The following is a 57,671-nucleotide window of genomic DNA, read 5'->3' on the forward strand; positions in this document are numbered from 1 at the left end:
ATGCAAGAGGCGATGCGCATCGAAGGTGTTGTAGATTCGGCTGTTGCCGTCGGTGCGAAACGCGAACCCCAACTCGGCGCCACGCTCGCGGATCATTTCGCGGTTCTTCTGCGACTGCTCGGGTGTCGAGCCGTACTTTTCGCTGATGTGCTCGGCGATGTTCTGCCCTTCAGGCCCCATCTTCGGGTTCAGTTCGAACGGCTGAAAACGGATCTCGGCGCGGACTTCGTCACGCAAGAGGTCCAGGGCTTTGGTCAGCCCATACAAACCCACCACGCACCAGGGGCAGGACACGTCGCTGACGAAATCGATTTTCAATGCGGTACTCATCACCCACCTCGCACACTGGAAATGCAACGGAAAACCTGCACGATACACCCCGGATTCCGAGTACGCAGCAGTTCCCCTGTAGGAGCGAGCTTGCTCGCGATGGCGGCACATCAGTCAACATCATCATCGACTGACATACCGCTATCGCGAGCAAGCTTGCTCCTACAGTTGATCTTTGGTGTTAGAGGAGGTTGTGATCGGCCACTGGATCGATCTGTGCCCAGTGTGACGTGTCTTCACGGTGCGCCCGTAAATACGGCAATACGGCTGCGAGTAGTGGCGCCTTGAACGCCTCCTGAAACCTGTGGGCCAACCCGGGAATCAATTTCAGTTCGCTGCCACGCAGATGCGCCGCCAGGTGCACGCCGTGCATCACTGGCAACAACGGGTCCGCCGTGCCATGCACTACCAGCGCCGGCACCCGCAATTGATTGAGTAATGCCACCCGGCTCGGTTCGGCCAGAATCGCTGTGATCTGCCTTTTCACGCCTTCGGGATTGAACGCCCGGTCATAGGATTGTGCGGCCTGTTCGAGCAGTGCCTGGCGATCATCGCTGATCGTCGGGCTGCCCAACGCCGCCAGCAGGTCGGCCTGTTGTTCCAGCGCCACTTGCCGATTCGGTGCGCCACGTCGCGCCAACAGTTGCATCAGCGCCGCACTCGGTGCCGGCAAGCCTTCGGCGCCGGAGGTGCTCATGATCAAGGTCAGGCTCTCGACCCGTTGCGGTGCCATGGCCGCCATGTGCTGGGCGATCATGCCGCCCATGCTCGCCCCCAGCACGTGGAACTGCTCGATGTGCAACGCATCCATCAGGCCCAGGCCATCGTCGGCCATGTCGGTCAACGAATACGGTGCAGAGACCGGCAAGCCGAGTTTGTAGCGAAGCACTTCGAAGGTCAGGTTGGCCTCGAGCGGTGCTTGGCGCCAGGTCGACAGACCAACGTCACGGTTGTCGTAACGAATCACCCGAAAACCTTGCTGACACAGCGCGACCACCACTTCGTCGGGCCAGTGAATCAACTGCCCGCCAAGGCCCATCACCAGCAACAGCGCCGGGTCCGATTCACGGCCGATGCTCTGGTACGCCAGGCTCACCTGAACCAGATCGACCCGTTCGGTCGCGACATTGACGTCACAACGAGAGGCCGCAAAAGACGGAAGACCAAACAACAACGCGGCCAAAAAGGCCGCTGTCGATAATAATCGTGCACACATGACAAAACACCGAAACGCAGAACCCCAGTAGAGCGCGAGTCTGATGAAGTTTGTTCAAGCGCGCTGCCACAGTTCCATGACAGTTTGATGAAGAGTGCCGGGCGGTCACTTTTTTAAGACCGCGTTATCGTTCTTCGTCGGAACGCCGCCCGGAGCAGGTTCGCTCCCACAGGGGCTGGCACACGCCGTTAAATTGCAGGAGCAAGCTTGCTCGCGATGGCGTCCTCAAGCCAACTGACTACGCAACTGCCGCGCCGCCGCCACCATGTTCACCAGCGCCGCCTCCGTTTCCGGCCAGGCTCGGGTTTTCAGGCCGCAATCGGGGTTGACCCACAAGCGTTCGGCAGGAATGCGCTTCACGGCCTTGCTCATCAACTTGACCATCTCGGCCGTGTCCGGCACCCGTGGCGAGTGGATGTCGTAGACGCCCGGACCGATGTCATTCGGGTAATCGAAGGCTTTGAAGGCTTCCAGCAACTCCATGTCCGAACGCGAGGTTTCGATGGTGATCACGTCGGCGTCCATGTCGGCGATGGCCTTGATCACATCGTTGAATTCGCTGTAGCACATGTGGGTGTGGATCTGGGTTTCGTCACGCACTCCGCTGGCGCTCAGGCGGAACGCTTCCACGGCCCAATCCAGATACGCCTGCCATTGCGCCCGGCGCAGCGGCAGGCCTTCACGGAACGCCGCCTCGTCGATCTGCACGATCTTGATGCCGGCGGTTTCCAGGTCCTGCACTTCGTCGCGCAGGGCCAGGGCCAATTGCTGCGCCTGGACTTTGCGCGACACGTCTTCACGGGGGAACGACCACATCAGCATGGTCACAGGACCGGTGAGCATGCCTTTCATGACCTTGCCGGTCTGCTGCTGGGCATAGGTGATCCAGTCGACGGTCATGGCGTTCGGGCGGCTCAAGTCACCGTAGATAATCGCCGGTTTGACGCAGCGCGAACCGTAGCTCTGCACCCAACCGAAACGGGTAAACAGATAGCCGTCCAGTTGCTCGGCGAAGTACTCGACCATGTCGTTGCGCTCGGCTTCACCGTGCACCAGCACGTCCAGCCCCAGGCGTTCCTGGATCTGCACGGCGTGGCGAATTTCGTGGCGCATCGCATCGTTGTAGTCATTGGCCGACAACCTGCCTTGCTTGAACGCCTGCCTGGCCAGACGGATCGAGCCCGTCTGCGGAAACGAGCCAATGGTGGTCGTCGGGAACGCGGGCAATTTCAAGCGCGCACGCTGCTGTTCGATGCGCTGGGCGAAAGGCGATTGACGTTGGGTATCCTTTGCGCTGATCGCGTTGATCCGCGCCTGCACTTGGGCTTTGTGAATACGCGGCGACTGCGCGCGACTGGCCTCAATGGCGCGGCTATCAGACAGCGCTTTTTGAACATGGGCGGCTTGCGGGTCATTCAACGCATCGCGCAACACGGCAATTTCGCCACACTTCTGCACCGCAAACGCCAGCCAGCTTTTCAGTTCAGGATCGAGTTGATCTTCACGACGCAGATCCACCGGGCTGTGCAGCAGCGAACAGGAACTGCTGACCCACAGGTTGTCGCCGAAGCGTTCCTGAGCCGGTTGCAGTTGCGCCAGCGCCTGCTCCAGTTCACACCGCCAGACATTGCGGCCATTGACCAGGCCCACGGAAAGAATCTTGTAGGTCGGCAGGCGATCAAGCACCTGGCCGAGTTGATCCGGCGCACGCACCGCGTCGATGTGCAGGCCTTGCACCGGCAGGCTCACGGCCAGGCCGAGGTTGTCTTCCAGGCCACTGAAGTAGGTCGCCACGAGTTTTTTCAGCGGCGAATACTGAAGGATGTGATAAGCGCGTTCGAAGGCACTTTTCCACGCTTGCGGCAGGTCGAGGGTCAGGATCGGCTCGTCGATCTGTACCCACTCCACGCCTTGTGCAGCGAGGCGATTGAGAATTTCGTTGTACACCGGCAGCAGGCGTTCGAGCAGGTCGAGTTTGTCGAAGTCATTGCCCTTGGCTTTGCCCAGCCACAAGTAAGTCAGCGGGCCAATGATCACCGGTTTGACGTTATGGCCCATGGCCTTGGCTTCATCGACTTCGTCAAACAGCTGTTCCCAGCTCAGTTTGAACTGCTGCTCAGCGCTGAACTCCGGGACCAGGTAGTGATAGTTGGTGTCGAACCACTTGGTCAGTTCTTGCGCATATTGCGCTGTGCCGCGTTCGCCACCGCAGCAAGTCGATGTGGCGCCACGAGCCATGCCGAACAGGGTGTCGAGGGTCGGACGGCCATCGGCATCTTTAGTGTTGTCGAAACGCTCGGGGATCACACCAAACGTCAGGGAATGGGTCAGCACCTGGTCGTACCAGGCAAAGTCCCCCACCGGCAGCAGGTCGATGCCGGCGCCTTTCTGCAATTGCCAGTGCATGGCGCGCAATTGACGGCCGACGCGATTCAGGCTGTCCTGATCAATGTCGCCCTTCCAGTAAGCTTCGAGGGCTTTTTTCAATTCACGGTCGGCGCCGATGCGCGGGAAACCAAGGGTGTGGGCCAAAGCCATGGTGAGATGCTCCCTGTAAAAGATGGCGCTATTGTCGACAGCCAACCCAACATGAGACAAACTCAACCTTTTCGTGTTGATCACAAGTTTTCCTCATGGAGATCCCCCGGTGCTTGAAATCCGTCACCTCAAGACCCTGCACGCCTTGCGCGAAGCCGATAGCCTGGTGGACGCCGCCGATCGCCTGCACCTGACGCAGTCGGCCCTGTCCCACCAGTTCAAGGAACTGGAGGAGCGCATGGGCATGCCGCTGTTCGTGCGCAAGACCAAACCGGTGCGTTTCACCAGCGCCGGTTTGCGCCTGCTGCAACTGGCCGACGCCACCCTGCCGCTGCTGCGTGCCGCCGAGCGCGACATCAGCCGCCTGGCCGGTGGCACCGCCGGGCGCTTGCACATGGCCATCGAATGTCACAGTTGCTTTCAGTGGCTGATGCCAACCATCGATCAGTTCCGCGATGCCTGGCCGGAAGTCGAGCTGGACCTGGCGTCGGGCTTCTCTTTCGCGCCGCTGCCGGCCCTGGCCCGTGGTGATCTGGACCTGGTGGTGACGTCCGATCCGGTGGATCTGGTCGGCATCACCTATGTACCGCTGTTCACCTATGAAGCGATGCTCGCGGTGGCCAACCAGCACAAGTTGGCGAGCAAGGCTTATATCGTTCCGGAAGATTTGATCACCGAGACCTTGATCACCTACCCCGTGGAACGGGATCGCCTGGATATCTTCACCCGCTTCCTGGAGCCGGCCGACATCGAACCGGCCCAGGTCCGCACCTCAGAACTGACGGTGATGATGATGCAGTTGGTGGCCAGCGGTCGCGGCGTGTGCGGCATGCCCCATTGGGCGCTGCATGAATACTGTTCACGGGGTTACGTGAAGGCCAAGCGACTGGGTGAGAAAGGTTTGTTTGCGACGCTTTATGCGGGGATCCGCGCCGACATGCTGGATGCACCGTACATGCGCGATTTCCTGCTGACGGCCAAGGACACGTCGTTTTCGACACTCGATGGTGTCAGCGCCGTTCGTTAAAGCAATACATCCCCCTGTAGGAGCGAGCTTGCTCGCGATAGCGGTCTGACATTCAACCTCTTCACTGACTGACACACCGCCATCGCGAGCAAGCTCGCTCCTACAGGGGATTGTGTCGGGTCAGGCCATGCGTCTTTGCTCGAGCATCATCCGCACCGCCAGCGTCGACAGCACAAAGCCCATGAAGTAACGCTGCGTCGCCAACCACGTCGGGTTGTTGACGAACCACGACGCGATGCCCGCGGCAAACACCGCGATCAGCAGGTTGACGGTGAAACTGACGCTGATCTGGGTCAGACCGAGGATGAGGCTTTGGCTGAACACCGAACCGTGTTCAGGTGAAATGAACTGCGGAAATATCGAGAGATAGAACACCGCGATTTTCGGGTTCAGAGCGCTGGTCAGAAAACCCATGGTGATCAGTTTTCGAGACGAATCCGGCGGCAGTTGCCGGGCTTCGAACGGCGAGCGCGCACCCGGTTTGACGGCCTGCCAGGCCAGCCACAGCAGGTACAACGCGCCGGCCCATTTCAACACTTCATAGGCCATCGGCACCGCCAGGAACACCGCCGTCAAACCGGCAGCGGCAGCGAACAGATGCACAAAGAACCCCGCTACCACACCCAGCAACGAAATCACCCCGGCCTTGCGTCCCTGACAGATCGAACGGGAGATCAGGTAGACCATGTTCGGCCCCGGCGTCAGCACCATCAGCAATGCGGCGGCGGCGAAGATCAGCAAGTCCTGGAGCGGGATCATGGCGGTTCCTTTGCGTAGATGATCAGGCGATCGCGGTCAGCGAGGCTCGATAAAACGGCAGGATCAGGTCTCGTGTCAATGGCGCCAGCGTGACACCAGCGTCGCTGGCCGGGTCGATCCAGATCACTTCTTCGATCTCTGCCGCCGGGGTGACGTCTGCATCGATTGTCAGCTGAAAGATATCTGCCTGTACGACAAATCCCGGCTCGTTGGCGGCGGGGGCAGAGAACTGCCCAAGAAACGTCGCGCTGACGGGATCGATGATCAGACCCAACTCCTCTTCCAGTTCTCTGGCCAGCGCATGAACCGGCAACTCATGGGCTTCGATTTTGCCCCCCGGTTGCATGAACGCCTGCGTACCGCGCTTTCGCACCAGCAGGGTTCGACCGTCGGCACCGATCAATAGCGCGGCGGCAATGCGGATTAGTCCAGTGGACTGGTCTGGAAACGTCGACATGGAAAAAGGCCTTTGACTCAAAACGGCAAGGATCACATGTCCGCCGCCCGCGAGCAAAGCGAACGGCCTCATCACAGACCTTCACATTGTTTAGGTTTCCTCCGGGCACTAAATCCTGACATAACATTGAAATGCTTTCATGTAGGAGCAAGCTTGCTCGCGAATGCTGAGTATCGGTCAACATCTACGTTGAACATGGAATCGCCTTCGCGAGCAGACTCGCTCCCACAGTGTTTTGTATCGCTAAATTTATTGAGTCCGAACCCAAGGAAACCGTATGAGCCTGTCACTCCTGAGCCGCTACGCCTTCTTTGCCGTCTGCGTCATCTTCACCCTCGCCAGCCTGCCCTTTCTTGAACACGATTGGCTCTGGCCGATCACTGCCGTCACCGGCGTACTGAGCCTCATAGGGCTGTTCGACCTGCTGCAAAGCCCTCACGCGGTGCGCCGCAACTATCCGATCCTGGGCAACATCCGCTATCTGGTCGAAGGCATCCGCCCGGAGATCCGCCAGTACCTGCTCGAATCCGACAGCGACGCCCTGCCCTTCTCCCGGGCGCAGCGCTCGCTGGTCTATTCCCGGGCCAAGAACGAAACCGCCGACAAACCCTTCGGTACGCTGATTGATGTGTATCAGTCGGGCTTCGAATTCATCGGCCACTCCATGCGCCCGGCACCGCTGAGCGACCCGGGCAGTTTTCGCGTGACCGTGGGTGGCCCGCAGTGCACACAACCGTATTCGGCGTCCGTGTTCAATATCTCGGCCATGAGTTTCGGCTCACTCAGCGCCAACGCGATTCGCGCGCTGAACCAGGGTGCCAAACTCGGCAACTTCGCCCATGACACCGGCGAGGGCAGCATCAGCCCTTATCACCGCGAGCACGGTGGCGACCTGACCTGGGAACTGGGCAGCGGTTACTTCGGCTGCCGCACCGCCGACGGCCGATTCGATCCGGAGCGTTTCGCTGCGCAGGCACAAACGCCTCAGGTGCGGATGATCGAAATCAAGATGAGCCAAGGCGCCAAGCCCGGCCACGGCGGCATCCTGCCCAAGCACAAGGTCACCCGGGAAATCGCCGACACCCGCGGCATTCTCATGGGTGAAGACTGCGTGTCGCCATCGCGGCACAGCGCGTTTTCGACACCGATTGAAATGATGCATTTCATCCAGCAACTGCGCGAACTGTCCGGCGGCAAACCGGTGGGCTTCAAGTTTTGTCTCGGCCATCCGTGGGAGTTCATGGGTATCGCCAAGGCCATGCTGGAGACGGGCATCCTTCCGGATTTCATCGTCGTCGACGGCAAGGAAGGCGGCACCGGCGCCGCCCCCGTGGAGTTCACCGACCACATCGGCGTGCCGATGCGCGAAGGCCTGCTGTTCGTGCACAACACCCTCGTGGGCCTGAACCTGCGGGACAAGATCAAGCTCGGCGCCAGCGGCAAGATCGTCAGCGCCTTCGACATTGCCAGTGTTTTAGCCATTGGTGCCGACTGGGCCAACTCCGCACGTGGCTTCATGTTCGCCATTGGTTGCATCCAGTCGCAAAGCTGCCACACCAACAAATGCCCGACCGGCGTCGCCACCCAGGACAATCTGCGCCAACGGGCCCTGGTGGTGCCGGACAAGGCTCAGCGGGTGTTCAGTTTCCACCGCAACACCCTCAAGGCTTTGGCGGAAATGCTTGCCGCCGCCGGCCTCGACCACCCTTCACAACTGTCGGCCAAGCATCTGGTGCGACGCATGTCGGCGACCGAGATCAAGTTGTTCTCGCAACTGCACGTGTTCCTCAAACCCGGCGAATTACTCAGCGGGGAAGTGAGCGGCGAGTTCTATTCGCGGATGTGGCAGATGGCGCGGGCGGACAGTTTCGAGCCCAACGAGGAGGCTGCGGCATGAACTCCGACGGCTCTGCCTTGCGCTCACCAGCGCAATGATTTGATCGGGGCCGGTTCTTTCATCACGATGAAGCCGTAATCACCAATCAGGAAAATCCGGTAGTACTGGCTCTCCACCAGCGCCGGATAACCTTGATAACCCACGCGTGTGGCGTTGCGCCGGTCCTTCTCCGCGACCACGTTGGTGATGCCGACTTTCGGCAGGTTTTCCGCCAGCATGTAAAAGTCGATATTGAGCAAATAATGCAACACCGGCATCTGCTTGAACGAACCGGCCGCGCCCGCCAACCAATGATCGGAATAGCTCACCGACAGGTAAATGCGCTTGGCGTCACGCAGTAGCGGGCGGCTGGCGATGTCTCGTTCAAGGTTGAACAAGGCGCTGGTCGCGAAGGTTTTCTGCACGGTCAATACTCGCCCGTACGCGAACGACAGCGACAGCATCGCCAATAGCGGCACGACCAACAACAAGGGCAGTCGCTCATGCACGGACGCCAACGCCAGATAACTCAGGTAGAACAGCAGCACCAGCAACACAGCAAACCCCATCAGGGTTCTGGCGCCTTCGTTGAAGTCGCGAAAGAACAACGCCACACCCGACACCAACAGCACCACGACCGGCACGGTCAGCAAACACAGCAGGCCGATCAAAAATTTTTTCGCACGACTGTCTTCGCGCTGCACCACCATCAAACCGAGGCGAATAGCACCGGCGACGGCGCACAACAACAGCCCGGCAAAGACCCAGACCAACCCCCCATGAAACAGCAGCACGACTTTTTCCAGCACCCGGGCGATGTTGATGTGGATCTGCAGCCAGGGGGACGCCGCCCAATTGAGCAATAGCGTTCGACTTGAGCCCATGAACGGATAGGCGCTGACGCAGTAGATCAGCCAGCCCAGAAGCACTTGGGCGAATTTCCAACCGATCAGACCGGGCCATTGCGACCAGGCTGTTTTGTCGTGTGCAGCCCGCAATACCTCCAGGCAACACAGCCCCAGAAACACATTCAGGCTCACCTGATAAAGTCCCAATGCCAACGCAATCAGAAAGGACGGCACCAGCCATTGCACGCTGCGCCTGGGATGACGAAAGGTGATCGCATACATCACCGCCACAACACTTAATGCCATGGGTGCGCCGTCGTATTGATAGGACAGGTTCTGCAGGAAGAACGGGTTGTACCAGAGGGGCAACAACACCAGGCAACAGGCGATAGTCGGTTGGCGAAAGCAATGAAAGGTCAGGCTGGTGAGCGCCGAAGCCATGGCCAGCGTGGCGATCAACAAGGGCAGCGGAAAGATGTTCGGCGCCGCATCGGTGAACGTCAGTACGTTGAAAAACAGCTGGGCAAACAATCGCCCCTGCTCGGCCCAGGCCATGCCCGCAGACAGCGAGCGCCAGTTGTCATCGATGTAGGGGAAGTCCGCAAGGATCAACGGCAACGCATAGACCAGGGTCGCCAGCAGAAAAAAACACCAGACCTGGCGTCGCCCCAGTTCACGAATAAAAAAGTCGCTGAACCGGCCCATGCTAGGGCTCGACCCGGTCTTTGCCGCCGACAATGTCTTTGACCACGTAGCGCGGCCGGTGCTTGGCTTCGATGTAGATGCGTCCGATGTATTCGCCGAGGATGCCGATGCCGATCAGTTGCACGCCGCCAAGAAACAGGATTGCCGTCATCAGCGACGGGTAACCGGGAACGCTGTTGCCGAAGAAAATCTTGTCCAGCACCATGTACACCGCATACAACACAGCAAAGATCGAAACGGCGCCCCCCACATACGTCCATAACCGCAAGGGCACGGTGCTGAACGAGGTCACGCCTTCCAGCGCCAGGTTCCACAGTTTCCAGCCATTGAACTTGCTGCTGCCCGCCACTCGCCCGGCCCGTTCATATTCCACCACCACGGTGTTGAACCCGGCCCACGAGAGCACGCCTTTCATGAACAGTTGATGCTCGGGCAAAGAGCGGATCACGTTCACGACCTTGCGATCCATGAGCCGGAAGTCCCCGACATTTTCTTCGATGCGGGTGTACGCGATGCGATTGAGCACGTGGTAGAAAATCGATGCACTGTGGCGCCTGAGGTAACCGTCGGCGGATCGGGTGCGGCGCTTGGCAAGCACCACGTCGGCGCCTTTTCGCCATTGTTCGATCAACAGCGGGATGACGTTGATCGGATCCTGCAGGTCGACGTCCATCGGGATCACCGCATCGCCGCTGGCGTATTCCAGGCCCGCGAACAGCGCTGGCTCCTTGCCGAAATTGCGCGAGAAATTGATCAGCACCACCTGGTCATCGGTTTGGGCCAGGGCGGTGGCCTGCTCCGCCGTTCGATCGGTGCTGCCGTCATTGATGAACACAATCTCGACTTCGATGTCACCGAGCTGCAACTCGCGTCGAACCGCCTGATAAAACAGGTTGATCGACTGCTCTTCATTGAACACCGGGACGATGAGCGAAACCTTCATGCATCGTGCTCGCGAAAGACCACGTACTTGGAGTACAGGAAGCCGAACACCAGGCTCAACGCGGAAAACAGAGCCACCGTCAGCAAGCCATGAAGACGCCAGACGTCGCCGGCATGGCCAACGCCCAGGCTCAACGCGCCCATGCCAGTAATAAATAGCACGTAACCGGCGACCGAGGCCTTGGCGTCGAAGGTGTAGAGCGCGTTCATGTAAAAGGAAAACGAAGCGGCCACGCAGAAGGCCGCTAGATTGCTGATAGCCTGACGCAGGCCTGCCGCCACGCTCAGCAAAAAAAAGATCTGCCAGTGGATCAGGGTGTTGGCGACCCCGATGACCGTGTAGCTGGACAATCCTTTCCATACCCTTCTCATGAATGCTCCCGTTTCAGAACGCTGCACACATAAGTATTTGAGCTGGTCTACTGTCAGAAATCGCAGATCAAGCGGCCTTTCAGACCGGCGGTCAAACGTTGAGGCAATGGCAGAGACATCCGGTAATATCCCGACTTTGCAATTGCCCGCGAATCACGCCACCCTGCGCGCCGCCGATGGCGCGCCTACTCAGTGCGCTCGCGACCAATCCTTTTCATCAGCCGTTCACGAGCCTGCCGACATGACGTCAACGCGCGATCACCGGATCGACTTCTTTCGTGGTCTGGCACTGATCTTCATTTTCTGGGATCACGTGCCCCACAATCCCTTGGGACAAATCACCCTTCGCAACTTCGGTTTCAGCGATGCCGCCGAAGTCTTCGTATTCCTCGCCGGTTACGCGGCGGTGCTGGCCTACGGCAAAGTCCTGGCGCGGGAAGGATTGCTCATCGCCTGCGTGAAAATCCTGCGCCGTGCCTGGGTGCTCTATGTCGTCCACATCTTTTTGCTGGCGATGCTGATGGGCATTGTGTTCTTCGCCAACAGCCACGTGGAAACACGCGACCTGGTCGAAGAAATGGGCATGCACCACTTCATCAGCAACCCGCAGCAAGCCTTGATCGATGAACTGCTGCTGCGCTTCAAACCGAACCTGATGGACCCGCTGCCGCTGTACATCGTGCTGCTGGCGGGTCTGCCGCTGGTGTTGCCGTTGCTGGTACGTCAAGCGTGGATGGTGGTGGCCATGTCATTGGCGCTGTACTTGATGGTGCCGTTGGCGGGCTGGAATCTGGCCGCGATCAAAGATGGCGTCTGGTACTTCAACCCCGTGGCCTGGCAGCTGTTGTTCGTACTCGGTGGCGCGGCCGCGATTCATGGACAGCGTCCAGTGTTGCCCGAGTCTCGTCCACTATTGCGCCAGCCGTTGTTTGTTGGCGCAGCTGTTTATGCCGTACTGGCCGGGGTGCTGACCGTCCTTTGGCGCTGGCCGGAAATCCACGATGCCGTGGTGCCAGCCAGCCTGAGAAATCTGTTGTACCCCATCAGCAAGACCGACTTGTCTCCCGCGCGCCTGATGCACTTCCTCGCATTGGCCTACGTCACGGCGAAACTGCTGCCCGACAACGGCTGGACGCAAAACTGGCTGGCGCAGCAAAGCTGCCGCATGGGGCGTTTTTCGTTGGAGATTTTCTGCCTGGGTGTGTTGTTGGCGCCTTTGGCGGACATGATCAACGCGTTGACCGATGATGCCTTCGCCATGCAGATCTTCACCGCGCTGGTGGGCGCCGGTCTGATGGCGTTGCTGGCGGCGTGGCTGGAATTCAACAAGCGGTTGAACCAGACAAGTAAAAGATCGCAGCCTTCGGCAGCGCCTACAGAAGCTGATCGTATTCCCCTGTAGGAGCTGCCGCAGGCTGCGATCTTTTGATCTTTAAAATGCAAAAGCCCCGGCCAATCGCCGGGGCTTTTTCATTTCACGCGTTACCGCTTACGAAGCCGAACGCACCGCACCTTGCGAAGCATTGGTCGGTTGCAGCTTGAACACATAAAACAACACCGTCAGCAGCACCAGGAACGCCGGCCCCACATACAGCGCCACGCGGGTGTCCGGGAAGTACGCCATCAGGCCGACCACCAGCACCAGAAACGCCAGCGCCAGATAGGAGCTGACCGGGTACAGCCACATACGGTATTTCAGGCCGGCACGTTCGCTGGCGCTCAAGCCTTTGCGGAATTTGAGCTGGGCCAACAGAATCATCACCCAGGTCCAGATCGCGCCAAAGGTGGCAATCGCCGTCACCCAGACGAAGACTTTCTCCGGCACCAGGTAATTGAGCAGCACGCCCAGCAGCAAGGCGCCAATCGACAGCAGCAGCGCACGACGCGGTACGCCGTTGTTCGAAGTCTTGGCGAAACCGGCCGGGGCCTGGCCGTTCTGCGCCAGGCTGTACAACATGCGCCCGGTGCTGAAGATGCCGCCGTTGCACGACGACAATGCCGCGGTGATCACCACGAAGTTGATGATACCGGCCGCGGTCTTGATGCCCAGTCGCTCGAAGGTCATCACGAACGGACTGCCCTGGGTACCGATTTCATTCCACGGATAGATCGACAGGATTACGAACAACGCACCGACGTAGAACAGCAGAATCCGCCAGAACACCGAGCCGATCGCATCCGGAATGGTTTTCTGCGGGTTCTTCGCTTCACCGGCGGTCAGGCCGATCATCTCGACGCCCAGGTAAGCGAACATCACCATTTGCAGCGACATCAGCACGCCTTGCACGCCGTTGGGCATGAAGCCGCCGTGGGTCCACAGGTTGGAAATGCCCAGCGCAACACCGTCGTTACCGAAGCCGAAAGCAATAACGCCGATGCCGCCGAACACCATGGCGACGATGGTGACGATCTTGATCAGGGCGAACCAGAACTCGAACTCACCGAAGGCCTTGACCGCGATCAGGTTGATCGAGCCCATGCTGATCAGTGCCGCGAGGGCCCAGATCCAGCGGGGTACATCGGGGAACCAGACGCCCATGTACACCGCCACCGCAGTGATTTCCGCAACGCAGGTCACCAGCCACAGGAACCAGTAGTTCCAGCCGGTCAGAAAACCGGCCAATGGGCCGAGGTAGTCTTGGGCATAACGGCTGAACGAGCCGGCGACCGGGTTGTGCACGGCCATTTCGCCAAGGGCGCGCATGATCACCAGGATCGCCAGACCGCCAATGATGTAGGACAGCATGATGGCCGGACCGGCCATTTCGATAGCCTTGGCCGAACCGAGGAACAGGCCGACGCCGATGCAGGCGCCAAGTGCCATCAGGCGAATATGCCGTTCGCCGAGTTCGCGTTTGAGCGGGCCGCCTTGAGCGGTCTCGCCATGGGGCAAGTGATTGCCGGTAGGCATGGGGGACAACCTCGTCTTGTTATTGGATATGACCACCGAGTGGCGAAGCATTGACCGATAAGCCAGTGCTCCCCGAAACCGACTCTGCTTCGTGGGCAGACCCGTCTTGTCAGAGACCCCTGCAAGATCAGTGGGAAAAACGGCGCCGAGTATTGCACAACAATGGTGCATCGTCATGCCCCTGCCAAAGCCGTATTTACCTAGTTGAAAGCTCTAAACCAGGTCTTTCAGCCCATAGCACCACTGTGGCGAGGGGGCTTGCCCCCGCTGGACTGCGAAGCAGTCCCTGAGATCAGCCCCCCTTGATCGGTCAGATACACCGCTTTACGACTGCTGCGCAGCCGAACGGGGCGGTGCGGCGTTCCGACAAGCCCCCTCGCCACAGAAGCACTTCGGCGCTATTGGATTCGTCAACGGGCAGGGAAATTTCACTCAGCAATGGCGGATTCACGTAGGAAAACGAGGCGCTAACGTGTTCAAACAACAATTCAAGGACGCAACGGAATGCCTCCACATCCAAACTCACACCTGCTGCGACGTGGGCGTTACTCAGAATCGGGACGGGGTTATCTCATTACGGTGGTAGTGCATCAACGCCGCCGAATTTTCGGCGACTGGCGGATTGGGCGTCTGTTGGTTGATGAGTTTCGACGGGCTCAAGAACAAAAAAGGGTCAGCTCAATGGCCTGGGTCATCATGCCGGACTACTTTCACTGGCTGGTACAGCTTGAACAGCGATCGCTGGCGCAACTCATGCAGTCAATCAAATCCCGTAGCACACTCACCATCAACCGCGCCCTGAACCAAAGAGGAGCCTTCTGGCAAACCGGATACCACGACCGAGCCATCCGCGATGGCGAGGATCTACTTCCTTTCGCCCGCTACATTGTTGCCAATCCCCTGAGGGCAGGACTGGTTAAAAAAATCGGCGACTATCCACTCTGGGATGCCTGCTGGCTATGAATCCGATTTGTAGACTTACCCCCTTGTGGCGAGGGAGCTTGCTCCCGCTCGCCTGCGCAGCAGGCGCAAAACCGGCGGGTCCGACTTATCAGACCAATCGAAAAAAATCATTGGGGCAGCTTCGCAACCCAGCGGGAGCAAGCTCCCTCGCCACAAAAAACGGCAAAAACCCGTCATTTTCCACCTCACAATTTTTTCACCATCGCCAAGCACCGTCTAAGCTTGTGACAAGTCCGATCAATCTGCGTGAATGGATCAGTCGACTATGGGCGCTTTGTGGCAAACCGATTCGAGTAAAACCGTGGTCCCGACTGAACGAGTGGATGAAGCGCCAACACCTGAAAAACCCCGTCGCAGCCGACACGGATGGGGAGCGTTCTGGCTTTTGCTGTTGATTATCGCGATTGTCGTGGGGCTGGCCGCCGCGAGGGAGATGCGCACCTCGAAGTTTCAGGCCCGGGAAGTCAGCAAATATGCCGCGTCGCTCAACTATGAACTCAAACCCGGTCCCAGCGATGCGATCCGTTATCCGGGTGACGGCCCATTTGACCGGCGTCTGGGCTACAGCTCGCTGGACGAATTCCTGCCGCGCTTGATCAAGCGCGATTTTGTCGTTGAAGCGCAAACCCGTTTCTCCCCTGCCCTGATGGACTACAGCGGCAAGGGCCTGTTCGTACCGTATTCAGAGAAAATCCAGGCCGGCCTGTCGATCACCGATTGCAAGGCGGCGCCGCTGTACCAGTACAACTACCCGCAACAGCTTTACTCAAGCTTTGCCTCGATTCCGCCTGTGGTGGTCAGCAGTTTGCTGTTCATCGAGAACCGCTTCCTGCTCGATCCCAAACAGCCTCTGGCCAACCCGGCGGTGGACTGGCCGCGATTCGGCATGGCGGCATGGTCCCAGGTCGCCAAGATGTTGCACATCCCCGGCCAATCCGCGGGCGGCAGCACCTTGGCGACGCAACTGGAAAAATACCGGCACTCGCCCGATGGCCTGACTGTCAATGGCGCCGAGAAAATACGCCAGATGATTTCCGCCACCGTGCGCGCCTATCAAGCCGGGCCGCAAACCCTCGAAGCCCGGCAGAACGTGGTACGCGATTACCTCAACAGCGTTCCCCTGTCGGCCGTACCGGGGCATGGCGAAGTGCACGGCATGGCCGAAGGGTTGCGCGTGTGGTACGGCGCCGACTTCAACAAGGCCAACGAACGCCTGTCCAGCACCGCGACGGATCCAAAAACCCTGGCAGAAAAAGGCCTGGCCCTGCGCGAAATGCTGTCGTTAATGATCGCCCAGCGTCGTCCTTCTCACTACTTGACCAAGGGCCACGATGAACTGGCCGAACTCACCGACAGCCACATCCGCCTGCTGGCACAGAATGGTGTGATCGACGCTCAATTCGCCGCCGCCGCCCTGGCCAGCAAAGTGACCTATCGCGACTGGGCGACCCAGCCGACCATCCAGCCGATCGAAACCAACAAAGGCATCAGCGTGGCGCGCAGTCGTCTGGCCGGCATGCTCAACCGTCCGCTGTACGACCTCGACCGTCTTGACCTGTCAGCCACCAGTACCCTGCAAGGCGAACTGCAAACCCAGGCCACCGAGTACCTCAAGAAGCTCGCGGACCCGGCTTTTGCGACAGAAATCGGCCTGATGGGTGAACGCCTGCTGACCCCCACCAGCACCGCCCAGGTCCGCTACAGTTTTACCTTGTTCGAGCTGACCCCTGACGGCTCGCGGGTGCGGGTGCAAACCGACAGCACCGACCAGCCGTTCGATATCAACGAAGGCAGCAAACTGGAATTGGGCTCCACAGCCAAGATGCGGGTGATGACGACCTATCTGCAGATCATTGCCGAACTGCACGATAAATACGCGCAGATGAGCGTTCCGGAGCTGAAGAAAGCCGAAGTGCCGGATCAGGACCGCCTGAGTCGCTGGGTCGTTGATTACATGATCGAGAACAAGGACCGCAGCCTGCCGACCCTGCTCGGGGCCGCGCTGGACCGCAAATACTCGGCCAGCCCCGGCGAAGCGTTTTTCACTGGCGGCGGCCTGCATGTATTCCATAACTTCCGCAAGGAAGACAACGGCCGCATACCGACCCTGCGCGACGCCCTGCGCGAGTCGATCAACCTGCCATTCATTCGCCTGATGCGCGACCTGGTGCGTTACACCACCTACTCCGGCCCCAACAACAGCGCCGAACTGCTCAAGGACGACCGCGACCCTCGGCGCCAGGAATACCTGGCTTCGTTTGCCGACCGCGAGGGCACTTCATTTCTGCTCAAGTTCTGGAAGAAGTACAAAAACAAGGACACTCAGGACCGGCTCGAAACCTTCCTCGACAGCATGCGTCCGACGCCGATCCGCTTGGCGGCCGTACACCGTTACCTGCTGCCACAGGCCAAACAGGAAACCTTCAATACCTTTGTACGCTCGCACCTCACGGGAGCCAAACTGACAGAAAAGCTCACCGACGAGCGTCTGGTACGCCTTTATCAAGCCTACAGTCCCGGTGCCTACGATTTGCCGGATCAGGGCTTCATCGCCAAGGTCCACCCGCTGGACCTGTGGATGATGGGCTATTTGCTCAATCACCCGGACGCCACCTTCCCGGACATCGTCAAAGCCAGCCAGTTTGAACGTCAGGAGGTTTACAGCTGGCTGTTCAAGAGCCGACACAAGGGTGCTCGCGATAGCCGTATTCGCACCATGCTGGAGATCGAAGCATTCCTCGACATTCACCAGCGTTGGCAGAAAGTCGGCTACCCGTTCGATCACCTGGTGCCGTCGCTGGCAACCGCCATCGGCAGCTCCGGCGACCGCCCTGCCGCACTGGCTGAATTGATCGGCACCATTCTCAATGACGGCGTGCGCATGCCGACCTTGCGTATCGACAGCCTGCATTTCGCCGCTGCCACGCCTTATGAAACCAGCCTGATCAACGACCCGGATGTCGGCAAGCGAGTCATGCCGTCTGAAGTGGCGACGGCGATGCGCGAAGCGCTTTCGCAAGTGGTTGATGCAGGTACCGCCAAGCGCGTTGCCGGCAGTTTCAAACTGCCCGACGGCACGCCGCTGGCCATGGGTGGCAAGACCGGTACCGGTGACAACCGCATCGAGGCCGTCGGTTCGGGTGGACGGATCCTCAGTTCCAAATCGCTCAACCGCACGGCCACCTTCGTGTTCTACATCGGTGATAACCACTTCGGTACGTTGACCGCCTTCGTGCCTGGGCGCTCGGCTGAAAGCTTCACCTTTACCTCGGCATTGCCCGTGCAAGTGCTCAAAGGCATGGCGCCGATACTGACGCCATACCTGCAACCGGGTACGCACACGATGTGCAATCCGGCAACCACGACGGCGCTGCGCTAACCCAAGAGAAAACCGCGAAGCATGCGGTAACTATGTATTTTTCACTCTTGAATTTTGAAAGGTTCGGAGCGGATTCAGCCGTTTTCCGAACCTGTATTTGCGCTTTTTTTGGGGAGTCTGCTTACCTAGTCTGATCGCTCCACTTTTGATCAATGGACGATCATGCAATGCCCAATTCTCCCCTGACGCTTGTGAAGCCGGACCTGGTTTCCCCTGCCGATAAAAGTACTCATTACGAACACGTCAAAAACGCGCTCCCAACCTGGCTGGCCCAAGCAACTCCCCGACGCATCGTCGATTTGAAAAGCGCTCGCCTGGACACATTTTCCTGGCAAAAGGACGTGTCGGATACACAGCACCAAATTCTGAAAAAACTGAACGAAAACCACTGGACCGAGCAGAACGCGGTAGATCGGATGCTCAGTGGTTTGCAAGATCTCCAGACCTTCGCCGAGCCGCTGTTGCGCCAGGCTCTGGTGCAACGGTATGGCGTCGACGTCGATGTCAACGAGACCTGGCTGTGCCTTTACGCGCCCGCTAAAACGCCCTGGTGGGTTCACGACGTCAAGGGTGGTGTCAAAAGCCTCAAAAAATCCCTGCTGGATGCCGCACTGCATAACTTTGCCAACAGCGAAACCTATACCGTCGACTCGGAATTCATCAGTCGACCCGACGCCCGGGGTCATTTTCGGGTTGAACCGCTCAGGCAAAAAATCACCATCACTCAGTTCATCGCGCTGTGCAGGGAGCTGGATATTGGCGCCCAATACCAGAAGCATCTGAACGATTGCCTGAAGCCAAAAGACGGCGTGGCGCAAAGTGCCCTGCAATTCAAAGTCATCCGCAGCCAGAAGAGCGCACTGGCGGTTGCAGCACAAATGGCATTGGCTAAAAAGGACATCAGCGCGCAAGCCTACGATGTCGTCCTCGGCATGCTGTACGACAGTAAAGATCTGCAATGGAACGGCAAACCCGTCGGTTATCACACCCTGTGGATGATGGATGCGGCACTGACTGGCATTGTCGTGATCACCGCCGAACTGCAGACCAGCGGCAAACCCGTACCTGTCATCGTGTATGTGCCAAACGACCCGGAACATCCCCTCAAGGAATACCCGTCATCCCTTGAGTTCATGGCCGAACTGACACGACAGTTGCGCGATACCTCAGGCAAGGCGTCCGAAAGTTATCAACAGTTTTTCAGTCAGTTCGTCGCCCATCAGCAACGCGGGCATTTTTTCGCCGGGTTGAACGACCGATTGAGCACGGTGAAATGGCAGCCCGTCCCATCTGGATCCGGTTTGCCGAGTTGGCGCGAAACGCCTGTGAATAAACCGGGCCTGCAATTTGCTCTTTCGAAAATTGAAGAGGACCGTCAGACACGCTTCACCGGCAACCTCTGGCCATATCTTTACCAGCAAAAACTCAACAAGATTTTCAACGATGCCCGGGAAATCGCCATTCCCACCGAGTATGCCGACCGCATGGCCCGGTGGGCCTGGTGGGACAACCTGGAAAAAATACTCTCGGACATTCTCAACGCCGCGTTGCTGGTGGCAACGCCTTTACTACCTGGACTGGGCGAATTGATGTTGGCCTACACCGCTTATCAATTGACCAGTGACGTTGTCGAAGGGATCGTCGATCTGGCCGAGGGACGTTGGGCAGACGCCGCTGAGCAAACCATCAATGTATTGCAGAGCGTTGTTCAGCTAGGGGCATTTGCTGGCGGTGCCGCGCTAGGCAAAGTCGTGCAGGCGAAACTCTCCCCCTTCTTCGAGGGGTTGCAGCCGGTGCATATCCCCGGTGGCCAGAGGCGATTATGGAACCCCGATCTGGCACCGTATCAACGTTTGCAAACTGCCCTGCCCACTGACGCCAAACCCGATGCATCGGGCATCTACCAGCACCAGGGACAACGCATCGTGCGCCTGGATGACCAGCATTTCGTAGTGGATAACGATCCTGTCACCGGGCAGCATCGCATCAAACATCCACAACGGCCCGATGCCTATGCGCCGAGACTGAAACACAACGGTCATGGCGCCTGGGTTGCAGAAACCGAAAACCCGCGCCTGTGGCAAGGCCCGACGCTGATGCGGCGTCTGGGCCATACCACCGACGCTTTCAATGACGTGCAACTGGAACAGGTTCGACAGATCAGCGGCACCGACGAAGCCGAACTGCGCAGGGTTCATGTGGACAATGCGCCACCGCCACCGCTGCTGGTCGATACTCTGCAACGCCTCGACTTGACGGCCGAACACGCCGCTGCCGAGCTAAAACCCGAGACGGCTTTGTTGTTCCTGGACTTCCCCGAATTGCCAGGCAACATTGCGGAAAAGATCCTGGCCGGCGCCTCCGTATCGGAGCGCCAGCGAATCGCAGAGCAACATCACCTGTCGATGCGCCTGAAAACCCAGGCACGGGAACTTCAGTTCGAAACACAATCGGTTCGGGCCGCCCAAGGGCTGTACCACGATGCATTGACCAACATCGACACCGAACGCCTGGTGCTGGGCGCCTTGCGAATCCATACCGACACCTTTGCTGATCTGCGCATCGAGATCCGTGAGGACACGGTCGATGGCGTACTGCGTTGCAGCGCGGGGTCCGAGGACTCAAGCCTGCTCAGGATCCTGGTGCGCGACGAATCGGCTCAGTACACCGTGTGGGGCGCCTCGAACCAGCGCCTGCATGGGGCCGACAATCTCTTCGAGTCAGTGCTGCACGCCTTGAATACCGACCAACGTCGCGCACTGGGCTACAAACCCGGTGATGCCGAAATGTTCAAGGAATGGATCATCGCCAAAACCGCGCCGCCAAGCGAGCGCCGGACCGTCCTCGCCCGTCCTCCCCTTCGCCCGATTGGCGAACGTGAAACGATGTTGCTGGTGCGCGGTGCCGGCCTCAGCAGAGATGGGCAAACGCTGCACGAGCGGATTCAGGACCTCCACCCGCACTTCAGTGAACACGAGGTCGATGCATTCGCCGATGCCCTGAGCGCAAAAGGTGAACCGCTGAAGATCATTGAGCAGCATGAAGATGACCTTGATGAGTTGCGCGTCATACTCAATCGCTGGGAGTACCAACAACCGGATAGCTGGGGGCCTGGTAGCCGGTCCTTTCAGGACGCCGGTGGCCTTCATATCAGCGAACGCCTCATGGATTGCTTCACACGCAAAAACACCGAACTCGGCAACCGTGCCGACCCGGACAGCTACTCACTGGACCTGTCCCGAGAGCTGCTTTCGATTGACCTGGAACTCTGGTGGAAAAAACGCCCGGATCTGAAGAAGTTTCTCGACAAGGTCACTGTACTGAAGCTAGACAACACTCTGTTTTCCTTCCAAATGACCGGCCTTTTGAAAGATTTTCCCAATCTGCACGAGCTCAGCGCCAAAGGCTGCGAACTGACTCGACTGCCGAATCAGATCGGCAATCTGCCCCGGCTCCAACGACTGCGATTGAGTGACAACAAAATCGTGCTGGACGCCGATGATGTAGAAAAGCTGAAACAGCAGACGCGACTGGAAGTCCTCAGGCTCGATGAGAACCCACTGGGCAGACTTGTGGACATCGGACACATGCCGAGGCTGAAAGTAGTGGGTGTGAGAAACACCGGGCTCGCTTCCTGGCCCAAGGGCACCCTCAAAAAAAGCCGGCCGCGCGGCTTCTTGCTGGACCTTCGGGGAAATCCCCTGGAGCAGATCCCCGACGTGGTGCCCGGCTCGGCACACGCCTGGGTCGTGGCCCGTACACGCCTGGATGTCAGCAACCTGTCGGATATCAATCAGGTGCTCTATCAACAAGTCCGCCAGTCGGTCGCACTGCCGCCTGAACCGATCGTGCCCGCCGACAACCCGATGGAGGCAACGATCACATCAAATTACAGCACCACACACTGGAACGATGTACCGGGCTGGGGCGTAGACCGGGCCAACCTCTGGTCGGACCTGATTGACGAACCCCAGGCCGAGCGGTTCATGACCGTGTTGCTCGAGACAAAAAACTCGGCCGATTACCGTGCGGGCGGTGACGCCAGAGACCAATTGTTGCAACGCATCTGGCGCATGCTCGATGCCGTGCAGATCGATACCCCGCTGCGACAGGAACTGTTCACTATGGCGATCGCGCCGGTGGACTGTGCCGATGCGGGCGCACAGTTGTTCAACAACATGGGGATAAAAGTGCTGGCCTCAGAGGCGAGTTCGTACTCCACCGATGCGGCGCAACGAGAGCAGAAACTGGTAACCCTGGCCAAAGGCGCCGCACGCCTGGAGCACGTGAACGACATCGCGCGCGCCGACATTGCCGGTCGCCAGGGCAATCCTGACGATGTCGAAGTCTATCTGGCTTATCAGACCGGATTGGCACAGCGCCTCGGCTTGCCCTGGCAGTCGGAGCGCATGCTGTATCGCCCCGTATCTGGCGTGACCGACGCGATGATCGATCAAGCCTGCGATACGGTGCTGGCGCTGGAGGAAGGCGATGGTCTGGTGAACAAAATGCTTGAGCAGGACTTTTGGGAACAATACCTGAAGGAGAAATTCCCGATCCGCATCGAAACCAACAAGCGTCTATACCAGAGCCAGTATGAGCAGCTTGAAACCCTGCGAACCACGCAACTTGAATGGGCCGATTCGTCCGAACTCACGCAGACCCAACGCGCCGAGCTGAACGACCGGCTCAAGGTGCTCGCAAACGATTTGGCCATTGCGCAAACACTGGTGTTTACCGAAGACGCGATGAGCGAGACAACGTTTGAAAGCCTTCTCGTGGACCTGGGTTACCAGGAAAAAAACATGTTGAGAAGTCTGACCCGTGAAGCCCTGAGCAGAGCCGGACAGTAACCCCCGCTGACACCCCGATGATTGATGTCATCGGGGTGTTTTTCATAGATCCACGCATCAGACCTCCGGCACCTTGGCGTTGAACAGCAACACGACGTTGCCCGTGTATTCTCCTCCCCGGAAACCATTTTCCGGTCTTAGCGCATCAACCTGCAACGCCACCCGTTTCCCTACAGCCGCTTCAGGGGCCGATACCACTTCACGCGGCGTCATGTCTGTGCTGACCAGTACGCCATTGAATGTCACCCGCAGCGGTATGTCCTGATTCGCAAAACCGTTGGACAAATAGGGCGGCGTTTCAAGTCGCGCTTCAATCGCACTGCTGTCATGCCGCACGACGAAATATCGGGTCAGCGTATTGAAGCCCCCATTGAAGTGGTTCCAGATCATTGTCTGTGGCAGATGAATCCAGCCCGGTTCCGCCGGCATGATGTAAAACGCACGGTTCGGAATGGTCAGCGACACGTCGAATACAAGTGTTTCCCGAGCCCCCCAGGCCAACGAGCCTGGCAGCGAAGTGATTGTCACCAGCGCAATGATGACTGCGTTTTTGATCATGTTCGTTTACCCACAACAGCAATGGAGAGCCGGGTTATCGGCTGACGATTTTCAGGTTTTTCTTATTGTCGCCCTCGACCAGGGTGAAGCCATACTCACGTCCCTTTTCCTTATCGAAACCAAATGTCCGGCCCGCCATGACATGGTGTTTGGTCGTCGGTGCGCAGTCCGTTTCGTTGGCCAAAGAACAGTTTTTGAATTCATCGACAACGACCACCGTATTGCCGTTGTTGCGCAACTCATAGCGGTGATCGGCTTCAGTAATGGCCGTGTCGAAACGGGCCCCCGTCGGCCGCACAAAAAAGATCGTGCCGAAACCGGTCATGACATTGACGCCGGCCGAAAGGGACTCCTTGTAGTCTTCACGCTCTTCGTTGGAGACCACAAAGGCATCTTCCTTTTCCGGGATCACCGGAACAAAGCGCACCCGAAAATATCGCTCGCGATCCCGCTCGCCCATGAACAGCAGGCGCGTGGCCTGTACCCCATTGACTGGCACGATCAACCGCGCCGGGCTGGCCATGACGCCATTGCGTGAAGCGCCATCGGCCGAGGTTTCCACGGGAATTTCCCGGGGTTTCCCATCAGCGTCGTAAAGGATTTCCAGCACGTTGACCTTGACGAAGGCAGTGCTGTCGCCGCCGTTGAATACCCGTTTCAGGTACGTGCTCTTATCGCCATCCAGATAGTCGTACACCGCGCCTACGTTAATTTGCGGACCGGCATTGGCCCCTGCACAAAACATACTGAGTGCCCACAGCAAAAACACACGGTTCATCGTCTTCAACCTCGATAAAAAAATAATGGTCAGCCACCGATTCTCAAGCATCTGAATCCCACATGAGGGTGACGTTGCCGCTGAAGGTGTCAGTGAATCCGGGAAGCAGTAACGTATCGATGTCGGGCTCATACAGCTCAAATCGCAGCGTCCCGGGTTTTCGATCGATGTACCGCGAAGTCTGGTAGGGCCCTCCCGCTGTCCACCTCCCGGAATAGAGGCGTTCGTTTCGCACCGGCGATGCATTCCGATTGACGATGCCGTCAGGCAAGTCCAAGAACACCTGCACGTTAGCGACATTGCCTTTGGGGCTGCGCAGCTTGCAGAGGGATGTCCCGCGCACTCCGTCACAGTCCATCCAGATGCTGAAGCGCGACGTGGTCGAGACGTAGAACACTTGCTCACGATAGATCCTGGAGGGCTTGCGCCCACCGTCGATCCATTGCTGCCAACCGCCCTCTGGCTCCAACGCTACCTTGTCGCCACCCGGTGGCAGATCAACTTTGAGGGTGTGCTGCACGTCCAGTACGAAATCGAAGGTGAGATTGCGGTCATCAGCAATCATCAACGGCCCGAAGTCGAAGTCACCGAGAAACCCGACGGTATAAGCCAGCGAGCCTGTGTATTGCCCATTGATCATGGCCAGGGGATTGGGGGTACGCAGTTCATAGGCAAAATCGAGCGTCTCGAAGGACAACGACGGTATGTTGTACTGGGCAGTCTTGGTACACGCCGCCTCTATGGGTGTTTTCCAGAAAAAGCGGTACCTCGTTGGGCTGTAAGCCCCGACACCGCTGATTTGGCAGGGGGGCGGTGCGAATGCCCAACTACTGGTACTCCATAGCCAGTTATGCCCGTCGCGTACGGTCGGCGCGCCTGTCAGTTGGTCGACCGGACTACTGACTACATACTCGGAGCCGACACCGACGATCCGTATTTCCACTGTTTCGGCTTGTCCTGAAGTCTTGCTGTAGACGGTCGCCTTGTGCCAGCTGGCCGGCACCTTGATCGAAACGTTGTCACCGGGGCGTATTTCGCGATTGGATTTAAACCCCATTGGCACCCGAATACTGAACATATTGTATTGGGCGCATTGGTCCGGGTAAGTCGCGCAATAACCGCTGATGGGCGTCGTGTTAACAAATTCGTTTTTGTTGGGGCGAGACGGATCTTGCGCAAACTTCGCGAAAATCTGCTGGTTCGCCGCCAGTGCCGAAGAGGCTGACAGCGCCAGTGTGACCCCCAGCCAAACGGCCATTTCTTTTATCATTTCAACCCGCCTTCTGATCGGTGGAAGTTACATCGGCCAGGGTGTCCGGCGTGCAGCGCAGGTCCCCGATCATCAACACATTGTTTTCCCGGCGATGACGGTCCGCGTCGAGGCGGAATTGGCACAGCAACTGATCGCCCTGACGGACTTCCAGCGTCGGTGCACCGGCGTTCATTTCCATGGAGAAGAACCCGTCGACCTCCGTCACCCCACGGCTGGCGTGGTTGATGACGTGATGACCCTTGAGCGGATTTCCTTGACTGTCGATGAGCCGGCCGAGCACGGTCAGGGTCTTCATCACGGTGACCTTGCGGTACTCCACGCCGCCCTTGTTCAGGTGATAGCGCGTACGCGCTGGTGCGATGGTGGCCGACGGCGCATGGTTGCCTTCAAAATCGAAGCCCACGGAGCTGTTCTGATAGGCCGTGATCGGAATGAAATTGCGTCCCGGCTTGAGAATTGCGCTGCCACCACTGAAATCGTCGGCGCGCAGCACAACGTCTTCGACATCCGACTCCACGTCGACGATCAGCCCGGCGCCCCGCATGTTGCCTTGGCTGGTGAGCACCATTTTTTGTGCACCAATCGCCAGCGTACTGTCCACGTTCAAGCCTCCCGTGAAGTTGCCGTTGTAGGAGGAGCGCTGGATAAAACCGTCGCCATTGATCGCATCAGTGCCGAAAGTGCCGAGGCCGGACATCCCCAATCCGTAGGTATCGCTCAGGGCGGTCACCGAAACGCTTTGCAGCACGTGGTCCTTTAGATCCTTGCGCCAGCCCAGCGAAGCATTGTTGTCGCGGCCACCCTCAATGGCAGTGCGGGAACCGATGCTGCCAGTGATCTGCTGACCTGGCCCGCCGAGCGCCAGGTTGATGCTCAAATCGACTCCGCGATTGCGCTCATCGCCACTGCTGTAACTGCCCGGACGATCGAACAGCGACAACCGCCAGTTGGCGTCGCTGCCAAACAGCACCGTGCGCTGGCTCCAGCCCAGATCCACGCCGACGCCTTCGGTGTTGCCCTCGCTGTGGGACACCCTGGCGTTGATCGAACTCTTGCTGCTGAGTCGATGATTGAGCGCAAGGGACGAATTACTTGTCTCGCCGACAAACACGTTGCGCTGCTTCACCCGAGTGCCGTCAGGCAGGGTGTCGTAGGAATGGGTGGTGTCCAGCCAACTGCGGTTGTGGCTGATGACCAGGCTGCCCGAGTCATAGTTGTAGAGGCTTTGCAGATCCAGTCCCGTTCCGCGGTCCTGTGTCTGGTAAACGTTGGCGTACAGACTCAGCCGATCGGCGAGGGTCCAGTCGATGGAACTGCCGTATTGCAGCTTGTCGCGAACTTGCCGTGCCGACAGCCCGAGTATCACTCGCGGGTGCATCAGGTAATTGACCGAGCCCCCGACCGTGGCACTGCCACTTTCCTGCTGGTCCCAGTTACTGAGCAGTTTGCTTTCCTGCCCGGCAAACAGGTTGTAGCGCCAGCGCTCGTCGAGGTTGCGCCAGTTGTTGGGTTTGTAGACCAACTCCTGGGTGGTGGAGGTGATCTGCCCGTCTTCTATCAAGCGCACTTCGACTTCGTAAATACCGCCGGGTAATGGCCGGGTGTCGAGGGTCTGCAATCCCGCGGGTACCGATTGGGTATTGATCAACAGACCGTCACGGAAAATTTCAACCGAACCCTGACGATTGGCCGTCACGTAGATCGGATAAACACTCGGCATCGGACTGTTGATCGCCAGACTGTCGGAGCTGCCATACATCAGACCGACCGCCGTGTCAGGGCTTGATCCAAACGAGCGGGGTTGCCGGGTCAGCCCTTCGGAACTGGGCGTGAAATAGCCCAGGCGCAGGAAACTGCCTTGCAGTTCACGCTGGGTGTAAAGCTCCTGGACCGCGTGGTAAAGCTTGTCGTCCGGGCCACCGAGGCGCGCCACTTGGAAGTTGAGCGCCTGGCTCCAGTTACCCAGGCTGGCGCTGGCTTCAAGGCCAAAACGTCCGCCAAGGTCTTGATCCTGACCGCCGTTGAGATTGAGCTGGTTGCGCAGCATCAGACCCGTACTGCCGCCCAAGGGCTGGTCATGGAAACGCTTGGCTTGCAGATCGCGCTCGGCGTTTTCGCTGAGGATCGAAACCAGCGAATTTTCCAGGTTGTAGTGCACCGCCAGCATCTGATCCGGGCATGAGCCTGCACAACTGCCCAGCGGTACACCTTGTTTGAGATACCCCGCCCACTTTTCACGCTCGAGGGCGCCGTAGCGGTTTTCGCTGGTATCGGTAAATTCAAGCAGCGTAATGCGGTCATCTCGGGACAACACCACCATGGCTTCGCCCAAGGGTTGTTGATCGAGTTCCACACGTACCGCCAAAGGCACATCAAAAAAGTGCTCCTCGAAATCGGCCGGCAATCCCTTGGCCTGGGCCAACAGACTCCGCGGTGTCGTTGCAGCGGAATCGGGTGCCGCGAGTGCACTGGCACAAAACAACAGCGCAAGCGCGGCCGCGATGGGTGTCATCGGGAACATGAAAACGTACTCTGGTTTCGAACTAGGTGAACACCATCGGGGCAACCCAATGCGGATTGCCCCGACGAATCACATGGGAAAATTAGAGTGAAGTAATTACTGGTTCAAAGAGCATTTTTACATCACCACTGTAATCACCTGACGCCACCGGCCCAGCGGTGTTAGTTGTGATATTCAGCAAGGCACGAAAATTATCGTTCGAATCCGCCTCATTGACAATTTCCTCCGAAGTCAACGTCATTTCTTTATTGTTTACCGTGACCTTCAACAGAACTTGCTTGTTGCTATTCATGGCGTAAAGCACTGGCGAGCTGATCAGCTTTCCAGCAATCTTGGCCCCCGTAGCACGCATATCGAAGTGACCGTTGATATCTTTCAACGCGCCATCTTCCGACTGAGGGCTCATGTCCTGAATCTGGTCGGTCAACCCTGGGCTCGGTCTCACGTAGAAAGAGGTCGTTGGTACTTTGGCGATAATGTTGATGGTTTGGCGGGATTCATCGGCACCGAAGGCCATGGAAGAACCCAGTGCCAGGATTGCCAGAGGCGCGGTGAAAGCGATTTTCTTGAACATCATTTAAGTACCTGTCTTTTTAAAAGGATCGATTCATTGAAGGTTCAAGATTGGCATCAAGTGTCACGAGCACGTGATGACAACGTTGAACTTTCAATGCCGGCAATGATCCGGCGTTCCTTCTTGAAAGTAAGCAGGCAAGTTCCGACAACCACGTAGCCCAAGAACGATCTACTCGGCAGGAAGAATTCTGAAATAATGGAAACGTCACTGTTTAGCTGTAAGAGAGAGACTACAAACTCAATAACAAACTACGCATCTAAAACACAATGCCACAGCAACTTCTGTAAGACCAATACCACACACCCAACAAACAATAGTGCAAAACTCGCAATTAGAGAGTTAACACTAATTTCTGGTTTTTTACTCTAATTAAAAATTGTTCGCTTTCGTAGATTTCAGGGCTCAGCCCTCATCGCGTTGACCTGCTTGACACCCACCGTTGGTCAGAAACCCTTGCCCTCTCGATAAGATATATCTTAAGTTGTATCTAAACACGACGAGAGAAGACGAAATGAGAGACCATCATTCCCCCCACCGCGAACACGGCGACGGCCGCGACGGCTTCGAGAAACGCCCCGGCCGCGAACGCGGTGGCCGCGGCCCGCGGGTATTTGCCCCTGGTGATTTGAAACTGCTGCTGCTTGCACTGATCGCCGAACAGCCTTGCCACGGCTACGACCTGATCCGCCAGATCGAAGGCCTGTTCGACGGCGCCTACAGCCCAAGCCCCGGTGTGATTTACCCGACCTTGACGTTCCTCGAAGAAAGCGAGTTGATCCAGGGCGACGCCGAAGGCGGAAAAAAACGCTACACAATCACCGACGCCGGACGTCTTTCCTTGCAGGAGCAAGCCGTTGCGCTGGATGGCGTGCGCATGCGCATCGAGGTGAGCAAACGTTCGTTGCGCGGGCATGATCGACCGCCGGAAATTCATGAGGCGGTGCACAACCTGCGCCACGCATTACAGCTACATCACGGTCGCTGGAGCCCGGAAGAAATCCTGCGGGTGCGCGACCTGCTCAACAACACGGCCAAAGCCATTGTCGACGGCCCCGCCGTTCAACCCGTTCAGGAGCAAGCTGAATGACTGAAGTGACCCAAACCATTCACCGCGTCATGCACGAAATCAAACGCCGTCGCCTGGAAGTGCTGCGAGTGGTTGACCTGACGCCGCGCATGCGTCGCATCACCCTGGGCGGACCAGAGCTTGCGGGCTTCGTCAGCCTGGGCACCGATGATCACGTCAAACTGCTGTTCCCGCAGAACGCCGAGCAAACGGCGGCACTGGACACCATGGTGCTCGGTGCCGGCAAGTCCAACGGTCCGATGCCTGAAATGCGCGACTACACCCCACGTCGCTATGACCTGGACACGCTGGAGCTGGACATCGACTTCGTCCTGCATGGCGACGGCCCTGCGTCGACCTGGGCGGAACAGGCGCAACCCGGGCAGTTCCTGCACATCGGCGGGCCACGGGGTTCGATGATCGTGCCGGACATCTTCGACAGTTATTTGCTGATCGGCGACGAAACCGCCCTGCCTGCCATCGCCCGGCGCCTCGAAGGCCTGGCGGCCAATCGGCGTGCACTGGTGATCATCGAAGTGGAGAACGGCAAGGAGCAGCAAGTGCTGCACAGCGCTGCCCAGGTCAATGTGATCTGGGTGCTACGCGAAGGTGGCCAAGAGCATTTGCTGACCACTGTGCGCCAGATGCAGGTGCCGGCTGGCAGCCTGTACGCCTGGGTGGCGACCGAGAGCAAGGTTTCGCGGCAGATTCGTCGGGTCTTGCTGGATGAGCATGGGCTGGACGACCAGTTCGTCAAGGCGGCTGGATACTGGAAGCTCGATAGCAGCGACGTGGAGTAGCAACCTGTAGGAGCGAGCATGCTCGCGAAAAACCTGAGAACGCCGCGGGGCGTCAGGCTCGAAGCGTAATTGTTGACGTCCATCGCGAGCCTGCTCGCTCCTACAGAGAGCGGGCGCGCCAGCGATCCAGCCCGATCACCACCAACCCAATCACCACAAACCCCACCAGCAACCCACCGGCATTCAAAAACACCTGTGGATAACCCAACTTGTCCACATCGATGAACGGATAGGGATAAACCGCCAACACATGTCCGCGCAACAACGTATAGGCGAAGTACACCAGCGGATAAATCAGCCATATCGGGATGTGTCCCAAGCGCAAAGTGCCCTTGGGCACGCAGCACCACCAATACCCCAGAAACAGCAGCGGCATCACGTCATGCAGCAACTCATCGGCCAGCCATTGCCACCCTTCGGGATGCCACAAATGGCGCAGCAACAGGTTGTACGCGATGGCGACCACGGCGATGCTCACGGCGATCGCACTGCTGACCCCGGGCTGTAAAAACCAGCGCCGCGCCGCCGAGTCTCGAGAGGTGATTTCACAGGTCAACACCGTCGCCACCAGGGTGTTGCTCAGTACAGTGAAGAAGCTGAAGAAACTGACCAGCCCACCGATCAGACTCGCTTCCAGCGTCCAGCGCGAGTGGAAGATCAAATACATCTGGATACTCAATCCGGCCCAGCCAAGCACGGTCGCCACCGCCACAAACCGACGCCGCACAGACGGATTGACCATGTTCAGAGCGGACGCTTGGTGCGCATCAGCTTCACGTACAGACGCTCGACCTTCTCCCGCGCCCATGGCGTTTTACGCAGGAACGTCAGGCTCGACTTGATGCTCGGGTCACTCTTGAAGCAGCGGATATCGATACGCTCGGCCAGCCCCGACCATTCGTAATGTTCAACCAGCGCATTGAGGATCTGTTCCAGCGTCACGCCATGCAGCGGATCAATGTTGTGTTCGGTCATGCCGGGCCTTCGAGCAGTGAGGGAATTGGAAGCCGCGCACCTTACGTTAAATGTAGGTGAAACGGAAAAGATCGCAGCCTGCATTGGAATGCATTCCCTGTAGGAGCTGCCGAAGGCTGCGATCCTTTGTCACTGTTACCGAATCCGAAAAGCTGCATGTCAGCAAAAGCCCTTTCTCTATTTGTAACAGAACATTATCCTTGCGCCCGCCTTAGCTGAAACGCTTCATCCATCGACTGCACTTCCCGATCACTTCCAGAAAAAGATCAAGAATTTCTTCCTTATGCCTTACGTAAAAAGCTTGCGAGACAGCGCTGTCTTAACTTCTGCTGCCCATCGAAATGCCCTGAATCTGCTCAGTGGATTCACCGCGCTAGGCGTTGCCGCCTGCGCCCAAGCGGCACCGGCGTTCGACAGCGATTCACCGTGGATGCTCGGCGACTGGAACGGCACTCGTACAGAACTCGCGGAGAAAGGCTACGACTTCAAGGTCGAATACACAGGCGAAATGGGCAGCAACCTGCATGGCGGTTACGACAACGATCGGACGGCGCGCTACAGCGACCAGTTTGCCCTTGGGACGCATCTGGACTTGCAGAAAATCCTCGGCTGGAACGATGCCGAATTTCAGCTGACGCTCACCGAACGCAGTGGCAACAACATCAGCAACGATCGCATCAACGATCCGCGCGTCGGCGGCTTCACGTCCGCCCAGGAAGTCTGGGGGCGTGGCCAGACCTGGCGTTTGACGCAGATGTGGTATCAGCAGAAATTTTTTGATCAGACACTCGACATCAAGGTCGGCCGTTTCGGTGAAGGCGAGGACTTCAACACCTTCCCTTGCGACTTCCAGAACCTGGCGTTCTGCGGTTCCCAGGTCGGCAACTGGGCGGGCGGCATTTGGTACAACTGGCCGGTGAGCCAATGGGCGATGCGCGTCAAATATCACCTGACACCCGAGCTGTACACGCAAGTCGGGGTGTATGAACAGAACCCGTCAAACCTTGATCGCGACAACGGATTCAAGCTCAGTGGCAGCGGCACCCAAGGCGCGGTTCTGCCGGTGGAGCTGGTGTGGACGCCGAAGCTCAACGGTCTGCCGGGCGAATACCGCGCCGGTTACTACTACAGCAACGCCGACGCCACCGACGTCTACAAGGACAGCAACGGCCAGCCCGCCGCCCTGAGTGGCGAGGCCTACCGCAGCGCATCGAGCAAGCACGGCGTGTGGCTCGGCATTCAGCAACAAGTCACCAGCCTCGCCAGCGACCATTCACGCGGCCTGAGCGTGTTCGCCAACGGCACGATGCACGATAAGAAGACCAATGCCATCGACAACTACGTCCAGGCCGGCGTCGTCTACAAAGGCTTGTTCAATGCCCGCGTCAAGGACGACATCGGTTTCGCCATGGCCCGCGTCCACGTCAACCCGGCTTACCGCAAGAATGCCGAGGCGACCAATCAGGCCCGCGCCGTCTACGACTACGATGATCCGTCCTACCTGCCGCCACAGGACACCGAATACAGCGCCGAACTCTATTACGGCGTGCACGTCACCCACTGGCTGACCGTGCGCCCGAACCTGCAATACATCCGTCATCCCGGTGGCGTGAAAGAGGTAGATGACGCGCTGATCGGCGGGATCAAGATCCAGTCATCGTTCTAAAAAACACCAAAAACCCTGTAGGAGCCGGCTTGCCGGCGATGGCGGTGTATCAGTTGACACACATGCCCGCTGACACACCGCCATCGCTGGCAAGCCAGCTCCTACAAGGGATTGCGTCAACCCAATCGGTTTTATCTGAACCATGTCCCAGCAAGATCGTCATCTACAGTGAACTTGCGCGGGACTCTTTGAAACATCACGGAGAATCACACTATGAGCACTGATGGTGCCTTGAGTCGAAGCCGTCTATTGCCGACGTTGCTCGGCATTCTGCTTTTGCTGATGGGCCTGGCCATGCTGGCCGGGGGAATCAAGCTGAGCATGCTCGGCGGCTCGCTGTATTACCTGCTGGCCGGTATCGGCCTGGCGCTGAGCGGCGTGCTGCTGATCGCCGCTCGCCGCGCGGCGTTGGGCCTGTATGCACTGGTGCTGTTCGCCAGCACCGTGTGGGCACTGTGGGAAGTCGGCCTCGACTGGTGGCAACTGGTGCCGCGTCTGTCGCTGCTGTTCGGACTGGGCATCGTCATGTTGCTGCCGTGGTTGCGCCGCCCACTGCTGGTCAACGGCGCGGCACCGATGGGCACGGGCGCGCTGAGCGTCGCCGTGGTGCTCGCGGGCGCGACGGCACTGGCCAGCCAGTTCACCAACCCGGGTGAAATCAAAGGCCAACTGGACCGCGACAGCGTGCCGGGCATTACCAACACTGCCCCGGCCATGCCGGACGGCGACTGGAACTCCTACGGCCGCAGCGCCCACGGCGACCGTTACTCGCCGCTGGCGCAGATCACGCCGCAGAACGCCCATAAACTGGTCGAAGCCTGGTCTTATCGTACCGGCGACCTGCCAGGGCCGAACGACCCGGGCGAAACCACCGCCGAAAACACCCCGCTGAAAGTCAACGGCATGCTCTACGTGTGCACGCCGCACAGCCAGGTGATTGCACTGGATCCGGATACCGGCAAAGAAATCTGGCGTTTCGATCCGAAGCTCTCCACGCAGAACGCGGCGAACTTCAAGGGTTGGGCGCACATGACCTGCCGTGGCGTGACCTATCACGATGACGCGGTGTATGACTCCGAGCAGAGCCCGACTGGTTCCGCCAGCCCGGCCCCGGCAAGCGCTTGCCCACGCAAGATCTTCCTGCCGACCGCCGACACTCGTCTGATCGCCCTCAACGCCGACACCGGCAAGATGTGCGAGGAGTTCGGTGACAAGGGTCAGGTCGACCTGCGCGCCAACATCGGCGGCTTCACGGCCGGCGGGTACTACTCTACCTCGCCACCTGCGGTCACCAAGGACCTGGTGGTAATCGGCGGCCACGTCACCGATAACGTCTCCACCGACGAGCCTAGCGGCGTGATTCGCGCGTTCGACGTTCACACCGGCAAACTGGTGTGGAACTGGGACAGCGGCAACCCGGACGACACCACGCCGATTGCCGAAGGTGAGATCTACACCCGTAACTCGCCGAACATGTGGTCCATGTTCGCCGTCGATGAAAAACTTGGCATGCTTTACCTGCCTATGGGTAACCAGACCCCGGACCAATTCGGTGGTGATCGCACCCCTGAATCGGAACTGCACGCTGCGGGCCTGACCGCCCTGGACATCGCCACCGGCCAAGTGCGCTGGCACTTCCAGTTCACTCACCATGACCTGTGGGACATGGACGTCGGTGGCCAGCCAACCCTGATGGACCTGAAAACCGCTGACGGCGTCAAGCAAGCAGTACTGGCGTCGACCAAGCAAGGCAGCATCTACGTGCTGGATCGCAGCACTGGTCAGGCCATCGTGCCGATCAATGAAGTGCCGGTGCCGCAAGGCGCGGTGGACGGCGACCACACCTCGCCAACCCAACCGAAATCCGACCTGAACCTGATGCCGCCGCCGCTGCAAGAGCGCGACATGTGGGGTGTTACACCGTTCGACCAGCTGATCTGCCGGATCGACTTCAAATCCATGCGCTACGACGGCCCGTTCACGCCGCCATCGCTGCAGGGTTCGATCGTCTATCCCGGCAACTTCGGCGTGTTCGACTGGGGCGGTATCTCGGTTGACCCGGTGCGCCAGATCGCGTTCGTGAACCCGAGCTACATGGCGTTCAAATCGAAAATGATCCCGGCCGCCGAAATCGCGGCCCAAGGCCCGCGCAAAAGCGAAACCGAAGGCGTGCAGCCGAACAAAGGCGCGCCATACGGCGTGGTTCTCGAAGCATTGCTGTCGCCGATGGGCCTGCCTTGCCAGGCGCCAGCGTGGGGTTACGTGGCCGCGGTCGACCTGACCACCCACCAGATCCTCTGGAAGCACAAGAACGGCACCGTGCGCGACAGCTCGCCGGTTCCGATTCCCCTTAGCATGGGCGTGCCAAGCCTGGGCGGCACCTTCACCACCGCCGGTGGCGTTGGGTTCCTCAGCGGCACCCTCGACCAGTACCTGCGCGCCTACGACGTAAAAAACGGCAAGCAATTGTGGGAAGGTCGCCTGCCGGCCGGTGCGCAAACCACGCCAATGACCTACACCGGCAAGGACGGCAAGCAATACGTGCTGGTTGTTGCCGGCGGCCACGGTTCGCTGGGCACCAAGCAGGGTGACTATGTGATTGCGTACAAACTGTCCGAGTAAGTTTTAGCGGCAATAAAAAGGCGACGCCCTCACAGGCGTCGCCTTTTTTGTGATCGTGTGAAAAACACTGTAGGAGCCGGCTTGCTGGCGATGGCGTGCCAGGCGACATCACCGCCGCTGACACACCTTCGCCAGCAAGCCGGCTCCTACAGATGAATTCATCGTCACAGTATCCAGCCAACCTGTCGCTGCGCTGAACACACAGCCAAAACACCCGCTCGCGCAAATTGACCGTTGAAACCACCGCCAACCTGCCCCATCTAAGACCCATACCCATTGCGCAGGTGCCCCCATGAGCGACCAGCAAGAATTCCCCGAAGACCCGAGCGAGTACGCTGACCCCGAAAACGCCGAACACCACGCCACCGGCAAAGGCCTCGCCCTGCCTGGCCAGAACCTGCCGGACAAGGTCTACATCATCCCGATCCACAACCGCCCGTTCTTTCCGGCCCAGGTGCTGCCCGTCATCGTCAATGAAGAACCGTGGGCAGAGACTCTGGATCTGGTAGCCAAGTCCGAACACCATTCCCTGGCCCTGTTCTACATGGACACGCCCCAGGAAGATCCGCGCCACTTCGACACCTCGGCCCTGCCGCTCTACGGCACGCTGGTCAAGGTGCACCACGCCAGCCGCGAAAATGGCAAACTTCAATTCGTCGCCCAGGGTCTGACCCGCGTACGCCTCAAGACCTGGCTCAAGCACCATCGCCCGCCTTACCTGGTGGAAGTCGAATACCCGCACCAGCCCACCGAGCCGACCGACGAGGTCAAGGCCTACGGCATGGCGCTGATCAATGCGATCAAGGAACTGCTGCCACTCAACCCGCTGTACAGCGAAGAGCTGAAGAACTACCTCAACCGCTTCAGCCCCAACGATCCATCGCCGCTGACCGATTTCGCCGCTGCCCTGACCTCGGCCACCGGCAGTGAACTGCAGGAAGTGCTCGACTGCGTGCCGATGCTCAAGCGCATGGAAAAAGTCCTGCCGATGCTGCGCAAGGAAGTCGAGGTCGCGCGCCTGCAAAAGGAGATTTCCGCCGAAGTTAACCGCAAGATCGGTGAACATCAGCGCGAGTTCTTCCTCAAGGAACAACTCAAGGTCATCCAGCAGGAGCTGGGCCTGACCAAGGACGACCGCAGCGCCGACCTCGAACAGTTCGAACAGCGGCTGGTGGGCAAAGTCCTGCCGGCGCAGGTGCAGAAACGCCTCGAAGAAGAAATGAACAAGTTGTCGATCCTCGAGACCGGTTCGCCGGAATATGCGGTGACCCGCAATTACATCGACTGGGCGACCTCGGTGCCGTGGGGCGTGTACGGCGAGGACAAACTCGACCTCAAGCACGCGCGCAAGGTGCTGGACAAACACCACGCCGGCCTCGAGGACATCAAGGACCGCATCCTCGAATTTCTGGCCGTTGGTGCCTATAAAGGCGAAATCAGCGGCTCCATCGTGCTGCTGGTCGGCCCGCCGGGCGTGGGCAAGACCAGCGTCGGCAAATCCATTGCCGAATCCCTGGGCCGGCCGTTCTATCGCTTCAGCCTCGGCGGCATGCGCGACGAAGCCGAGATCAAGGGCCATCGCCGCACCTACATCGGCGCGCAGCCAGGCAAACTGGTGCAAGCGCTGAAAGACGTCGAAGTGATGAACCCGGTGATCATGCTCGACGAGATCGACAAGATGGGTCAAAGCTACCAGGGCGACCCGGCCTCGGCCCTGCTGGAAACCCTCGATCCGGAGCAGAACGTCGAATTCCTCGATCACTATCTGGACCTGCGGATGGACCTGTCGAAAGTGCTGTTCGTGTGCACCGCCAACACCCTCGATTCGATCCCAAGCCCGTTGCTCGACCGCATGGAAGTGATTCGCCTGTCCGGTTACATCACCGAAGAAAAAGTCGCCATCGCCAAGCGTCACCTGTGGCCCAAGCAGCTGGAGAAAGCGGGTGTGTCCAAGGGCAGCCTGAGCATCAGCGACAACGCCTTGAAGGCATTGGTCGACGGTTATGCCCGTGAGGCCGGCGTGCGTCAGCTGGAAAAAAACCTCGGAAAACTGGTGCGTAAAGCGGTGATGAAGCTGCTGGACAATCCGAAGGCCGTGATCAGGCTCGGCCCGAAAGACCTCGAAACGTCGCTCGGCAAACCGGTGTTTCGTAACGAGCAGGTGTTGTCGGGTGTGGGTGTGATCACCGGGCTGGCCTGGACCAGCATGGGTGGCGCGACGCTACCGATTGAAGCCACGCGCATCCACACCCTCAACCGCGGATTCAAACTCACCGGGCAGTTGGGCGATGTGATGAAAGAGTCCGCTGAAATCGCCTACAGCTACATCAGTTCACACTTGAAGTCGTATGGCGGTGATCCGAAATTCTTCGACGAAGCCTTCGTGCACTTGCATGTACCGGAAGGTGCGACGCCCAAAGACGGCCCTAGCGCCGGCGTGACCATGGCCAGCGCCCTGCTCTCGCTGGCGCGTAACCAGCCGCCGAAAAAAGGCGTGGCCATGACCGGTGAGCTGACGTTGACCGGGCATGTGCTGCCGATTGGCGGCGTGCGCGAGAAGGTCATTGCGGCGCGGCGACAGAAGATTTTCGAACTGATCTTGCCCGAGGCCAACCGCGGGAGCTTCGAAGAGCTGCCGGAGTATCTGAAGGAAGGTATTACCGTGCACTTTGCCAAGCGGTTTGCGGATGTGGCGAAGGTACTTTTCTGATGCTTCTGTAGTGCCTGCATTACCGCCATCGCGAGCAAGCTTGCTCCTACAGCGATTGGGGGGACTCACAGATTATGTGTCCACCGCAAAACCCTGTAGGAGCCTGGCTTGCCAGCGATGGCGTCGGCACTGACAACGCCGACTTCCCTGGCTGTCACAATTTGTCTCAACTCGGTTATGCTCGCCGTTCGTCGTGAACGCCGGAGCCACTGACCTTATGTCCCCCACTCGCCTGTCGATCCTCCTCACCCTCGCCTTGCTGGCCGGATGCGCCACGCAACCTGCACACAACGTGACGGTGGAAAAACAAAGCGAATGCCCGGTGCAGCTCAGCAACGGGCAAAACCTGATCCTGACCCTGCCGAGCAATCCCACTACGGGTTACCGCTGGGCCATCCAGGATTCAGCCGGTGGTGTGATCCGCGCATTGGGGCCAGAGGTTTACCGAAACCCGGAAGATGCCGGCGTCGTGGGCGCTGCCGGTGTATCGACCTGGCGCTTCCAGGCATTTACTCCCGGTACCGGGCGCTTGCGCCTGACCTCCCAACAGCCGTGGGCGCCGGAAGTGTTGCCGGTAGAAATCTTTGACTGCGCGATCTCGGTCAACTGACCGTGGGCTGGCTGATTCTGGCGCTGATGGGCGCAGTGACCTTTCTTTACGGCCTGAGCGTGCATGCCTCGTTGCTCTGTCTGCTGGTCAAACCCTTGCCGGTGCTGGCCCTGCTCGGCTGGCTGCACGATGCGCCGCCTGGTGAGTATCGACGCTGGATCAGTCTCGGACTGATTTTCTCCCTGCTCGGTGATGTACTGCTGGCATGGCCGGGGGATTTGTTCGTGTTCGGCCTCGGGGCATTTCTGGTCGCGCACCTGGCTTATCTGAAAGCCTACTTGAGCGATTGCCGGCGCGTGGCGCTATTGCCGCTGATGATTGCCCTGGGCGTCGGTGCGGTGTTGTTGGGGATTCTGATTTCCCATGGGCTGGGGCCATTGCTGGTGCCGGTGATTGTCTACGGCCTGGCGATCAGCGCCATGCTCTGGCGCGCACTGGCCCGGCTCGGCACCGATGTACCAAAACGTTCGGCGCTACTGGCGGCTGCAGGTGCGGTGGCGTTTGTGTTTTCCGACAGCGTGATTGGCATCAGCCGGTTTGTGGTGCCGTTTGATGCCGCGCCTTACGTGATCATCCTCAGCTATTGGTTGGGGCAGTGGGGGATCACCGCTTCGGCTTTCAGAAAAACTACGCATTCGGCATAAAAAAGATCGCAGCCTGCGGCAGCTCCTACGGGGATCGGGGTTCCAATGTAGGAGCTGCCGCAGGCTGCGATATTTTGATTCTGCGCTTTATCAGACAACCCGCGCATCCGCGCGCCAACTTGGCTAAAATGCCGGCCTTTTCACCCACACCGCCGGAACCGCCGTGAGCAAAGAATCCGATCGCCTTTTCGCCCAGCCTTTGGCCCAGGTGCCTGACTTCGCCTTCAACGAGGACGTGGTGCGGGTATTCCCGGACATGATCAAGCGCTCGGTCCCCGGCTATCCGACTATCGTGGAAAACCTCGGCGTGCTCGCCTCGCAGTTCGCCCAGCCGGGCAGCGTGCTCTACGACCTCGGTTCGTCCCTTGGCGCAGTGACTCAGGCCTTGCGCCGCCACGTGCGCACAGACGGTTGCCGCGTCATCGCTGTGGATAACTCCACCGCCATGGTCGAGCGCTGCCGTGAGTACCTCAACGGTCAGGATTCGATGTTCCAGGAGTTGCTGCCGGTGGAAGTGATCGAGGGCGACATCCTCGCCCTGCAGTTCCAGCCTGCCTCGGTGGTGGCGTTGAACTTCACGCTGCAATTCATTGCCCCGGATCAGCGTACCGCATTGCTGTCGCGCATCCGTCAATCACTGCTGCCCGGCGGTGCGCTGATCCTCTCGGAAAAACTGCGTTTTGAAGACGAGCAGGAGCATGCGCTGCTCACCGACCTGCACATCGCCTTCAAACGTGCCAACGGCTACAGCGAACTGGAAATTGCCCAGAAGCGCAGCGCCATCGAAAACGTCATGAAGCCCGACAGCCTCGAAGAACACCGCGAGCGCCTGCTGGCCGCCGGGTTCTCGAATGTCGTGCCGTGGTTTCAGTGTCTTAACTTTGCCTCGTTGATTGCCTTGCCATGATTGATCTGTCCCCACTTGCCCGCCGTCTGGCCGGTTCTCCCCTGGCCGAATGGGCCAACAGCCTGCAAGCGCAACTCGACAAGAAAATGGAGAAGGGTCACGGCGACCTGGAGCGCTGGCAGAGCGCTCTGGACGCCTTGCCGAAGATCCAGCCGAGCGAAATCGATCTGCTCAACGGCTTGAAGCTCGACACCGATTGCGACAACGCTACTCGCGCACAAATGCGCACCGCCCTGATGGGCCTGTCGCCGTGGCGCAAGGGGCCGTTTGACCTGTTCGGTGTGCATGTCGACACCGAATGGCGTTCGGACTGGAAATGGTCGCGGGTTGCACCGCATCTGGATTTGAAGGGCAAGCGCATCCTCGACGTCGGGTGCGGCAACGGTTATTACATGTGGCGCATGCTCGGCGCCGGTGCCGACAGCGTGATCGGCGTTGACCCGAACTGGTTGTTTTTCTGTCAGTTCCAGGCGGTGCAGCGCTACTTGTCAGAGCCAAACGCCTGGCACCTGCCCTTCCCGTTCGAAGACCTGCCGCCAAACCTCGAAGGGTTCGACACGGTGTTCTCGATGGGCGTGTTCTATCACCGCCGCTCGCCGATCGAACATTTGCTGGCGCTGAAGGATTGCCTGGTCAAGGGCGGTGAACTGGTACTGGAGACGCTGGTGATCGAAGGCGATCAGCAGCAGGTGCTGGTACCGGAGGACCGTTACGCGCAAATGCGCAACGTGTGGTTCTTGCCGTCAGTTCCGGCGCTGGAATTGTGGCTGCGTCGTGCCGGGTTCACGGACGTGAAGTGTGTGGACGTCAGCACCACCACTATCGAGGAACAGCGCGGCACGGAGTGGATGAAGTATCAGTCGTTGAGCGACTTCCTTGATCCCGAGGATCACAGCAAGACCATTGAAGGATTGCCGGCGCCGATGCGGGCGGTGATTGTCGCGAAGAAATGATCCACAAACACCTGTAGGAGCTGGCTTGCCAGCTCCTACAGAGGGCGGTGTTTAGTCTGTAGGTTTCGCGCGGCGGGCCTTGAAGAACTCGCTCAACACCGCCCCGCACTCTTCCGCCAACACCCCGCCTTCATACAACACCCGGTGATTCAAGAAGCCCTGGGTAAAGAACTGGCCCTGGCTCTGCACAATCCCCGCTTTGGGCTCCAGCGCGCCATACACCACCCGCGCAATCCGCGAATGCACGATCAGCCCGGCGCACATGCTGCACGGTTCGAGCGTGACGTACAGCGTACTGCCCGGCAGCCGATAGTTGCTCACAGCCTGGGCGGCGGCACGGATCGCGACCATCTCGGCATGGGCGCTCGGGTCGCTGCCAGTGATCGGACAGTTGAAGCCGCGACCGATGATTTCTCCGTCCTGCACCAGTACGGCGCCCACCGGCACTTCACCCAAGACAGCACCTTGAGCGGCCAGTGCCAGCGCTTCGCGCATGAAATCGCGATCACGGCTGCGGTCGATGATCGCGGTGGGACGAATCTGACGCATCACGCCACCTCGATAGCGGCCATCAGGCCGGTTTCCATGTGATCGATCACGTGGCAGTGAAACATCCACACCCCGGGGTTATCCGCCACCAGCGCCACCTGTGCGCGCTCGTTCTTGCCCAGCAGGTAAGTGTCGGTGAAGTACGGGATGACCTTGTGCCGGTTCGAGGCGATCACCTTGAAACTCATGCCGTGCAGGTGAATCGGATGCTGGTACTGAGTCATGTTCTTCAGTTCGAAAATGTAGCTCTTGCCCTTCTCAAGTTTGGCAATCGGGCGGTCGGCGCAGGTCTTGTCGGTGATGTCCCAGGCCTTGCCGTTGATCTGCCACAGGCTGGGTGGCTTGCCGTTGTCGACGTTGACCGACACCGAACCGACCCATTCGAAATTGAAGTTGAGTTTGGTGGCATTGGCCAGGTCCGGCTCGGAAATCGGGTTGGCCGGCAGCGCCGGTGGCCATAGCGGCGGCGCTTCAGTATTGGCCACCGAACGGAAGGTCCCAAGACGTACCGGACCGTTGCGCAACGACAATTCTTCACCAGCTGGCGGGGCCTTGATCGCCAGGCAAATACGCATGCCGGGGCCCAGCCAGTATTCCTTGCCGAGCGGACGCGGTTCGATCGGATTGCCATCGAGCGCGTAGATCTGCGCTTCGACGCCGGGAATGTTCAGACGATAGGTCAGGGTGTTATCGAGGTTGAGCAGGCGTACACGGGTAATTTGTCCGGCCGGCAAATCGATCACCGCTTGCGGGACGCCATTGATCGTCGACAGGCGCCCCGCCGTTCCGCCACGCGCCGCTTCCCGTGGAATGCTGAACTCGACGAAATTGCCCACCTCGTCGACATGCCAACTCTTGAGGCTCAAGGTTTTTTCGTACTTGAAACCGGTCGGTTCGCGCTCTTCGATGATCAACGGGCCCACCAGTCCACGGCCGAGCTCTTCACTGCTGTTCACGTGTGGGTGATACCAATAGCTGCCAGCATCCGGCACGCGGAATTTGTAGTCGAAGTACTCACCCGGCAACACCGGCAATTGCGACACGTAAGGCACCCCGTCCATTTCCAGCGGCAGGCGAATGCCATGCCAGTGGATGGTGGTCGCAACTGGCAGGTGATTGATGAACCGCACCCGCAGCCATTCACCCTGGCGCACACGTAACTCGGTGCCCGGCGCCGATGGGCCAAAGGCCCAGGCCTGGGTCTTGTACCCGGCCACCAATTCGACGTCCAGCGGCGCCGCGATCAGCTCGTAGTCGTGACCCGCCTCGGCGTCGGCCCTTTTGCCCAGCCAGTAACGCGACGCGCCACCCGCCCCCACGCCAACCACCACAAGACCGGCCAGACCACCGAGTATTTGTCGACGGGTAAAGGACATGAACTCAACTACCTCACTGAAAACGACAGGCTCGCTGCCTGCAAAAGGCGAATACGATACACCTGCAACTGCGAAACGATAAGACCTGGAGACAATAGGACGCAGGCAAGTCACCGCTGGGCGATGAAACAGTCAGCTGTTTCAATGGAGCAGGTCGCCGACGGGCAACGGCTTTCAGCTGAAGGATGTGTAGTGTTTTCCTACAACAATTATCCAAAAATCCCAGCCCCCCTAATCACAGTCGGCCTACATATTCCATTGCTCCGACTCGCTCATAGTGCGATCCCTTACTCAGCAAAAATCTCAAGGATGAGAAATGAAAACATCTGACACAGAGACGGCAAGTGTATTGCCCTCGGCAGAAGACGAACTGTTACTTAAAGACCTTGTGTCCCCCTTTGTCGAGGCTTGTCCCGACATGCATGAGATGGCGCGAAACGAAGCGCAGAAGATCCTCGATAAATACGGGATCAAGAACATCGACCCGGATCACGTCTGGTGGCACCGTTTCGAAAACACTTCGGCCAGTAGTGCGCAAGCGTTTCTGGGTTGGGAGCACTACCCCAAGCCCATCGAATCGCTGACATTGCCACAACTGGTGATCCAGCGCTTCCGGTTGCATGACCAGGACAACGCTGATCTTCTGGACGGAGATGGAGGCTTTTACAGCCAGGACGCCTCAGCAACGATTTACAACGAAACCAATGAAGTCCGGATGTATCCAAGCCAAGTGATCAAGGATCTGTGGCGCATCAATTTCAGTGAGCTCTACCTGGAAAAAATGGAGCGTTTCTGGAGCCGTCATTCGGACGATTACCGAACCCTGGCCAAACTCAATTTCATTGCCAAGGCGCTGGAGGAGCATGACAGCTCGCGACTGAGCAACGAAAACCTCAAGACCGTGCTCATGGCCGTGGCACGGACTCTTTCATGGCCCGTGACACTGGACATGCTCAAGACCGAGAACTCGCCCATCGAAAAGTTGCGCGTCGCCCCCCTCCATATCGGTGGTTACATGTCGACCGATATTCTGCGGGTCGTCGATCAAAACGGCTGCCAGATTCTTTACACCCCGGGAGAGCTGGACGCTTTCCATGTCTTTGAAAGCCCCTATGACCTGCATTGGTGGCTGTTGTGTCAGACCAACCACGCTGATAACCGTGCGCGGTTCATGAGCCACTTCCCATTGTGGGCCCAAAAGCCGAAAGGTGACGAAGTGGGCTTGAACAATATGATCGACCTGCTCTTCGTGACGTGGGGCAAATACGATCACAGTCTTTTCGATACGGAGCACGGCGTTCTGGATAGTGACCCTTTCACCTGGTTGCGAGATCAGGTCAAGGAGCGCATGGCAGACGACGCGGCGCTATCGCTGCGCTCGAACGGGGATCTGCGGGAACAGATGTGGATCGGTTATCTGACGACTTTTTCGCGGTTGTTCGGGCCCATGGCCGTTATAGGCTGGCCTGCCGCCCTTGCCGCTGTCGGGGCCGGTCTGGCCAGCATTGGCTTGAACATCGATCAAGCCATCAACGGCATCGATGCAAAGGATCGCAAGAGTGGAGTCATTGGCATCATCGTCAGCACAATCGATACGCTTTTCAATCTGCTGGCACTTAAGGGCGCAGTCGAGCTGACGGAAGTCGGGAGCGCGAAAGAAGTGTTCACACCTCAAGAGAATCTCGCCACGAAGGTGGAACAACCTGTAGGCACAGTACCCAAAATCGCCGAACTCGCCCCTGGCAGGACCTACGTCCAGGAAGGGGAAAACCTGCTTGCCCCCTTTGAGACCAATGAAATACTCGATGGCCTTGAACCAATCAGCAATGAAGGCATGTACCGCAACATCTACCAGCCACCGAGCGGCGGCAACTACATCGAAATCGATGATGCGTATTACCTGGTTCGTTACGTCAAGGAAATGAAAACCTGGGCCATCATCGATCCCGCCAACCCTTATTCGTTTTACCGCAGCGTACCTGTTCGCCTGAATGCCGAGGGTGAATGGGAGGCTCTGACCCGTCTCGGGTTGAAAGGTGGCGGGAAAATTTTCGGCGCACGACCTTGGGGACGCGCTCCAGCACCCCTACCTGAAACGCCAAGTGTTTCAACAGCTTACGATGTGCCGGTGGAATTACGCGAGGAACTCAAGTCGCTCGGAAGCAACAAAATTGGTGGTCGCCCACTGGATGATCAGTTCGTCAACCTGGCTAACCCGGAAAACGCAATGGGCCAGTTCAAGGAGCTACGACGCACCTTGTACCGTGATGCACACGCGTTTTACGCCAACCCACCCTTGGCTGCACGCCCTACCGTCCCGACGTTCGGCTCCGTCAACAAGACAAAGGACATTATAAAGACCCTCTTCAAGAAGACCCCCAACCTGGTGATCGGCGAACAGCATGCCAGTGTCGGCAGCAAGCAGTTGCTGATCGAGAACATGGAAGTGCTCGCCAAACAAGAGGTCAAGACCCTTTACATGGAGCACTTGCTCACTGATTTCCACCAAGCCGACCTGGATATCTTCAACAAAGGTGGAGCCATGTCCGAGGATCTGGAAAGTTATCTCAAGCAACTTGATCAGGGGCACGGTACCGACCCTACCGGCCAGTACAACTTTCTGGAGGTGGTCAAGGCTGCACAGAAAAACCACATTCGAATACAAGCCATCGACTGCGCCGCCAGCTACCAGTCAAAAGGGATAACAGGTGCTTCCAGTACCTACCGGCAAGAAATGATGAACTACTTTGCAAAAACCGTGATTGATGCCGACCAAGTTGCCAAGGGTCCCCATCGCTGGGTAGCACTGGTTGGAGAAAGCCATGCCAACACCTGGAACGGCGTTGCCGGAGTCAGTGAACTGGAAGGCGGCATCGGTGTACGTGTCGAGAGCGCTGAAGCAGGTCAGGCCACCCGGATTGAAGTGGATCCGGGAAGAGTTGCAACTGATCCAGAAACGTTCCAGGCCAGCTCGGTCAAAAACGATTTGCGCCTGCAAATACAGCTGCCGCCCGCATTGCTCAGGGAGCAGGCATTGAATGCCGCCCTGACGAAACCCGGCATGATCACCGTCGAGAAAGCCGGTAGCCGCTTCGAGCTGATTCACCGCAGCCGAGCCGGCGCGCTGGAGCGCACCCCGATCAACTATGACAGCACAGGTTACTGGGTGAAACGCCCCACATGGGACATCAATCACCAACACTTCAGCACCTTCCAGGAGCTGGTCAATGCCCTTGATCGGATGGGCATGACTCGCGTACGCGTGCCCTGAAACGTAAAAAGGCTCCTGGCGTTACGCTCAGGAGCCTTTTACTGGAACCGGAGCCGAATTGAGGCGGTTCCGGTCATGTCAGGGGATCACTCCCACTCAATCGTCGCTGGCGGCTTGCTCGACACGTCGTAAGTAACGCGGGAGATGCCTTCGATTTCATTGATGATGCGACCGCTGACGGTTTCCAGCAGTTCGTAAGGCAGGTGTGCCCAACGAGCAGTCATGAAGTCGATGGTTTCAACGGCACGCAGTGCCACGACCCAGGCGTAACGACGGCCATCGCCGACCACGCCCACCGATTTCACCGGCTGGAACACCACGAATGCCTGGCTGACCTTGTGGTACCAGTCGGCCTTGCGCAGTTCTTCGATGAAGATGTGGTCGGCACGACGCAGCAGGTCGGCGTATTCCTTCTTCACTTCACCGAGGATGCGCACACCCAGGCCCGGGCCCGGGAACGGGTGACGGTAGACCATGTCGTACGGCAGGCCCAGTTCCAGGCCCAAACGACGGACTTCGTCCTTGAACAGTTCGCGCAGTGGCTCGACCAGCTTCAGGTTCATTTCTTCCGGCAGGCCGCCCACGTTGTGGTGCGACTTGATCACGTGGGCCTTGCCGCTTTTCGCGCCAGCCGACTCGATCACGTCCGGGTAGATGGTGCCCTGGGCCAGGTATTTGATGTTGTCCAGTTTGTTGGACTGGGCATCGAACACGTCGATGAAGGTGCGGCCGATGATCTTGCGCTTCTTCTCCGGGTCGGCTTCGCCGGCCAGGTTGTTCAGGAACTGCTCTTCAGCATTGGCGCGGATCACCTTGACGCCCATGTTCTCGGCGAACATGGCCATCACTTGCTCGCCTTCGTGCAGGCGCAGCAGGCCGTTGTCGACGAACACGCAGGTCAGCTGGTCGCCGATGGCCTTGTGCAGCAGCGCGGCAACCACGGACGAGTCCACGCCGCCGGACAGGCCGAGCAGGACGTTGTCGGTGCCGACCTGGGCGCGAACCTGGGCGATGGCGTCTTCAGCAATCTTCGATGGCGTCCACAGGGCTTCGCAGCCGCAGATGTCGAGGATGAAGCGCGACAGGATGCGACCACCCTGCTTGGTGTGGGTCACTTCCGGGTGGAACTGCACGCCGTAGTAGCCGCGAGCATCGTTGAACATACCGGCAATCGGGCAGCTCGGGGTGCTGGCCAGGACGTGGAAGTCTTCCGGCATGCGGGTAACTTTGTCGCCGTGGCTCATCCACACGTCGAGACCGAACAGGCCATCGGCGTCGATGTGGTCTTCGATGCCGTCGAGCAGGCGGCTCTTGCCGACCACGTCAACGCGGGCATAACCGAACTCACGCAGCTCGGAACCTTCAACCTTGCCGCCCAGTTGCTCGGCCATGGTCTGCATGCCGTAGCAGATACCGAAGACCGGCACGCCCAGATCGAAAACAGCTTGCGGGCAGCGCGGGCTGTTGGCTTCGTGAACCGACTCCGGGCCGCCAGCGAGGATGACGCCTTTAGGAGCGAACTCGCGGATCGCATCTTCGTCCATGTCGAACGGGTGCAGTTCGCAGTACACGCCGATTTCACGCACGCGGCGGGCGATCAGCTGGGTGTACTGGGAACCGAAGTCGAGGATCAGGATGCGGTGGGCGTGAATGTCGAGGGCCATGATTCAGTCTCGTCTAAAAAATTCGGAAACAGTCGTGATTCAGAAACAACTCGGGGCTGAATAAAACAGCCCCGGTTGCTTAGCTTGTTGCTTGAAGGCTCAACCTACGCGGTAGTTTGGCGCTTCTTTGGTGATCTGCACGTCGTGAACGTGGGATTCGGCCATGCCAGCGCCGGTGATCCGCACGAACTCAGGCTTGGTGCGCATTTCTTCGATGTCGGCACTGCCGGTGTAGCCCATCGAGGAACGCAGGCCGCCCATCAGCTGGTGGATGATCGCGCTCAGGGTGCCTTTGTAAGGAACACGCCCTTCGATGCCTTCCGGAACCAGCTTCTCGGCGCCTGCCGAGGAGTCCTGGAAGTAACGGTCGGAGGAACCTTGAGCCTGGGACATGGCGCCCAGTGAACCCATGCCGCGATAAGCCTTGTACGAACGGCCCTGGAACAGTTCGATCTCGCCCGGTGCTTCTTCAGTACCGGCAAACATCGAGCCCATCATCACGCAGGAAGCACCGGCTACGATGGCCTTGGACAGGTCACCGGAGAAACGGATGCCGCCGTCGGCGATCAACGGAACGCCGGTGCCTTCGAGGGCTGCGGCAACGTTGGCGATGGCACTGATTTGCGGCACACCGACACCGGCGACGATACGGGTGGTGCAGATCGAGCCAGGGCCGATACCGACCTTGACCGCGTCAGCGCCAGCTTCGGCCAGGGCCTTGGCGGCAGCGCCGGTGGCGATGTTGCCGCCGATGACCTGCACTTCAGGGAAGTTCTGCTTGACCCAGCGAACGCGGTCGATCACGCCTTTGGAGTGACCGTGAGCGGTGTCGACCACCACCACGTCAACGCCGGCGTTGACCAGGGCGGCAACACGGTCGCCGGTGTCTTTACCGGTACCGACGGCAGCACCCACGCGCAGACGACCTTGATCGTCCTTGCTGGCCAGCGGGTAAGCCTTGGCTTTTTCGATGTCGTTGACGGTCATCATGCCTTTGAGGGCGAATTTGTCGTCGACGATCAGCACGCGCTCGATGCGGTGCTTGTGCAGCAGTTCACGCACATCGTTCTTGTCGGCGCCTTCCTTGACCGTGACCAGACGCTCTTTAGGCGTCATCACTTCACGGACAGTGGCTTCCAGACGATTCTCGAAACGCACGTCACGTGAAGTGACAATGCCGACCAGGTCGCCATTGTGCAGCACCGGAACGCCGGAGATGTTGTGCATGCGGGTCAGTTCGAACAGTTCGCGCACGGTAGCGTCGGCGTCGATGGTGATCGGGTCCTTGACCACACCGGCTTCGTAACGCTTGACCTTGCGCACTTCGGCAGCTTGCTGCTCGATGGTCATGTTCTTGTGGATAATGCCGATTCCACCTTCCTGAGCCATGGCAATTGCCAGACGGGCTTCAGTGACGGTGTCCATGGCGGCGGAAACCAATGGAATATTCAGTTCGATGCCACGGGTAAGGCGGGTCTTGAGACTGACTTCGTTAGGAAGCACCTCGGAATAACCGGGCACTAGGAGAATGTCGTCGAATGTCAGAGCTTCTTGGCTGATACGCAGCATCGCGGGGGCTCCCGAGCGGGAAAATGGAAGCGCGCCATTATAGTCAGACACCCTCTCGGGTTCAATGTAAAACTCTGTCTATTATCGACGCGGTGATCGACGGGATATTTGAGGAGCATCGCCAGCAAGCCGGCTCCTACAGATTTGGCGTGATCTTGTAGGAGCCGGCTTGCTGGCGATCAACGATAACGCGGTCCATCAGACGCGCTACAACTCGACCTTCACCCAACTGACCGGTTGATCGAGCCAGTCGGCAAACTCATCGAGAAAGCTCTGCTTGAACCCGGCTTCGGCCCAGTTGTTGAAGATGAAACCGAGGTTGGAGAAGCCGCATTCCTGCAGGAACAGGAAGCCGTTGATGTCGTCTTCGTGCCCGCATTCCGGGCAGGTGAAGTTATCGGTGCGTCCCGGCATCCAGTCTTCCAGGCTTTCAAACAAGGCCTCTCCGACTTCCTTGCGACACTCGGCGCAGCCCGCTTCCTCAAGGAAACCCTTGGCCGGCGTATAGATGCAGCGTTTGGTGATGATCTCCAGGCCATTGACCGGCTCGCCGAACGGCAGGGCTTCGGGGTGCAGAACCACTGCACGTGCACCGTCGGCGATGGCATGGGCCATGCGATTGCCGGTGCGGCCACAGGTGGTGAGCTCTTCCTGGATGATGTTCTTGCGCACCAGCCATCGCACGATCGCCCGGGCCCGGGGCTCGTGCACCGGCAATGTGGAGATTTTCGGGACGATGATGCTTTGTGAATTCATGGGTACAGGCCTGAGGAGTGACCTGTAGGAGCGAGCAAGCTCCGGGCGGCGTTCCGACGATGGTCGCGAACGATAACGCGGGAAAATTGACACCCCGCGGCGTCCTCGAGTCCATCGCGAGCAGGCTCGCTCCTACAGGTTAAGCAATTGCGCGATGCCCAATAGAAGGTATAGGCCCGCTCAAGAGGTTTTTACAGTTCGACGACAACCGCCTGCGAAGCACGGGTCGCCTTGGCGCGGGCGGCTTCGATCGACTCGTCACGCGCCAGGGCCACGCCCATGCGGCGCTGGCCGTTGACTTCAGGCTTGCCGAACAGTCGCAGTGCGGTATCCGGCTCGCTCAATGCAGCGCCCAGATTGGCGAAAGCGGTCTGGGTCGACTGTCCTTCCACCAGAATCACCGCCGAGGCTGATGGGCCGAACTGGCGAATCAACGGGATCGGCAGGCCGAGAATTGCCCGTGCGTGCAGGGCAAACTGCGACAAGTCCTGGGAAATCAGGGTCACCAGACCGGTGTCGTGCGGGCGCGGCGAGACTTCGCTGAACCACACCTGATCACCTTTGATGAACAGTTCAACACCAAACAGACCACGACCACCCAGTGCTTCGGTCACGGCTTTGGCAACACGCTCGGATTCTGCCAGGGCAATCGGGCTCATGGCTTGAGGCTGCCAGGATTCCTGATAGTCGCCCTTCTCCTGGCGATGGCCGACCGGTGCGCAGAACGTGGTGCCGCCGACGTGGCGCACGGTCAACAGGGTGATTTCGTAGTCGAAATCGATAAAGCCTTCGATGATCACCCGGCCTTTGCCGGCGCGGCCGCCTTCCTGGGCGTAATCCCAGGCTGTTTTCACGTCTTCAAAGCTGCGCAACAGGCTCTGGCCTTTGCCCGAGGAGCTCATGACCGGCTTGACCACACAAGGGAACCCGAGGTCTTCGACAGCCTTGCTGTAATCCTCGAAGGTGTCGGCGAAGTGGTAAGGCGAGGTCGGCAGGTCCAGCTCTTCGGCGGCCAGGCGACGGATGCCTTCGCGGTTCATGGTCAACTGCGCGGCGCGGGCAGTCGGGATCACGGTGAAGCCTTCGGTCTCCAGTTCCACCAGGGTCGCGGTGGCGATGGCTTCGATTTCCGGCACGATGAAGTGCGGCTTCTCGGCTTCGATCACCGCACGCAGGGCGGCGCCGTCGAGCATGTTGATCACGTGGCTGCGGTGGGCAACCTGCATGGCCGGCGCGTTCGCGTAGCGGTCCACGGCAATCACTTCAACGCCCAGGCGTTGCAGCTCGATCACCACTTCCTTGCCCAACTCGCCACAGCCACACATCAATACGCGGGTCGCGGTCGGCGACAATGGAGTTCCGATACGGGTCATCTGAAGGTCCTCAAGATGCGGATCATCAAGGGATGCGTCGCCATGCGCGCTTCCCATGGGGAGAAAGCGCGGCATTTTACATGAACTTCAGCTGACCACAGCCTGTTTGCGCAGGCGCCAGGCCATGATCAGCCACACGCCGGTGACACCGGCGAACTTTGAACCGAGGGCGGTGAGGATCACACCCGGCGTCAGCGCATCGATCATGCCGAAAAAGATAAAGGTATCGAGGGGAATGCTCAGGGCCGAACTTATCCACAGGCGGTCGTGCAACGGGCGCTTGGTGATGCTGAACACCAGCCAGTCGATGCACTCGGACACCGCGAACGCCGTGGCGCTGGCCAAGGCAATGGAGGGGTCGGAAGTGATATAGGACAGCACCAGCGCCGCCAGCATCGCCACAATCGCGCCATGGCCAAAACGGGTTTGCACCATGTCGCGCAGGATAAACACCAGACCACCCCAGGCCGACCAGATGATGTCGAGATGCGGGGCGGTGGAAAAGGCGTAGTTGATCAGCACGACGCTACTGATGTAGGCGATCAGGAAGAGCATGGGGGCACCTGTCAATTTGGCGCACAGGATACTGTAGGAGCGAGCATGCTCGCGATGGTCGTGAACGATAACGTGGCAATCCTGACACCCTGCTGCGTTCGCGGGTTCATCGCGAGCATGCTCGCTCCTACAGTGAAAGCCGTTCGTCAATTCCCGGGTTTTGCGCCGATCATCCAGACAAGCCCACTGGCCTTCGCCCGCTCATGACACAACCCCAACACCTTGCGGCGCTCGTCGTTGTCCATGCGACTCCAACGAGTAATCTCTTCCACGGTACGCTGGCAACCGGTGCAGATATCATCGTCGTCCAGCGCGCAAATATTCACGCAGGGCGATGCTACCGGACGTTCGTTGGTGGTCATTCTTCCTGCTCAGCCAGATCGCGAGCATAGCGCTGAGCGTTGTGCACGTAATGAGCCGCACCCGCTTCGAGCATTTTCTTCTGCGCCTCGGTCAGTTCACGCACCACCTTGCCGGGCGAGCCCATGACCAGCGAACCGTCCGGGATCTCCTTGCCTTCGCCGATCAGCGAGTTGGCGCCAATGATGCAGTTCTTGCCGATCTTCGCGCCATTGAGAATCACCGCGTTGATGCCGATCAGACTGTTATCGCCCACGGTGCAGCCGTGGAGCATGGCGTTGTGGCCGATGGTCACGCCGGTGCCGATGGTCAATGGATATCCCATATCGGTATGCATCACGGTGCCGTCCTGGACGTTGCTGTTCTTGCCAATCAGGATCAGCTCGTTGTCGCCACGCAACACGGCGTTGAACCAGACGCTGGCGCCCTCTTCCAGTTTGACCCTGCCCACCAGCACGGCATTGGGTGCAACCCAGCTCTGTGGGTGGGTTTCGACGCGGGCGTCGCCCAGGCGGTATTTCATCTTGTAATCCTCAAGGCTCAGGCAGCCGCGGTTTTGGCCATTCGAAGGATGGCTTCAGGTATTGATGAAGCTTTTGGGTGGCTGGTGCAGGCTGATTTTCGCGTCATACAGCAGGTTGATCAACTCGACGATCATAATCGCCGTCAGCCCCCAGATCTTGAATTCGCCATAGCGATAGCTCGGCACGTACCAGCTGCGGCCCTGATAGTCGATGCGGTGGGTATGTTCACGCGGGTCCTTGCGGAAGAACTCCAGAGGCACGCTGAACACCGCGGCGATCTCGGCATCGTTGGCCTGGTACTCGACGAAATCTGGAATCACCCCGACATAGGGCGTGACCTTGATCCCATGCAGGGAGATCAACGGACTGAGGGGGCCGATCACCTCGACCAGCCCTGGCGGCAAGCCGATTTCTTCTTCGGCTTCGCGCAGGGCGGTGAAAATCAGGTCGGGATCTCCGGGATCACGGCGACCGCCCGGAAACGCCACTTCGCCGCCATGGGTCGATAGCCCGCTGGCACGCAAGGTCAGAACCAGCTCCGGCTCGTCACTGCGAGTGATGGGAACCAGCACTGCTGCCTCGGGAAAACGAAGGTCAGTCTCCAGCGTATGTGGAATGTGATTACTTACCCGATGCAGTAGCTCGTCCAGCATGAGTGTTCTCGATCTGTGCCTTACCCTGCATCATGCACCAATCATTGCGGTCGCCCAACCCCCGAAACAGCCCCATGTCGCGAAACGACAACTTGCCGACAGACACCGGCGCACGCCAAGATAGGCGCAGCATTCAGGAACCCAAGCATGAAATTTTGCAGCCAGTGCGGCAACCCGGTGACCCAGCGCATTCCCGAAGGCGATTCGCGCCTGCGTTTTGTCTGCGACAGCTGCCACGCGATTCATTACCAGAACCCCAATATCGTCGCTGGCTGCGTCGCCACCTGGGGTACCAAAGTCTTGCTGTGCCGGCGCGCCATCCAGCCACGCCTCGGCTATTGGACCCTGCCCGCCGGTTTCATGGAAAACGGCGAGACCATCGAGCAGGCGGCCATACGTGAAACCGCCGAGGAAGCCTGCGCCAGGGTGCGCAATCTGAGCATCTATACCCTGATCGACGTGCCGCACATCAGCCAGGTGCATGTGTTCTTTCGCGCCGAACTGGCGGACCTGGACTTTGCCGCCGGCCCCGAGAGCCTGGAAGTGCAATTATTCGACGAAGCGGACATCCCTTGGGACGAGCTGGCTTTCCGCACGGTGGGCCGTACCTTAGAATGCTTCTTCGCTGACCGGCGGACCGAGGTCTATCCCGTACGGTCCGAATCGATCCCGCCGCTTGCCCAGCCTGCCATTATCTGATGTCATCTCAACATCATTGCTAGGCGCTGGTAGATCGTCCGAACCCGGCCCGCGCCTTGGGCAGCGCCCACAAAAACACCTATAAATATATATATCGTCGCGACACCTCCTGGGGAATCGTTTCAATGCGCTGGTTGCTTGCCCTGTTATGTTTGTCGTTTGTCTCGGTGTCCCAGGCTTCTGCCGTGGAAACCTTGAACGGCAAGGTCATCGAGAAAATTCTGGTTCTCAAGTCTTCCCATCAATTGCAATTGATCAATGACGGCAAGCCGATCAAGACCTATCGCATTTCCCTGGGCAAACGCCCCAAGGGTCCGAAATTGATGGAAGGCGACAAACGTACGCCGGAAGGTTTCTATTGGGTCGACTGGCGCAAGGTCAGCGACCGCTTCAACCTGGCGATGCACATTTCCTACCCGAACATCAGCGATGCCGCCCGCTCACGGCGCGAAGGGGTCGATCCTGGCGGTATGATCATGATCCATGGCACCCCGGACACCGAAGAAAATCCGGAACACCTGTTCCACACCCTGGACTGGACCGACGGCTGCATCGCCATGCGCAACATGGACATGCGCGAAGTCTGGAACCTGGTGCCGGATGGCACGATGATCGAGATTCGTCCCTGACCTCGTTTTGAGTTGGGGCCTTTGTGGCGAGGGGGCTTGCCCCCGTTGGGGGCGCAGCGGCCCTGCCTTCAAAGAATTCGATATCAGATCTAAAGAAGGGGGCAGCTACGCAGTCCAACGGGGGCAAGCCCCCTCGCCACAGGGATCACATTCCTACGGGTATTAAAAAACCCGCTGAAATCGCTTTCAGCGGGTTTTTAGTTTCAACGGTGCGAGGATCAGAAATCCTCCAGTCGCCACACCTCATAAGCCGGTGTCTCGTAGGGATGGCTCAGTTTAAGCGCAGCCACTACCAAGCGAATCAACTCATCGGCCACCACCAGCTCAACCTTCCATTCCTCGACCTGTTCGACCTGCCCTGCTTCGCCAATGAACGGCTGACTGCCATCCAGCGGACGAAACTGACCAGTGCCAAGCACCTGCCAGGCACAGTGATCATAAGCACCGATCCGCCCGCCACCGGCGGCGAATACGGCGCTTTTGACCACGTCGACATGACTGTCGGGAACAAAAAAGCTGAGCTTGTACACGGCTATCAGTTAACCCAGACGCGAGCGTTACGGAACATGCGCATCAGCGGTGCATCTTCGTTCCACTCGTCCGAACGCCACGAGTTCTGCACGGCGCGGAACACACGCTCCGGATGCGGCATCATGATCGTTACGCGACCGTCGCGGCTGGTCAGACCGGTGATCCCGCGCGGCGAGCCGTTCGGGTTGGCCGGGTAGCTTTCGGTGACCTTGCCGTGGTTGTCGACGAAACGCATCGCCACGCAACCGGACAGATCGGCTTCCAGCAGTGCTTCTTCGCTGGCGAACTCGGCATGGCCTTCACCATGGGCGATGGCGATCGGCATACGCGAACCGGCCATGCCTTGCAGGAAGATCGAGTTCGACTCCTGGATCTGCACCATCGCAACACGGGCCTCGAACTGCTCGGAACGGTTACGCACGAAGTGCGGCCAGAACTCGCTGCCCGGGATCAACTCGTGCAGGTTGGACATCATCTGGCAACCGTTGCACACGCCGAGGGTGAAGCTGTCGTTACGCTCGAAGAAACCCTGGAACGCATCGCGGGCACGGCTGTTGAACAGCGCGGATTTTGCCCAGCCTTCACCGGCACCCAATACGTCGCCGTAAGAGAAGCCGCCGCAAGCGACCATGCCCTTGAATTCGTTCAGGTCGACACGGCCGGCCAGAATGTCGCTCATGTGCACGTCGATCGCGTTGAAACCGGCGCGGTCGAACGCTGCCGCCATTTCCACCTGACCGTTGACGCCCTGCTCACGCAGTACGGCAACCTGTGGGCGAATGCCTTTCTTGATGTAAGGCGCGGCGATGTCCTGATTGACGTCGTAGCTCAGCTTGACGCTCAGGCCAGGATTGTCTTCTTCCAGCAGCACGTCGAACTCTTGCTCGGCACAGTCGGCGTTGTCACGCAGACGCTGGATCTGGTAGCTGGTCTCGGCCCACTGACGTTGCAGCAGACGACGCTGGCCTTCGAAGACAGTGTCACCGTTGAAGGTGATGCTGATCTCGCCGTTATTCATCGGCTGACCGATTACCGACACGCAGTCACCCAAACCGGCAGCGCTGAACTGCGCGAGGATGTCCGGGGTAGCGTCCTGACGAACCTGGATCACGGCACCCAGTTCTTCGTTGAACAGGATGGCAGCGATGTCGGCCGAGGTTTCTGCCAGACCGTCGAGGTTCAGGCTCAAACCGCAATGACCGGCGAAGGCCATCTCGACAACGCTGGTCAGCAGACCACCGTCGGAACGGTCGTGATAAGCCAGCAGGTGACCGTCGGCGTTGAGGCCCTGGATCACCGCGAAGAAGGCTTTGAGGTCTTCGGCGT

Annotated in this window: 46 protein-coding genes (2 of these 46 cut by a window edge); 18 read left to right on the forward strand and 28 right to left on the reverse strand. The window is 58.9% G+C overall.

Translation table 11 applies throughout. The features are described 5' to 3' along the window. The 3 genes from AD668_RS22070 to metE all read right to left on the reverse strand — a co-directional run. A protein-coding gene (locus tag AD668_RS22070; protein WP_053162197.1) for a DsbA family oxidoreductase crosses the window boundary here: on the reverse strand, positions 1–330 show its 5' end (the start). It extends 336 nt beyond the left edge of the window; the window shows 330 of its 666 coding nt (coding positions 1–330); its start codon is at positions 328–330; its stop codon lies off the left edge, out of view. A 181-nt stretch (positions 331–511) separates the two neighbouring features. Continuing rightward, positions 512–1,546 carry an alpha/beta fold hydrolase gene (locus AD668_RS22075; protein WP_053162199.1) on the reverse strand — a complete coding sequence of 345 codons (1,035 nt, stop codon included), beginning with the start codon at positions 1,544–1,546 and terminating at the stop codon, positions 512–514. Between the two features lie 225 nt (positions 1,547–1,771). Then, positions 1,772–4,084, reverse strand: coding sequence for a 5-methyltetrahydropteroyltriglutamate--homocysteine S-methyltransferase (metE, locus tag AD668_RS22080; protein WP_053162201.1), 2,313 nt, complete (start codon positions 4,082–4,084; stop codon positions 1,772–1,774). Positions 4,085–4,193: 109 nt separating this feature from the next. On the opposite strand from metE, the gene metR reads away from it, so the two are divergent. Continuing rightward, positions 4,194–5,111, forward strand: coding sequence for a transcriptional regulator MetR (gene metR / locus AD668_RS22085; protein ID WP_053162203.1), 918 nt, complete (start codon positions 4,194–4,196; stop codon positions 5,109–5,111). A 120-nt stretch (positions 5,112–5,231) separates the two neighbouring features. On the opposite strand, the gene AD668_RS22090 is transcribed toward metR, so the two are convergent. Further along, on the reverse strand, positions 5,232–5,870 hold the full coding sequence (locus AD668_RS22090) for a LysE family translocator (RefSeq protein ID WP_053162205.1): 639 nt from the start codon (positions 5,868–5,870) through the stop codon (positions 5,232–5,234). A 22-nt stretch (positions 5,871–5,892) separates the two neighbouring features. Beyond that, positions 5,893–6,327: an NUDIX domain-containing protein gene (locus AD668_RS22095; protein WP_053162207.1), complete on the reverse strand. Its 435-nt coding sequence runs from the start codon at positions 6,325–6,327 to the stop codon at positions 5,893–5,895. Positions 6,328–6,604: 277 nt separating this feature from the next. On the opposite strand from AD668_RS22095, the gene AD668_RS22100 reads away from it, so the two are divergent. Then, positions 6,605–8,224, forward strand: a complete 1,620-nt coding sequence (locus tag AD668_RS22100) for an FMN-binding glutamate synthase family protein (RefSeq protein WP_053162209.1) — start codon at positions 6,605–6,607, stop codon at positions 8,222–8,224. Between the two features lie 23 nt (positions 8,225–8,247). On the opposite strand, the gene AD668_RS22105 is transcribed toward AD668_RS22100, so the two are convergent. The 3 genes from AD668_RS22105 to AD668_RS22115 are packed head-to-tail and all read right to left on the reverse strand — an operon-like array spanning position 8,248 to position 11,070. Next, a complete protein-coding gene (locus AD668_RS22105) occupies positions 8,248–9,756 on the reverse strand; it encodes a glucosyltransferase domain-containing protein (protein WP_053162211.1) in 1,509 nt (502 codons plus the stop codon). Between the two features lies 1 nt (position 9,757). After that, the gene (locus AD668_RS22110) at positions 9,758–10,699 is read right to left on the reverse strand and encodes a glycosyltransferase family 2 protein (protein WP_053162213.1); all 942 of its coding nucleotides are present in this window, start codon (positions 10,697–10,699) and stop codon (positions 9,758–9,760) included. Beyond that, complete coding sequence (locus tag AD668_RS22115; protein ID WP_053162215.1) at positions 10,696–11,070, reverse strand: GtrA family protein; 375 nt, start codon at positions 11,068–11,070, stop codon at positions 10,696–10,698. Before AD668_RS22115 ends, AD668_RS22110 begins: the two co-directional genes overlap by 4 nt. 241 nt (positions 11,071–11,311) lie before the next feature. Between AD668_RS22115 and AD668_RS22120 the strand changes: the two genes are divergently transcribed. Further along, positions 11,312–12,472 (forward strand): OpgC family protein, encoded by a 1,161-nt coding sequence (locus AD668_RS22120; protein WP_053162217.1) that lies wholly within the window; start codon positions 11,312–11,314, stop codon positions 12,470–12,472. Positions 12,473–12,559: 87 nt separating this feature from the next. On the opposite strand, the gene AD668_RS22125 is transcribed toward AD668_RS22120, so the two are convergent. Further along, the gene (locus AD668_RS22125) at positions 12,560–13,981 is read right to left on the reverse strand and encodes an amino acid permease (protein ID WP_053162219.1); all 1,422 of its coding nucleotides are present in this window, start codon (positions 13,979–13,981) and stop codon (positions 12,560–12,562) included. A 504-nt stretch (positions 13,982–14,485) separates the two neighbouring features. Here AD668_RS22125 and AD668_RS22130 point away from each other — a divergent pair. The 3 genes from AD668_RS22130 (at position 14,486) to AD668_RS22140 (ending at position 23,176) form a co-directional block, all read left to right on the forward strand. Continuing rightward, positions 14,486–14,944 carry a transposase gene (locus tag AD668_RS22130; protein ID WP_053162221.1) on the forward strand — a complete coding sequence of 153 codons (459 nt, stop codon included), beginning with the start codon at positions 14,486–14,488 and terminating at the stop codon, positions 14,942–14,944. A 265-nt stretch (positions 14,945–15,209) separates the two neighbouring features. Next, positions 15,210–18,323 carry a transglycosylase domain-containing protein gene (locus tag AD668_RS22135; RefSeq protein WP_053162223.1) on the forward strand — a complete coding sequence of 1,038 codons (3,114 nt, stop codon included), beginning with the start codon at positions 15,210–15,212 and terminating at the stop codon, positions 18,321–18,323. 167 nt (positions 18,324–18,490) lie between these two features. Next, positions 18,491–23,176: an NEL-type E3 ubiquitin ligase domain-containing protein gene (locus AD668_RS22140; protein ID WP_053162225.1), complete on the forward strand. Its 4,686-nt coding sequence runs from the start codon at positions 18,491–18,493 to the stop codon at positions 23,174–23,176. Positions 23,177–23,233: 57 nt separating this feature from the next. On the opposite strand, the gene AD668_RS22145 is transcribed toward AD668_RS22140, so the two are convergent. From AD668_RS22145 to AD668_RS22165, 5 genes are all read right to left on the reverse strand, one after another. Then, positions 23,234–23,734 (reverse strand): CS1 type fimbrial major subunit, encoded by a 501-nt coding sequence (locus AD668_RS22145; protein ID WP_053162226.1) that lies wholly within the window; start codon positions 23,732–23,734, stop codon positions 23,234–23,236. A gap of 34 nt (positions 23,735–23,768) precedes the next feature. Next, entirely contained in the window at positions 23,769–24,512 is a 744-nt protein-coding gene (locus AD668_RS22150) for a pilus assembly protein (RefSeq protein ID WP_053162228.1), read from the reverse strand. A 43-nt stretch (positions 24,513–24,555) separates the two neighbouring features. After that, positions 24,556–25,782 (reverse strand): hypothetical protein, encoded by a 1,227-nt coding sequence (locus AD668_RS22155; protein WP_256220740.1) that lies wholly within the window; start codon positions 25,780–25,782, stop codon positions 24,556–24,558. Position 25,783: 1 nt separating this feature from the next. Continuing rightward, positions 25,784–28,306, reverse strand: coding sequence for a CS1-pili formation C-terminal domain-containing protein (locus AD668_RS22160; RefSeq protein WP_053162229.1), 2,523 nt, complete (start codon positions 28,304–28,306; stop codon positions 25,784–25,786). 82 nt (positions 28,307–28,388) lie between these two features. Further along, positions 28,389–28,883 carry a CS1 type fimbrial major subunit gene (locus tag AD668_RS22165; RefSeq protein ID WP_053162231.1) on the reverse strand — a complete coding sequence of 165 codons (495 nt, stop codon included), beginning with the start codon at positions 28,881–28,883 and terminating at the stop codon, positions 28,389–28,391. A gap of 511 nt (positions 28,884–29,394) precedes the next feature. On the opposite strand from AD668_RS22165, the gene AD668_RS22170 reads away from it, so the two are divergent. Both AD668_RS22170 and AD668_RS22175 read left to right on the forward strand, forming a co-directional pair. Next, positions 29,395–29,970, forward strand: coding sequence for a PadR family transcriptional regulator (locus AD668_RS22170; RefSeq protein WP_053162233.1), 576 nt, complete (start codon positions 29,395–29,397; stop codon positions 29,968–29,970). After that, entirely contained in the window at positions 29,967–30,749 is a 783-nt protein-coding gene (locus AD668_RS22175; protein WP_053162235.1) for a siderophore-interacting protein, read from the forward strand. Before AD668_RS22170 ends, AD668_RS22175 begins: the two co-directional genes overlap by 4 nt. 100 nt (positions 30,750–30,849) lie before the next feature. On the opposite strand, the gene AD668_RS22180 is transcribed toward AD668_RS22175, so the two are convergent. After that, a complete protein-coding gene (locus AD668_RS22180; protein ID WP_053162238.1) occupies positions 30,850–31,491 on the reverse strand; it encodes a Pr6Pr family membrane protein in 642 nt (213 codons plus the stop codon). A gap of 2 nt (positions 31,492–31,493) precedes the next feature. Then, the gene (locus AD668_RS22185) at positions 31,494–31,724 is read right to left on the reverse strand and encodes a VF530 family DNA-binding protein (RefSeq protein WP_007975135.1); all 231 of its coding nucleotides are present in this window, start codon (positions 31,722–31,724) and stop codon (positions 31,494–31,496) included. A gap of 283 nt (positions 31,725–32,007) precedes the next feature. On the opposite strand from AD668_RS22185, the gene AD668_RS22190 reads away from it, so the two are divergent. The 7 genes from AD668_RS22190 (at position 32,008) to cmoB (ending at position 41,836) form a co-directional block, all read left to right on the forward strand. Beyond that, positions 32,008–33,390 carry a carbohydrate porin gene (locus tag AD668_RS22190; protein WP_053162240.1) on the forward strand — a complete coding sequence of 461 codons (1,383 nt, stop codon included), beginning with the start codon at positions 32,008–32,010 and terminating at the stop codon, positions 33,388–33,390. A 213-nt stretch (positions 33,391–33,603) separates the two neighbouring features. Continuing rightward, on the forward strand, positions 33,604–36,012 hold the full coding sequence (locus AD668_RS22195) for a glucose/quinate/shikimate family membrane-bound PQQ-dependent dehydrogenase (RefSeq protein ID WP_053162244.1): 2,409 nt from the start codon (positions 33,604–33,606) through the stop codon (positions 36,010–36,012). A gap of 292 nt (positions 36,013–36,304) precedes the next feature. Then, positions 36,305–38,722 (forward strand): endopeptidase La, encoded by a 2,418-nt coding sequence (lon, locus tag AD668_RS22200; RefSeq protein ID WP_053162245.1) that lies wholly within the window; start codon positions 36,305–36,307, stop codon positions 38,720–38,722. Positions 38,723–38,939: 217 nt separating this feature from the next. After that, positions 38,940–39,332, forward strand: a complete 393-nt coding sequence (locus AD668_RS22205) for a protease inhibitor I42 family protein (RefSeq protein ID WP_053162247.1) — start codon at positions 38,940–38,942, stop codon at positions 39,330–39,332. A gap of 2 nt (positions 39,333–39,334) precedes the next feature. After that, positions 39,335–39,976, forward strand: a complete 642-nt coding sequence (locus tag AD668_RS22210) for a lysoplasmalogenase (protein WP_053162249.1) — start codon at positions 39,335–39,337, stop codon at positions 39,974–39,976. Positions 39,977–40,139: 163 nt separating this feature from the next. Further along, entirely contained in the window at positions 40,140–40,883 is a 744-nt protein-coding gene (cmoA, locus tag AD668_RS22215) for a carboxy-S-adenosyl-L-methionine synthase CmoA (protein WP_053162251.1), read from the forward strand. Beyond that, positions 40,880–41,836 carry a tRNA 5-methoxyuridine(34)/uridine 5-oxyacetic acid(34) synthase CmoB gene (gene cmoB / locus AD668_RS22220; RefSeq protein ID WP_053162254.1) on the forward strand — a complete coding sequence of 319 codons (957 nt, stop codon included), beginning with the start codon at positions 40,880–40,882 and terminating at the stop codon, positions 41,834–41,836. The genes cmoA and cmoB overlap by 4 nt, the downstream gene beginning before the upstream one ends. Positions 41,837–41,887: 51 nt before the next feature. Here cmoB and tadA read toward each other — a convergent pair whose 3' ends face one another. Then, complete coding sequence (gene tadA / locus AD668_RS22225) at positions 41,888–42,385, reverse strand: tRNA adenosine(34) deaminase TadA (protein ID WP_053162255.1); 498 nt, start codon at positions 42,383–42,385, stop codon at positions 41,888–41,890. Then, a complete protein-coding gene (locus AD668_RS22230) occupies positions 42,385–43,761 on the reverse strand; it encodes a multicopper oxidase family protein (RefSeq protein ID WP_053162257.1) in 1,377 nt (458 codons plus the stop codon). The genes tadA and AD668_RS22230 overlap by 1 nt, the downstream gene beginning before the upstream one ends. 316 nt (positions 43,762–44,077) lie before the next feature. Here AD668_RS22230 and AD668_RS22235 point away from each other — a divergent pair, with 316 nt between their 5' ends. Further along, positions 44,078–47,032, forward strand: a complete 2,955-nt coding sequence (locus tag AD668_RS22235; RefSeq protein ID WP_053162259.1) for a membrane-targeted effector domain-containing toxin — start codon at positions 44,078–44,080, stop codon at positions 47,030–47,032. Between the two features lie 86 nt (positions 47,033–47,118). On the opposite strand, the gene guaA is transcribed toward AD668_RS22235, so the two are convergent. The 8 genes from guaA to AD668_RS22275 form a co-directional block, all read right to left on the reverse strand. After that, positions 47,119–48,696: a glutamine-hydrolyzing GMP synthase gene (guaA, locus tag AD668_RS22240; RefSeq protein WP_053162261.1), complete on the reverse strand. Its 1,578-nt coding sequence runs from the start codon at positions 48,694–48,696 to the stop codon at positions 47,119–47,121. A 99-nt stretch (positions 48,697–48,795) separates the two neighbouring features. After that, complete coding sequence (gene guaB, locus AD668_RS22245) at positions 48,796–50,265, reverse strand: IMP dehydrogenase (protein ID WP_034150805.1); 1,470 nt, start codon at positions 50,263–50,265, stop codon at positions 48,796–48,798. Between the two features lie 207 nt (positions 50,266–50,472). After that, complete coding sequence (locus AD668_RS22250) at positions 50,473–51,021, reverse strand: hypothetical protein (RefSeq protein ID WP_053162264.1); 549 nt, start codon at positions 51,019–51,021, stop codon at positions 50,473–50,475. A 191-nt stretch (positions 51,022–51,212) separates the two neighbouring features. Next, a complete protein-coding gene (gene purT, locus AD668_RS22255; RefSeq protein ID WP_053162266.1) occupies positions 51,213–52,394 on the reverse strand; it encodes a formate-dependent phosphoribosylglycinamide formyltransferase in 1,182 nt (393 codons plus the stop codon). Positions 52,395–52,481: 87 nt separating this feature from the next. Beyond that, positions 52,482–52,949, reverse strand: coding sequence for a VUT family protein (locus AD668_RS22260; RefSeq protein ID WP_053162268.1), 468 nt, complete (start codon positions 52,947–52,949; stop codon positions 52,482–52,484). Between the two features lie 146 nt (positions 52,950–53,095). Beyond that, positions 53,096–53,311 (reverse strand): DUF1289 domain-containing protein, encoded by a 216-nt coding sequence (locus tag AD668_RS22265; RefSeq protein ID WP_053162270.1) that lies wholly within the window; start codon positions 53,309–53,311, stop codon positions 53,096–53,098. Further along, positions 53,308–53,832 (reverse strand): gamma carbonic anhydrase family protein, encoded by a 525-nt coding sequence (locus AD668_RS22270; protein ID WP_053162271.1) that lies wholly within the window; start codon positions 53,830–53,832, stop codon positions 53,308–53,310. Before AD668_RS22270 ends, AD668_RS22265 begins: the two co-directional genes overlap by 4 nt. 54 nt (positions 53,833–53,886) lie before the next feature. Beyond that, positions 53,887–54,486, reverse strand: coding sequence for a CoA pyrophosphatase (locus AD668_RS22275; protein WP_053162274.1), 600 nt, complete (start codon positions 54,484–54,486; stop codon positions 53,887–53,889). 147 nt (positions 54,487–54,633) lie between these two features. Here AD668_RS22275 and AD668_RS22280 point away from each other — a divergent pair, with 147 nt between their 5' ends. Further along, positions 54,634–55,185 (forward strand): NUDIX hydrolase, encoded by a 552-nt coding sequence (locus tag AD668_RS22280; RefSeq protein ID WP_053162276.1) that lies wholly within the window; start codon positions 54,634–54,636, stop codon positions 55,183–55,185. 125 nt (positions 55,186–55,310) lie between these two features. Next, positions 55,311–55,814 carry a murein L,D-transpeptidase family protein gene (locus tag AD668_RS22285; protein WP_053162278.1) on the forward strand — a complete coding sequence of 168 codons (504 nt, stop codon included), beginning with the start codon at positions 55,311–55,313 and terminating at the stop codon, positions 55,812–55,814. Between the two features lie 218 nt (positions 55,815–56,032). On the opposite strand, the gene AD668_RS22290 is transcribed toward AD668_RS22285, so the two are convergent. Next, complete coding sequence (locus AD668_RS22290; protein ID WP_053162279.1) at positions 56,033–56,344, reverse strand: YqfO family protein; 312 nt, start codon at positions 56,342–56,344, stop codon at positions 56,033–56,035. A 5-nt stretch (positions 56,345–56,349) separates the two neighbouring features. Next, positions 56,350–57,671 carry the end of a phosphoribosylformylglycinamidine synthase gene (purL, locus tag AD668_RS22295; protein ID WP_053162281.1) on the reverse strand. Its footprint extends 2,575 nt past the window's final position, so the window shows 1,322 of its 3,897 coding nt (coding positions 2,576–3,897); its start codon lies beyond the right edge, outside the window; it ends in the stop codon at positions 56,350–56,352.

This window comes from Pseudomonas sp. P1.8 (genome assembly GCF_001269805.1).
Lineage (GTDB): Bacteria > Pseudomonadota > Gammaproteobacteria > Pseudomonadales > Pseudomonadaceae > Aquipseudomonas.

What these genes read in the sequence shown, in the direction of transcription:
- AD668_RS22075 (WP_053162199.1), bottom strand. Translation starts at nt 1,546, where the DNA reads ATGTGTGCACGATTATTATCGACAGCGGCCTTTTTGGCCGCGTTGTTG.
- metE (WP_053162201.1), bottom strand. Translation starts at nt 4,084, where the DNA reads ATGGCTTTGGCCCACACCCTTGGTTTCCCGCGCATCGGCGCCGACCGT.
- AD668_RS22090 (WP_053162205.1), bottom strand. Translation starts at nt 5,870, where the DNA reads ATGATCCCGCTCCAGGACTTGCTGATCTTCGCCGCCGCCGCATTGCTG.
- AD668_RS22095 (WP_053162207.1), bottom strand. Translation starts at nt 6,327, where the DNA reads ATGTCGACGTTTCCAGACCAGTCCACTGGACTAATCCGCATTGCCGCC.
- AD668_RS22100 (WP_053162209.1), top strand. Translation starts at nt 6,605, where the DNA reads ATGAGCCTGTCACTCCTGAGCCGCTACGCCTTCTTTGCCGTCTGCGTC.
- AD668_RS22105 (WP_053162211.1), bottom strand. Translation starts at nt 9,756, where the DNA reads ATGGGCCGGTTCAGCGACTTTTTTATTCGTGAACTGGGGCGACGCCAG.
- AD668_RS22110 (WP_053162213.1), bottom strand. Translation starts at nt 10,699, where the DNA reads ATGAAGGTTTCGCTCATCGTCCCGGTGTTCAATGAAGAGCAGTCGATC.
- AD668_RS22115 (WP_053162215.1), bottom strand. Translation starts at nt 11,070, where the DNA reads ATGAGAAGGGTATGGAAAGGATTGTCCAGCTACACGGTCATCGGGGTC.
- AD668_RS22120 (WP_053162217.1), top strand. Translation starts at nt 11,312, where the DNA reads ATGACGTCAACGCGCGATCACCGGATCGACTTCTTTCGTGGTCTGGCA.
- AD668_RS22125 (WP_053162219.1), bottom strand. Translation starts at nt 13,981, where the DNA reads ATGCCTACCGGCAATCACTTGCCCCATGGCGAGACCGCTCAAGGCGGC.
- AD668_RS22130 (WP_053162221.1), top strand. Translation starts at nt 14,486, where the DNA reads ATGCCTCCACATCCAAACTCACACCTGCTGCGACGTGGGCGTTACTCA.
- AD668_RS22135 (WP_053162223.1), top strand. Translation starts at nt 15,210, where the DNA reads ATGGGCGCTTTGTGGCAAACCGATTCGAGTAAAACCGTGGTCCCGACT.
- AD668_RS22140 (WP_053162225.1), top strand. Translation starts at nt 18,491, where the DNA reads ATGCCCAATTCTCCCCTGACGCTTGTGAAGCCGGACCTGGTTTCCCCT.
- AD668_RS22145 (WP_053162226.1), bottom strand. Translation starts at nt 23,734, where the DNA reads ATGATCAAAAACGCAGTCATCATTGCGCTGGTGACAATCACTTCGCTG.
- AD668_RS22150 (WP_053162228.1), bottom strand. Translation starts at nt 24,512, where the DNA reads ATGAACCGTGTGTTTTTGCTGTGGGCACTCAGTATGTTTTGTGCAGGG.
- AD668_RS22155 (WP_256220740.1), bottom strand. Translation starts at nt 25,782, where the DNA reads ATGATAAAAGAAATGGCCGTTTGGCTGGGGGTCACACTGGCGCTGTCA.
- AD668_RS22160 (WP_053162229.1), bottom strand. Translation starts at nt 28,306, where the DNA reads ATGTTCCCGATGACACCCATCGCGGCCGCGCTTGCGCTGTTGTTTTGT.
- AD668_RS22165 (WP_053162231.1), bottom strand. Translation starts at nt 28,883, where the DNA reads ATGATGTTCAAGAAAATCGCTTTCACCGCGCCTCTGGCAATCCTGGCA.
- AD668_RS22170 (WP_053162233.1), top strand. Translation starts at nt 29,395, where the DNA reads ATGAGAGACCATCATTCCCCCCACCGCGAACACGGCGACGGCCGCGAC.
- AD668_RS22175 (WP_053162235.1), top strand. Translation starts at nt 29,967, where the DNA reads ATGACTGAAGTGACCCAAACCATTCACCGCGTCATGCACGAAATCAAA.
- AD668_RS22180 (WP_053162238.1), bottom strand. Translation starts at nt 31,491, where the DNA reads ATGGTCAATCCGTCTGTGCGGCGTCGGTTTGTGGCGGTGGCGACCGTG.
- AD668_RS22185 (WP_007975135.1), bottom strand. Translation starts at nt 31,724, where the DNA reads ATGACCGAACACAACATTGATCCGCTGCATGGCGTGACGCTGGAACAG.
- AD668_RS22190 (WP_053162240.1), top strand. Translation starts at nt 32,008, where the DNA reads ATGCCTTACGTAAAAAGCTTGCGAGACAGCGCTGTCTTAACTTCTGCT.
- AD668_RS22195 (WP_053162244.1), top strand. Translation starts at nt 33,604, where the DNA reads ATGAGCACTGATGGTGCCTTGAGTCGAAGCCGTCTATTGCCGACGTTG.
- lon (WP_053162245.1), top strand. Translation starts at nt 36,305, where the DNA reads ATGAGCGACCAGCAAGAATTCCCCGAAGACCCGAGCGAGTACGCTGAC.
- AD668_RS22205 (WP_053162247.1), top strand. Translation starts at nt 38,940, where the DNA reads ATGTCCCCCACTCGCCTGTCGATCCTCCTCACCCTCGCCTTGCTGGCC.
- cmoB (WP_053162254.1), top strand. Translation starts at nt 40,880, where the DNA reads ATGATTGATCTGTCCCCACTTGCCCGCCGTCTGGCCGGTTCTCCCCTG.
- tadA (WP_053162255.1), bottom strand. Translation starts at nt 42,385, where the DNA reads ATGCGTCAGATTCGTCCCACCGCGATCATCGACCGCAGCCGTGATCGC.
- AD668_RS22230 (WP_053162257.1), bottom strand. Translation starts at nt 43,761, where the DNA reads ATGTCCTTTACCCGTCGACAAATACTCGGTGGTCTGGCCGGTCTTGTG.
- AD668_RS22235 (WP_053162259.1), top strand. Translation starts at nt 44,078, where the DNA reads ATGAAAACATCTGACACAGAGACGGCAAGTGTATTGCCCTCGGCAGAA.
- guaA (WP_053162261.1), bottom strand. Translation starts at nt 48,696, where the DNA reads ATGGCCCTCGACATTCACGCCCACCGCATCCTGATCCTCGACTTCGGT.
- guaB (WP_034150805.1), bottom strand. Translation starts at nt 50,265, where the DNA reads ATGCTGCGTATCAGCCAAGAAGCTCTGACATTCGACGACATTCTCCTA.
- AD668_RS22250 (WP_053162264.1), bottom strand. Translation starts at nt 51,021, where the DNA reads ATGAATTCACAAAGCATCATCGTCCCGAAAATCTCCACATTGCCGGTG.
- purT (WP_053162266.1), bottom strand. Translation starts at nt 52,394, where the DNA reads ATGACCCGTATCGGAACTCCATTGTCGCCGACCGCGACCCGCGTATTG.
- AD668_RS22260 (WP_053162268.1), bottom strand. Translation starts at nt 52,949, where the DNA reads ATGCTCTTCCTGATCGCCTACATCAGTAGCGTCGTGCTGATCAACTAC.
- AD668_RS22265 (WP_053162270.1), bottom strand. Translation starts at nt 53,311, where the DNA reads ATGACCACCAACGAACGTCCGGTAGCATCGCCCTGCGTGAATATTTGC.
- AD668_RS22270 (WP_053162271.1), bottom strand. Translation starts at nt 53,832, where the DNA reads ATGAAATACCGCCTGGGCGACGCCCGCGTCGAAACCCACCCACAGAGC.
- AD668_RS22275 (WP_053162274.1), bottom strand. Translation starts at nt 54,486, where the DNA reads ATGCTGGACGAGCTACTGCATCGGGTAAGTAATCACATTCCACATACG.
- AD668_RS22280 (WP_053162276.1), top strand. Translation starts at nt 54,634, where the DNA reads ATGAAATTTTGCAGCCAGTGCGGCAACCCGGTGACCCAGCGCATTCCC.
- AD668_RS22285 (WP_053162278.1), top strand. Translation starts at nt 55,311, where the DNA reads ATGCGCTGGTTGCTTGCCCTGTTATGTTTGTCGTTTGTCTCGGTGTCC.